A 57,671-nucleotide genomic window follows, 5' to 3' on the forward strand; every position below is an offset into this window, starting at 1 on the left:
CTCCTCGTGCGCTTCTTTCGCCGAAAACCCGACTTTCCTCGATCATGTAGACCTCCTCGTGCGCTTCTTTCGCCGAATACCCGGCACTCTCGCTCATGTAGACCTCCTCGTGCGCTTCTTTCGCCGAAAACCCGACTTTCCTCGATCATGTAGACCTCCTCGTGCGCTTCTTTCGCCGAATACCCGGCACTCTCGCTCATGTAGACCTCCTCGTACGCTTCTTTCACCGAAAAATCCGGCATTCTTCGCCATGTAGACCTCCTCGTGCGCTTCTTCTGCCGGAAACCCGAAATTCCCGAACATCTGTTGCTCCTAGCGCAACTCTACGTTACAAAATCGACTTTCCGCTGGCATGTTGCGTTTCCAAGACATCAGCATGCCTGCCTCAACATCGAAAATAAAAGAAGGCTGCCACCAGGCAGCCTTCAACGCCATCTATTACCGCACCAGCTCCGGCTGATGCTCCTTCAGCCAGCCTCGAAGCGGCACATCCTCGTCCGTCGGACTGTAATGGCCGTTGCAATTCACGCTCGCGCCGAGCAGCTGGCGGCGGATAGGGTCGGAGCTCTCCCACAGATGCTGCACGGTCATGTCGTCCTTCGTGCGAATCCAACGATAGCCATAACCGTAGAACAACACCTTGCGCGTGTAGTCCGACCAGTTTGGCGAACCGGCATGCCACGTGCGGCGATCGAAGAAGACCGCCGACCCCGGCTTCACGCATACCGGAATCGCGCCCTCCGGCTGGCCTTGCCGATCAGCCGGCATCTCCAAGTTGTCCTGCAGGTGACTGCCCGGCACCACCCAGAAGTTGCCGCGATCCGGCTCCGACACATCGGAGAGGAAATACGCGACCTTCAGCGATAAACGCGGACGCGGATGCGACTCCATCTCCATATTGACGCGCCCGCTGTCTTGGTGCCAGCCGAACGTCGCATCACTCTTCGGCTTCCCAGACGGAGGAGTCGCAATCATATGCGCATGGTACAAGTAAATGTTCCAGCCAAGGATATCCCATACTTTGGGCAGCACTTTATCGTAATCCACAAGATTAAGAAACGAACTGTGATCCGGGATAAAATTTGGATAAAACAATGCCGTCTTCGGGTCATGCCCGCCGCTCAGCTTATCTTCATAAATACGGTCAAATTCTGTAGTCAGCTCCGCAACCTGCTCCGGCGAGAGCGCATTCTCGACAACCAGATAGCCCAATTCGTTAAACTGTTTCCGTTCTTCTTCGGTCAACGCATACTGCAAGCACGATGGATCCACGCGTAATCCCCTCCGTATGATTGATAATCAACCTGTCTCAATCATAGATGGTTTGCTGGCTGCTTTCGAGTAACGATCCCGCTTTCTTTTGGACGATTCAACGATTATCATGATAGCGCTACCACACCCACCGCTACTAACCCGTCCTGCCCTTCATAAATGCCGTAGGCGAGCAGCCCGTCACTTTCTTGAACACCCGGTTAAAATACGCCTGATCGCAAAATCCCGTCTCCTCCGCGATTTCACTGATCGACATCATTTTATCAATCATCAACTCCTTCGCCTTGACGATCCGGACATGATGCAAATAGTCAATCGGCGACAATCCCGTGACCGACTTGAACAGATGCGAGACATGATTCGGCGTCCTCCCCGTCAAATGCGCCAAATCATCCAGCGAAACCGACTCCTTATAATGATCGAGCAGATAGGTTTTGATATCTTCCGTCATCTCAATCTTCTTCGCCGGAAGCTTCCACTTGTCGCGCTCATAATTGATAATGCTAAGCAGCTCCAGCAGAATCGCATAGCAGGTCGGTTCCGAATACGGCCCTCTCATGAGCCAGTGATGCTTCAATAACATGAACCGTTGTTTAAAATATTCAAACCCGCTAATCGTAGTCTTGCAATAACGATTCTCCGCGAGAAGCGGCAGCAGCATGCGATCATTAGTATCCAGCGTAAAATGCGTGGCATAGCGCTGATGCTCTTCACTCATCGAAATCCCCCCGCGAACCGTGCCGGCTGGCATGAAGAGAACATCTCCCTTCTGCAGCAAGACGGACTCATCATCGACGTAGTAGATGATTTTCCCCTTCGTCACGACAAGCAGGATGTGAAACTGCGTGGGGCTTTTGCCCATCTCCCACTTCCCGTGAAAATCCTTCGCATAACAGCTATGAAGCTTGATCAACGCTGATGGCCTCCTCCATCCGTTATTGCTCTGGACTCCATATTTCAATGAAATTGCCATCCGGATCATAGAACGAGAACGATTTGCCTTGATAATCGAAGAGCTGGCCGACCTTGATGCCTCGCTCAACAAACGCTTGATAAGCAGCCTCCGCGTCTTCTACCATAAACCCATACGAGGACTGAAGCGCGCCATCCGGGTAAACGAAATGCGAATTTAGATTGTGGTCATTTTGCTGGAAAAGAATGCGAATACCCGACTCATTCACTAATTCGATATAGAATGGATCCTCTTTCACCACTCGAAATCCCAGATGTTCACCATACCACAGGGTGGATTGGGCGAAGCTGCTGACCGGAATCGTCAGGTACGTGCTTTTCAACCGAATTGACATGTTCTATAACCGCTCCTTCTCTTCCTGATTTGAACAGTCCAAGCAAACCAACTTCCCATCGTCCCTAATCAAACCTTCCAGAAATCCGTCCTTGCAGTAAATCTCCTTCTTACATTGCTGGCATTGCCCGACAAGCTCCTGCATTCCGCGACCACCTCCAACCCTTGGCTTCCATTCCTCGCATAACCGGAACATCTATAGTAAAATGAGGACTTAGCTACACTAAACGAGTATGAGGTGCCCTACATGTCCATTAATTTCACCAAAGCAATTGTCGATCGTTTGCAACGCGAAATTGCTGAAATAGAGAGCAAGATCCCGCAAGAGAAAGCCAAAACGGATAAGGCGCAGGCGAAGATTAAGCAGTTGCAGCGCGACATGAAACTAAGTCAGTCCGCCAGTGATCTAAACAGCAAGCTGTCTCGCCAGAATAAGCTTAATGAAGAGATCAAGACGAGCTCGCGCAAACAAGCCGATCTAGCCAAAGAGCTGGTCACGAAAAAAGCTGCGCTCAAGCAGCACCTGCCCAAGGACTAACCTTGTCCTAGTTATTTTCATCTGTACCTTGATTATTAAGCTGACCGCGATGGGAAGTCAACCTAAATAAAGGCAGCCCACCAGGACTGCTCAGGCTTTCCGAGAAAGTCTCGACAGCCACTATCTTGCCTATACAACATGAACCAAAGTTTAACGGTTGTCAGAGTGGCTATTACATGAAAAATTGCCTGTTTCAAACGCTAACGGTTGTGACAGACGTTATTTGCAGCAAATGGGTCGATTCCGATTGGGAAACGATTAAATAAGCTCGCTGGCAACCGTTAGAAAATAAAAAGGGTACATTTGGGCCAAATAGCCACTGTCACAACCGTTAGAGTTGGCATGCGGCCCTGCGCTGAACATGCATGTACCTTAATCCCTTGAAGATAGAATCGTTGAACGGTATGGAAATTCCGCGCATAGAGAAAGGAAGCATCCAACCTTAAGAGGTCAGTGCTCCCCTTCCTACTACTTGCTTGCTACTGATTATAAACCTCAAACTCATAGATGGATGGCGTATTGGTGGCCGAGTTAATCAACAGCCTTACGCTCGTACCCGTTACCGGCGTGAAGGTCACCGTCTTGCTTGCTCCAATCGTTGTCCCCGTTGCGCTGTCCACCCAAGCAGACCCATTCCAATAGGAAATCTTGAAGCTCGTAATCCGCGTATCGAATTCCTTGAGCACCACCGTATTAAACGTCGTACTGCTGCCAAAATCAATCTGCAGCCATTCCCCCGCACTTGTTCCGGAAGCCGAGTTCCACCTCGTTCCAGCCGAATCGCCATCGTTAGCTTTGGCCGGGGTATAGTTCGCATCCCACTGGCTCGAACCCCAAATCGACTTGTTCAGCCCCAAGTTCACCGGCGTTAGACTCACATTGTCAAAGGCAATCCAATTTCCGCCATTCGCCACGGAGTAGAAGCCGATCTGCACGCTGCCATTGCTGATCGGTACGCTAGGAATCGAGATGGTCGTATAAGTGGAGGTCGTAGGGATGTTCGCAGACAGCTCCGCCCCACCGTAGTTCTTAGCAACCATTCTCGCCTGGCTCTGGCCGCCGCTTGATTTAACATTCGCTCTGAGCGTGTACGTACCGTTCGGTAAGCTAATATCTTGGCTAGTGTAAACCGTATAGGCTGCCGCTTTCCAATGGACCGCCTCGTAGGAGCCACCGCTTATTCCGCCTGCTTGCGTGTAATCAGCATCAATATTCGTGCCCTTATAGTCGCCGCCCCACGTTATCCATCCCGGCATGTTCTGGCCTGCGACGCTGGCTTCAAAATTCGGATTCTGTACAAGGTTGCTCATACCTCCGGTTGTTTGGACGACAAACGTAGATACTGAATTGGCGGGTAAGCTGGTCGTGAACGTTTTGCCGGACAACGCAAGGGTCGATAGTGTCGCGCGATTCTCCGTCGATGATGTGCGATAAGCTTGAACGGAGCCGGTCACGGTGCCGAATTTGTTCAAATCAAACGTGTAGCTGGCGGCCGAGGCCGTGTCATTGTAGACGATGATCGATACTTTGCCGGTTGCCGGATCGATCGCAGTAATCGTCTTGGCATCGTTGTTGGCAATGATTTTGTACCCTGGACGAATGAAATTACTGTACTGCCGCATCACATGAAACTTCTTCATAATCCAATAATTCTGTGTACCGTCTGAGGCAAAATGAATCAACCCCCAGTTCCCGTTTCCCGCTAGAGACTCCGCTTCCGACTCAATCGCCTGCCAATACACCCACTCTTGGGGAGCGAGGTCCTTGAGGTCGGTCGTGATGGCAGAAGCCAAACCGAGGAAGGCGGACACCGAATTATGATCATGCGTCCCGGAGGAAGTGGTCACCTCGGACATTTGCAGCCTGCGGCCGTTACCGGCAGCCTTCTGGTACAACCCTTGGCGATCCCCGCCGCTGTATGTGTGCGTATTAAACTGCGTGATTGCACCTGCTGCCGTCGCATCGAGGCTGTCCAGTGAGCTGTGGGACATCGCGATGCTCGTTTCATCGAGACCGCTGATTGTCGTGCCTGTTAGCGACTTCGAAGTAAGCGCCGAATTGGTCGCGTTAATAAGGGCAACCTGCTTCGCGCCTGCCGAAACCTTCATCCCCTCCTGCTTGCCGCCGGCTGCCCAGTAGTTGGAATTCGCTTCATTCATTGGATTCAGCGTCCGAAACGTAATGCCCCATGAGTCGCGAAAATGCTTCACCACCTCCGTCAAATAATCCGCGAACTGAGCTTCGTATCCTGTCTGCAGATTATCTTGGCTCGGATCCGTGTTCCCTGTAGATTGCCCGCTCTTCGTCATCCAGTACGGAGCCGAATAGGAGATGGCATCCGCCTTGAAATCGGCTGACGGCACTCTGGACTTCGCCGCTTGCAGCCACCACCGCTGGTTCGCATCTGCTGTCCAGTCATAAGAGGAGGTCGAAGTCGCTTTGTATCCCGGCACCGCTGCGCCGACCCGCATGGAACTGACATAAGCAGGGTCATTGCCGCCGCCAATGTTGTAACGCGCGATGTTGAACATGGTGCTCGGATTGGCATCCGTGTTCGTGGTGCTGTAGAGCAAATCCGCCAGCGTATCCTTGCTGGTCCAATTGCCCGTGTAATTCGCCGACCATGCAAGCGAGGTGCCCCACCCGCCGAACGGCAATGATCGGATGCCGGGATCGACGATCACCGTCGTCGCTGCAGCGGCGGGCTGCACTGCTATTACGCTCACTGCGAGCGTCGTCAGCAGGGCGATACTCGCGCTCTTTTTAACCTGTCGAATCATTATGAATTCCTCCTTTAAGGTACTATCAGTCGGACAATGTCCTCCCCTAAAACACTTATATGAAAACCCTTACATAATTAGATATAGGATCTGTATAATAGACAGCAGATGGAGCAATGTTTATAATGGAATGACAAGGTGAAACGTTTCACCCATACGAACAGGAGGAAGTTAACACATGAGTACAATTGAAGGCTGGATTGAGGTTTGTGAAGTTGACGATATTGATGAGGAGGATGTCATCCGTTTCGATCACGCAGACCGGACGTTTGCTGTCTACCATTCTGATAAAGGGAAATTTTACGCGACCGACGGCTTTTGCACCCATGAGAAGGTTCACTTATCCGACGGTTTGGTGATGGGACATATCATTGAATGTCCGAAACATAACGGCAGATTCGACTATACGACGGGACAAGGCAAGAAAGCTCCTGTATGTGAAGATCTCAAAACCTATCCGGTTCAAGTGGAATCGGGCAAGGTCTACATTAAACTCGACTAAGACAGGGGACTTAAATAGATATGACACAACGGGGAATGGTTATTATCGGCGCCGGCGAAGCGGGTGCAAACGCGGCAATGGAGCTTCGTAATCAAGGTTACGAAGGCAGCATTACGCTGATCGGCAAAGAAAACCGCACGCCTTACGAGCGTCCGCCGCTATCGAAGAGCGTCCTGCTTGAAGATGAAACACCGGCACCGACATTCATGCTGGACGAGGCTAAGCTCGCTGAGCTTAATATCCAGCTGTTGTCGGACAGCCATGTAACTAGCATTGATCGTGCTGCGCACAGCATTCAGCTGGCAGACGGCAGCGTGTTGTCCTATGAGAAGCTGCTTCTTGCGACAGGCGCAAGCCCGCGTAAGCTGAACATGGAAGGCTCCGATACATCCGGTGCCATGTACCTTCGTACATTCGCCGATGCGCTTGCAATTCGTTCCCAGCTACACCCGGGCAAACATATCGTCATCGTCGGCGGCGGCTTTATCGGACTCGAAGTTGCGGCGAGCGCTCGCGAGCGCGGCTGCGACGTTACGTTGCTTGAAGTAGGTCCGCGTATTCTGACGCGCGGCGTACCTGAAGAAATCGCGAACGTCGTGGAAGCAAGACATCGCAAAGCAGGCGTTACGTTCAAGATCGGTACAGCAATCAGCCGCATCACGAACGATAACGGCACGCAGATTATCGAGATGGCCGACGGAGAAACGGTTCGCTGCGACGCCCTCATCATCGGTATCGGAGCAGTGCCTGAGATTGCTCTGGCTGAAGGCTGCGGCCTTGAGATCGAGAATGGCATCCGTGCTAATGAGAAGCTTGCAACAAGCGACCCGGATATCTTCGCAGCCGGCGACTGCTGCTCCTTCCCGCTTGCGCTGTACGGCGGCACGCGTGTTCGCCTTGAATCCTGGCGCAATGCGCAGGACCAAGGTATCCATGCCGCGCAGAATATGCTCGGCGCTGATGCACCGTATGAGGCTATTCCGTGGTTCTGGTCGGATCAATACGACGAGTCGTTGCAGGTTGCAGGCCTTGTCGACTTCGGCAGCGCAAATAAGATCAAACGCGAATCGGCCGACAATGTGCATTTCTTCTTCCATCTGGCGGAAGACGGCACACTGGCAGCTGCCAGCGGCATCGGCCCCGGCATCGCCAAGGATATTCGCTTGGCGGAGATGCTCATCGAGCGCAAAGCCGTCATCGACCCGGCGATTCTCGCCAGTGCGAGCACGAAGCTGAAATCGCTGTTGAAATAATGAAAAAGCGGCGGTGCAGGATGATATCCCGCACCGCCGCTTTTGTCTTCTAAAGCCCCTTAACCCCGTAAGTCGAATATTGCGTCCGACTGCCCTTATCGTTAGCAAAGCCTACCATACCGCTCAAGTAAGGCGCAGCTTCGTCCTTGTATCGAATCACAGTGTCTCCGTTAACGGTAACTTCGAAGTCGCCGCCAATCGCGCTGATTCCTACCTCATACTCCTGACCGCATACCCACTCGAAATCGACGCTCGCGAGCTCGCGATAGCCGTTCCCGTTCTTATATAGACGGAACTTGCCGCCTTCAGAGAAGCCTGCGGCATAAGAGCGAATGCCACCTTGCACACGGAAGAGAATACGATGCTCGCTGCCGGATTGCGGGATCACCGAAGCCGCAAACCGATAATCCTTCCACTGCAGATCTCCCGTATAACTCTCGGCAGACTCGCCATAATAGCTGCCGCATAGCTTACCTTCATCCAACGTCCATAAGCCACGCAGATAGGTGAGCTGGCTCACTTCAATATGCGTACCGGTCCATTTCTCCAGTCGTTCCAGCGCAAAATCGATCGTGTAATCAGGCTTCCCGGCGAAGTGCATGTCGTCCACATAAGCGATCAACGGTCCCCAGCCTCCTTCGGGAATCCACTCTATGCCCGCTTCAAGCAGACAGACATTTTCCATTGCCGGGATCGAGTAGGCTAGCTGCGTCCACTCACCTGGCGTAAGTGTCGTCTTCTCCCCGTAATGGCGAACGTCGGCATTACGATCGCGAACGTACAGCCGCACCTGAATCGGCCGTTTCTCGGAGATAGGCAGCATGACCTTCGCTTCAATCGACTGCCCCGGGTAAAGATTCGGCGAGAAGCACGGATCATAACGGCTGTCGTTGAAATCCTCAGGACGGTAATAGGTTTGTCGGTAAGCTCGATAACCTTGTCCGCCGTGGGAACGATCGAAGACAACTTTGAGCGAGCGCTCTCCGTTTGCCGCCGCTTCCGTCGTATTCTCCACGAAGCTCGTAACATGATGGCTGCGGTCGTCCCAATCGGTCCTGAACGCATGCGTAGATCCCGGAAATTCAAAATGGAACTGCGGTTGCGCGCCGCTTAAGATCGGCTTCCATTTGTCCGAAGGCTCGGTGCCTGCGATGCGATAGCCCAACTCGGCAACGTATTGCGCGCACCACGGCAGATCGATCGCGTTCAAGGAACCGATAACGCTGGAACAGCATAGGAAATCGTTGATTGGCTTGCGCCACGATGGATCGATGCCGTCCAGGCCGACCATGACGCCCATAATCGTACCTACGTTACCGACGTTGCAATCGGTATCCCATCCGCACATGTTGCAAATATTAATCGCCTTGGAGTAATCGCCCCCGGAATATAGCAAGGATAGGACGATGACCGCGGAGTTCGGAATAATGTGGCATACGCCGGGATAGCGGTCATAACCGTAGTTGTCGAATACGAACTTGAAGCAGTCCCGCCAATTGTCCGGATTCCGGTGATAAAACTCGATCACGTCTTTGGTCATCCGGGTATATTCGCAATCCTCAGGAATAACGGCTAGGCCAGCTGCGATAATCGCTTCGATATCCCGCTCTACGAATGCGGCTGCGATACAGGCGGCAATGAACATTCCTCCATAAATACCATTGCCGTCATGCGATACACTAGCAATTTTCTCCGCATAATGAGCCGCCAATCTCGGATTACCCGGAGCGATCAGTCCCCATGCGTCGATAAAAATCTGTCCGCCGATTTGCTCTGCGACAGCGCTTCCATTTAACGCCATAGAACCGGAACGCGGTGCCATGATACCGTTCTTCAAGTTCAGATACGCGGTATGCTCCGTAGATTTGCCGTATCCGCCCCACCAATAGAATCCATGGCCGTCAGGCGCGTAATTGAGCCATGCCAGCCCCATCTGCTCGGCAGTGATATCAGGCGTATGCGTATAATCCTCAAGCGCTCGCAGGAAGAACAGCGGGCCGTTCGTGTCGTCGTCAGCGGCGAAATTCCTGAATTGATGCAAATAACCGGTAATTTCGCCGAACGTACGCTCCAGCTGCTCGTATGACCAGCCTTCAACATTGCCGCCATGGCGGACACCGATTGTTTTTCCTACCCATCCCGCATATACGCGTTCCACATAATCCTCAGGTATCGTATGATTCACAAGAGCCGATCTTTCGGAAATCCCCATCATTCCCTTTCACACTCCGTTCTATCATTTTCCATTCCAGCCGTGTTGTCTACGCTAGATGAATTGTCCTCATCATACATCAGGGCACCCACTTGGAAATATCATAATAATCGGACATTTGTGCTCGAAAACGTTCCTTTATTCCGTTTGATAAGGCAATCGGATGAATACCGATGTACCGGAACCAGGCTTGCTCTTGACCTCTACGCCGTAATCGTGTCCGAATTGCAGCTTAATCCGTTCGTTCACGTTGCGCAGGCCATAACCTCCCTTCTGATTCAGCTGTACATTCTCATCCAGCAACATCGCTACTACCTCCGGCTCCATGCCGACTCCGTCGTCACTCACCTCTAGCTGGATGACCCCCCCGTTATATCCGCCCTTAATCAAAATCGAAATTTGTTCCTTCTCATGACTGAGTCCGTGCAGAATCGCATTCTCGACGATTGGCTGTAAAATCAGCTTCAGTACGGTCGCATCCATAATGCCATCATCGAGTGCATAGATCGAGCGGATGCGGTTTTTCATCCGATACCGCTGAATGTCGATATAAGCTTTAATGCATTCAAACTCCTCCCGCATCGTGATGACATCCTTCCCCTTACTCAGGGAAATGCGGTAGAACTTCGCCAAGCTTTCTACGATCTCGCATACATCTTCATTTCCGTTCTTCCGACCAAGCCAGCTGACCGTGGACAAGGTATTGTAAAGAAAATGCGGATTGATTTGGCTTTGGAGCGCCGTCAATTCTGCTTCCTTTCTCTTTATCGAGAGCGTGTATACTTCGTCGATCAAATATTTCATGCGTTCCGCCATTTGATTAAAGCTATGGTCCAGAACGGCGATTTCATCCTTCCCGCTCACGAACCGCCCCGTCTCGATTTCTCCGTTCCTCATTCTTTGGATGCGCTTGAGCAGAATGGTCATACGGCCGAGGATCAGATTCGAGAAAAGAACAAGCAACGCTACGGACAGGGCCGCGCTGGCAAGAATAAACAGCAGTCCGTAATTTCGCATGTTCTTCGTTTCTTCCAGCAGACGGTTGACCGGAATCATATAAACCATTTTCCAGCCGTTCGACAATTCGCTGTACATCACTTTGAAATGGTCGCCACTCCGCTGCAGCAGAAAGTCCCCGCTAGCCTGCTTCCCTATTTCACCCAGCACGTCCTCTTCCAGGCTGTTGCCCAAGCTAGTCCGATCATTGGACGTAATAATATTCCCATCGGGCTCCACAAGGTAGATCGCCTTGTCCTTCCCCTCTTTGGATAGCAGCTGATAGAACTCCGATTCCTTGATTTCAATCGTCAGTAAGCCTGTTGAATGATGATCCGTATAAAATTCCAAGGGCCGATTATAGCTGAATACCCGTGTATTATGCGCGTTGCGTCTTAATTCCACGTCCCAATACAAATTACCATCGGGTATGGACTTCAGCTCCCCCCAATATCCTTTATACTTGGATGCCGAGGCTCTCTGGAAATTAAGCTGACTCGCGATTTTGTCGTCTGCATAGGTCAAATAGGGTTTGGCATTATACAGGGTCGCATTATGAAAATAAATACCGACAGTTCGTACATCGTTTTTGAATTTCAGCAATACTTTTACACGCTCGATAAAATCGTTCTCGACCTCGTATTTGTCCAGGTTCGAACTTGTGCTGTAATCCTTCTGGAGATCCAGGTTCAAATTGGTATCAAAGTAGAAATGATTAGACAGCTCCTCATACGAAGCAAGCCGGGTTTCCATGTTGTACATCAACTGCTGCATCGAGATTCCGTAGGTAAGGTTGGTTTGATTTTCGATGATCTGATTCGCCTTATGCACCAGAAAGAAGCCCATGAACAGAAGCGGCAAGAAGGCGGCAACCATATAGGCAGCGATTAATTTCGGCTTCAGCCTGATCCGGTTTATGGTAAGGTTGGATAAATCATTAAGCCAGGATTTGATACGCATCTTTGAATTCCCCCGGCGATATGCCGTAAAAGTTTTTGAATACCGCGCAGAAGTAGGAAACGTTCTCGTAGCCGACAGCAAGCGCGACTTCATTTACTTTACGCTCGGGTTGGCGAAGCAGCTCGCTCGCATTTTTCATTCGGGTTTGCACGATGTACTCCTTCAGCGTCATGCCCGTGTGGTTCTTAAATAGTTTCCGGACATAACCCGGAGCCAGGAATACTCGGCCTGCAATGGAATTGATCGTTACATCCGTCATGTACTCGCTCTTCACCCACTGCTTGATCGTCTGTACAATGTGTTCGTTTCTGTTGCCTTGATTATTCTTGATCAATTCGGCGATGCCTTGAATATAAGCGACGACCCAAGCTGATAGTGAGTCAATGGTATCCATCAGCATCAACTTCTCCCATGGCGCCTTCTCTTGCTCGAACGCCGCTTTCATCAGCTCTTTCTTCTCCGCAAGCGTTTGCAAAGCGGTATTTAGAAGATCGATCGCAACGAACCAGGCTTGCTCCTTCTTCATCGATTTACCTTGTAAGCTGGTCGCGACAATTTGTTCAATCCTAGCCGGATCGGAGGCGATAATCGCTTCCTCCAATTCAGCTTTCAAGCGATGAATGACAATCGGATATTCATCCCTGCTGCCTTCGTCGTCCTCATGCCACAGCACATTTTGCGCGCCAGAATAAAACTTGCGGCTGACTGCCATTCTGGCCATTCGGTAATAGCGTGGGCAGCTGCGAATACCATCCTCAGCCAGCGCAATGCCGACCGCCAGGGACATCCCCGTTGACCGCTGCAGCTGCTGGATCCAGCTCGTGGCCGTCTGCTCCAAATGCTCTTCCATGTCTTCCTGCGTAAGAATCGGAGAACAAGGAATCAGCACGACATATTCGCCTTCTCGGGTCATGACGACGGGTAAGCTCGTCTCCTCCCCGATCAACCCGCTGAGCTCGCGATAGACAGCAATCGTCATCAAGTGCTCCGATTCCTCGCGGTCTGCCCCAAGCTCCTCCGCTTTCACGATCATGACGGCCGTAGGGATCCCAGGCAGCGACAATCCATAGGACTCTGCCCGCTGCATCGTCCGTTCGTCGTCGATCCGTTCGATGCCGAGCAGAATGTCCCGCAGCAGCTGCTCTCGCAGCAAGGGCAGGCTTTCCTCCACCTGATGCTTGAGCTGGACCTCCTTTTTCTCGCGATGTTTCTCTTCCTGAATCCGGCCTATCGCTCCGGCAATCGTATCCATCAAGGTCTCTTTATTGATGGGTTTCATTAAATAAGCAACCGCGCTCACATCCACTGCGTTCCTTGCCGCATCGAAATCCTCATACCCGCTAATGAAGATAAATTTGACGTTCGGATAGTGTTGCTTCAGCCTACTCGCGAACTCCAGTCCGTTCATGCCCGGCATTCGCACATCTGTAATCACGATGTCCGGTTCCACGTCGGCAAGAGCCTCTAATGCAGCTTGCCCGTTCCATGCCTCGCCAATGATCGTGATACCGAGCTGGTTCCAGTCAAAGAGCGAACGGATACCCTCCCGTTCCATATCCTCGTCGTCTACGATAAACAAGTTAATCATGATGATTCCTCCTTGCCGCAATTGCCCATTAGAAATTCGGAAAGGCTCCCGTTGTGGCAACCGGAGCCTTTCCGAAACTTATCTGCTTATTGCTGCCACTCTGCTTTGCGGTCCTGATACATTTGGTTCATCGCTGCTTCCGCTTTGCCGATGCCCATATCATCCGCTTTCTTCAAGAACTCATCGTAGCCTTTATCGAAATCTGCATCAGACGCGGACAGGATCAGCTTGACGATCGAATTGTAGGATAACTGATTCACTTTAGTAGTAGCAATATACTCCGGGCTCTCCGGTTTAAAGTTAAGTCCGGCGATATCCGTGTAGTCCCACCCCGTGCTTCTTCCTTCCTCGATCCAATCCGTCCCTTTCTCGCCATAACCTTCGTTGGCCCGCTTGGTCTCTTCGTCCCACCACATGGAGAAGTCCAGTTCCTTGCGCGACATTTGGTACGTGAAGCTTGGGTGATCGTTCATATCCGTGCTAAAGGTCAGAAACCCGAAATTGTTCAATCCGCGCTTCGACGCAAACAGCTCATCGTTCTGCCATCCGTTTACTTGGAAAGTCGTGCTTTTAATATATTTTTTGCCGTCTTCATCCGTAATAAAGTAATCATAGCCATCTTTATCTTCTCCGTCAAAGTTCACGACGCCTTTTTGCAGCAAGTTGCCTTCCTGCGTATTCAAGTAATTCACGAACTGCATAAACCGCTCCGGATCTTTCATTTTACTCGAAATATAGACGCCCGAATCGTAGTTTGCTCCGTATGCGTCGTAAGTCGTCTTCGCTACTTCCGGTTTCCCTTTCAACAGGAAGTATTTGAAGCGAAACGGCTTCTTGTCTTGGGTGAAGATACTGTTCGCTTCGTACATGTTGTCGAACCAGGATCCGATGGACGAGAACACTTTCTCAGAAGCCATCTTCGCCTTAAACCCGTCTATGTTCTGAACGGCAGACTCCTCGTCGAGCAACCCTTGCTGATATAATTGGTTTAGCCACTTCAGTGAATCGCGGATGCCGGCGTCCTTATATTTGTAAATCAGCTTATCGTCAGGCGTCCAGACGTAATCGTTGTACAGCCTTACGCCCTCGGCCCCTGCCAAGGTTTTGATCATGTTCGTGTAGAAGCTTTCTGTTCCGAGCGCCAGAGACATCGGAATATACTGCGGGTACTTCTCCTTCACTTCTTTGAGCAGCGCCGTAAGTTCATCGAACGTTTGCGGCTTGTACCAGCCTTTAGCCTCCAGGACGTTCGTCAGAAACTGAAAGCTATAACCGGTTTCAAGCATTCTTTCCGCACCAGGAAGGATGTAGCTCGAAGGGATTTTATAGATCTTTCCGTCATCGTTTTTCAGCTGGCCCCATACCGAGTTTAAATTCTCCTTGATTTGACCGCCGTATTTATCGAACAATTCGTCTAATGGAATGACATATCCGGCGTCGATGAACTTCTGCGCCATGGATGGATTGGAAATGACGATCGCGTCCGTCATCTCCCCGCTGGCCAGCATAATATTCAGCTTCTCATCTACATTAGCCGGAGGCGATTCAAGGTTCAGGCGAACTTTCGTTTTATCGTAAACCTGTTTCACGACCGGCGCATCCTGAGACGCAAGCTGCGGCACGTTCCAACCAAGCATGACGCTGAATTCAGCATCCGGCCATGCAGACATATCTCCTGTCTGCGCCGCTGCGTTTCCTTGTGTATCCGACGCCCCGCTTGCTTCGTTTGATTCCGACGGCTGCTTCGTAGAATCGTTCGTCGCATTGTTGTTATTGCCTGAGCAACCGGCCACTACCGAAATGACTAACAAAGCGCTCAATATCATACCAAATACTTTCCGAACTCTTGCTTGTCTCATGTGAAACCTCCCCCATTAGTGTAAATTCTCTTTGACTATTATGCTATTACAAATCCTCTAGGAGGACGAACAGCCCCGGATCTAACCGATTAACCCTTGATGGAGCCGAGCAGCATACCTTTGACAAAATATTTCTGAATGAAGGGGTACACGCACAGTATGGGCACCGTTGCGACCATTGTAATCGCCATCTTGACCGCTTCTGGCGTTACTTTGACCATCCCACGGCGGGCCATGCTGGATTTCATCTGATTGATCATGGCGCCGGCTTCGGTCTGATTTAAAATTTTCATGAGCACGTATTGAAGCGTTTGCAGCTTGCCATTGACTGTGAAGAACAGCGTGTCCTGCCAGGAGTTCCATTGGCCGACAGCAACGAACAGTCCAATCGTGGCGATAATCGGCGTCGATAGCGGCAAGATGATTCGGAAGAATACATAAATATCGTTAGCTCCGTCGATATAAGCGGATTCAATCAGCGATTCCGGAATGGCCTTGAAATTGGTGCGAAGCAGTATCATATTGAAGGCGCTGATCAAGCCCGGGATAATATAGACCCAGAACGAATTATAGATGTGGATCGTCTTAAACAGAATAAACGTGGGTATCAAGCCGCCGTAGAGGAACATGGTCATAATGAACAGCGAATTGAAAAACTTGTACCCGATCAAATCCTTCTTACATAACGAGTAAGCGAGCATGGCTGTGCATAAGACAGAGGTTACCGTCCCGACGACGGTTCTAAGCACACTCATGATGGAAGCATTGATTAATGCATCGTAGCGGAAGATGACGCCGTAGTTCGCAAAAGTGAATTTACGAGGCCACACCGTCAGCCCTCCCCGCATGGAATCTACGGCATCGTTTAGAGAGAATGCAAGCACATGCAGGAATGGATACAACGTAACAATCATCAATATCGTGAGAGCGCTAATGTTAAAAACATCGAACGCGACATCATGCCATCTTTGTTTCATCGTCTTGTCCCTCTTTTCATAGCACGTTGTCCTCTCCGAGCCGCTTCGCCATTCGGTTTACGAGATACAAGAGCACCAGGGATACCAGCAATCGGAATAGGCCGATCGCAGTTGCGTAGGAGTACATCGCATTACCTAGTCCCATGCGGTAAACGTACGTATCAATGACTTCCGAATAGTCGTGAACCATCGGATTGCCGAGCAAGTAGGATGGATCGAAGCCGGCATTCAAGATTCCGCTTGCGCTAAGCACGAGCAGCACCACAATCGTCGGACGGATACATGGCAAGGTGATATGCCACATTTTTCGCCAGCGTCCCGCCCCATCCACACTGGCTGCGTCGTACAATTCCGTGTCTACGGACGACATCGCTGCAATGTAGATAATCGCGTCCCAGCCGATGTTTTTCCAAACGTTGATGAGTACGACGAGCACCCAGAACAGATGCGGCTCGGCGAAGAAGAAGATCGGCTTATCGATCAGACCAAGCTTCAATAAAATGCGGTTAACTGTCCCATCCGATGGTGAGAGCAGCGTCAAGAACAGGTTGGCGACAACGACATACGAAATGAAATAGGGCAAATACGATACGGTTTGAACCGTCCGCTTGAAGAAAACGCCCTTCACTTCATTCAGCAGCAGCGCAAGAGCAACCGCTCCGAACGTACCTACCACGATATTCAAGACGCTGATCGCAATCGTGTTCCGAAGCAGTATATAGAGCATTTCTTCTTGGAAGAAGGCTTGGAAATGCATGAGGCCAACCCAAGGACTGCCCGTCACTCCTTTACCGGGATTGTAGTCCTGGAACGCCATGATCCAGCCCCATATCGGTGCATAGCAGAACACGGCTGCCCAAATCGCAAATGGGAGACTGAAGAGCAGCAATATCTTCTGCCTCTTGATCTTCCTCCAGATGTGGGTTCTTCGATGAATAGGAGGGGAAGCTGCCGGCAGTAACTCTCCCGGGACATGATTCATATTCTGGTCATCCTCTCTGGCCTTTCCTCGCTGCATTGAAAGCGGATTCATTTCTTGTATTCATCATAGCTCACGCCTCTCTCAGGAAATATCCAAATAAGCGGACATTCATGTTTGAAAACGCTCTTTTTCAGGTGAAACAGCTGTCATGCCGGTGAATTAGAAAACCCGGATCGTTATCCGGGTTCGTGCTGCTCAGGCCATATGGATTGAAGCGTCCAGACCTGCAGCGAACGGAACGTGACGCTGCCGCTGCCTGCTGCAAAGACGCTGATTCGATCGCTGTCCGGCAATAACGGATATATCCGTGCAGACATACTGGATTCATAGCCGGCGAATACCTCCAGTAAGGAGTGGTCCAATAAAATATGTACGATGGCCGTATCTCCGATCTGCCAATCGATCTTCCCCTGCAGCTCCATGCGATGTGTCGAAGGTGAAAGGCTTGAACGAGAGCGGTCTATAGTAAAACGCTGCTGACTTGGATCAAATAGAATGCGCGTGGATTCTTCATCATGCTCCCCATGCAGCAGCTTGAATCCAAAAGTTGAGTCCGCATCCGTCAACTCGATTTCTGCAAGCAGCTCGAGCGCTCTCCCCCTCGTCCTCAGTGTCCGTGTTTGGCCGCTGCTCAACGTCAGGTCGCTTGTGCTCTCGCGCTCTCCGCGCAGCTGCTCGAGTTCCTTGACCGGCTCCATGCGGAGTGCGCCGTCCTCTGTCAGCGACAGTACCCGGGGAACGGTTAGCGCTCCAGCCCAGCCCTTCGCCCCTTCGAATTCTCCACGCGCAAATTCGGGCATCCAGGCCCAAAGTAATTTTCGCCCCTCGCCTTCCTCCATCACATTCGGTGCATAGAAGCCTTCCCAACCGCTGGGATCAAGTATCCCATGCCGCTCAGGCGTGAATGTAAAGTCGTCGTTTAACGTACCCGTATAATAGCGAACGGCGTCCTTAGGCGAATAGATCAACACATATTTGCCATCCAGCGGGAAGAATATTGGGCACTCCCATAAATACTCTTCTGTGCGCTGAGCTTCCATCAGCTTGTTCAGCAGCTTCCATGACTTCAGATCATCCGAACCATAGATCATGGCACAGCCTTTGCCGTCATGTTTTCCACCGATGACCATCAGCCAGCTTTCCTCGTGTTTCCAAATGTAGGGGTCGCGCCAATCGCGGATCTTCAGTTCACCATGAACGTCCTTAGAGAGAACCGGATTACCCGGATACTTGTTCCAGGTCATCATACCGTCCGTGCTCGCAGCCATCCATTGCTCTGCGCCATCTTCGTATCCCCGCTCCTCGCCGCTGCCAATGCTTGTGTAGAACAAGGTTGGAACGCCTTCCGGTCCGATCACGGCGCAGCCCGAGAAACAATGCTCTTCCCCTAGTTGCATCGAAGGGGTTAGCGCGATCGGAAGATGTTCCCAATGGACTAGATCCTTACTCTTCGCATGACCCCAATGAATCGTTCCCCATGCATCACCATTTGGATTGTATTGATAGAACATATGGTATTCTCCCTCATAATAAAGCAGGCCGTTAGGATCGTTCATCCAATTGCTCGGCGGCAAAAAATGATAGATCGGACGATAGAGATTCATATTATGTTTGCTCCTTATATCCATAGTGAGACAGACACCATCATCATAGAGCACATCATTCGAACTCGAATATATTAAAAAGCGGTTTTTCATGCTGCATTCCGTTCCATTTACTGAGAAACGACAAAATGCCTGTCACTATGCCGAGGAGGCATAATGACAGGCACTTCATAAATTAGGATTAAAGGGAGCGTGGATAGCAGTGTCGGATGCTTATTTCACGGTTTTCAGCACCAGCACCCAGTCATTCCCTCGGCCGCTGATCGGCGGCGTGAACGTTGCTTCCCCGCTGTTGTCGTACTCGCCGATTGCGCCGTGTTCCCCTGTCCGAGGATCGAACCACGAAGCTTCAATGCGATTTCCTCCCAAGATACCGAGCGCCGCACGGAATGGCAGACCGTTCGGGCTGTAGATAAAGCCATAATCTTCGCCGCGAGTAGCAACCATGTAGTTAGCGCCTTCGTAGTTCTCGGCAATCAAGCTTTGATCCGGTACCCGGTCAAAGTACGACACCGATTCAATCAGATCGCGCACATGCTGCATTTGCTGCGCGCCCGGACGGTGAATTGCTTGTCTCCAGTTCATAATGAAATACGGTTCCGGCTTCGTTGTCATCGACCAGATGGAATGGTGCCCGTACGTATGTCCCAAACCACCGGAGAACACCGCATAATACGCACCAGTACGCACATCCGCTTGATCAAAGTAACCGTTTGCCGCTTTAAAATTGATCGGATGATCCTCATAGCATGGCTCTGCATCGAAGGTCGGCTTAACCGGCAGCTTATTGTAATCCGCACTTACATGCTTATAATTGACGCGAATGATTTCATGATGACCGGATTGAATCATATTAAAGTCGAGCCATGAAGCATCATGCATATGGCGCGAAGAAGACGAATCACCGCATGGATGATACGTAATCAAATTGCGTCCGCCATCCCCTTCACGCAAGCCAGCTGCCAGCGCGTTATTCACTTCGAAATGCTCGATGGTTTGCAGTGGACGGTCACCGCCCAATACCCAAATGATGTTCGAACGATCCTTGTACCGCTCACCCAGCCACTGTCCGTAGACTCTTGCATTATCACCATTGAAGATGGCCGGCCCTTTGCCCCAAGCAACATTATATTTATCGCCCCATGTAGGCAGGAACGCTACGTAGATGCCGTACTCCGCCGCACGATCCACAACATAATCAACATGGTTCCAGTAGTTGTCATCTCCGTCAAGATCAGGCAAAGTCGGATCATACTGACCGTCAGCATTCTGCTTAAGCGGACGACGTCCGTAGAAGTTATCGACGGTCAAACCCTCAAACTCCGCCAATGCAACGATTTGCACAACGTTAAACTTCTGCTGCGCTCTAGCTCTCAAATATTCATCCGCATCCTCGCGGCTTAATCTATGAAACAGCTCCCAAGCCGTATCCCCAAGCCAAAAAAACGGCGTACCGTCCGCTTGCATCAAAAACCTCTTGTTATCGCTGACCTTTAACTGCTGCAACGTGCTCGACATCCTCTTCACTCACGCTCCCGGTATAAGTTATTGATTGGCATTTTCTCGTTGTACCCTCAGCCTATCATATATTATTTATGTACACAATATGTATACAATATATTAGTTGGGAGATTTGTGGGGGAAAGTCGCAGGGCTGTTAGGAAGGTGGTTCGGGGATGATTCGGAGAGAGATCCGCTCACTGCTCCCCCTTAACATAAAGAAGCCCCACATCCACTCTACCTGCCGCGCACACCGAACTACTTCCCCCTCATCACACTCACATCGTAAGCGGTATATCCGCTTTCGTAAAAGGAATCGGGCGTCTGATCGACCGGTTTGGATGCTGAGAGTTCGATTTTCCGACTCTCAACCAACATTTCAGGCTTTTCGAGTGCTGAGAGTTGGTTTTTTCGACTCTCGGCTCCACACTGCAAGATTGAACGTTTAGTTAGATTTCCAAACTCTTGGCCCCCGCCGCGAGGTAAAACGACCGCTTCGGAGCTAGAGTTACTTTTCCCGTCTGCACCGCTACTCCAGATGCACGCCGCTTGTTCGCTGCTCGAGCATTTCACGGACGATTGTGCCCATATGAGCTCCTGCTTCAACCGGCGCCGTTCCTCCGGCATGAATGTTGGATAGTACGGTTCGACTGCTCTCGACCGTTCCGGCGCGCGGCCGGTAGCACATGTAGGCGCTCATCGATTTCGACGAGACGAGCCCCGGCCTTTCCCCAATCAGCAGGACTAGCACCTCCGGTTCCAGCAGGTCGCCAATGTGATCCATCACGGCAACCCGTCCCCCGCGTACGAAGAACGGCGTCCCAGTGGAAAGTCCCAGCTCGCTAAGCGAATCGAGTAAGGAAAGATAGACATCGGCCAAATTAGCATTCACCGCATTCGCGCTGAGGCCGTCAGAGACGACGATTTGCACCTGTGGCCGCCTTTTGCACCTCTCCAAGATGACCCCAGCTCCCTCTTCCGTAATGACGCGGCCCATATCGGGACGTTTCAAATAATTCTCCGTATTTACGAAGCAGGTCTCGACCGCAAAAAGCTTGTATTCATCCAACAGCGTCTGGCTGACGCTCCCATAGATAGAGTCCACTGCAGCAGCATGGTCACAGCGAAAATGGAGCCACTCTCTCGTAAGCGGCCGAGTGCCTGCCCGCCATACACCGATACGCGCAGGCGTACTCGCAACCAACTCCGTCATGCCTTCCTCCCATTTGGGACTCGGCACCCGAGAGGTGCGGATGCCACCGAATGCATCTTCCACCGTTGGACCTTCTACATAACCTTCGACCGAACCTCCAATGGATTCTCTGTCCTCGGGGGGCTGCGATTGTAATTGTGACTGTGACTGTGACTGCGATCGAGAGTGAGTTTGTGACGGTGATTGCGATTGTGACTGTGACGCCGACTGCGATTGCGGCTGTAATTGTGTTTGCGACGCCGATTGCGACTGCGATGGTGCCAGAGATCGCGATGGCAGCGACGACGAAGCTATGCGTTTCTCCAGTTCAGCCATAACGCGGTCAACCAGTTGCTCCACGGATATTTTCGAATGCATGCCCGCACCTCCTTTGCGCGATCAAATTATGAAGAGGCTCGGATCGCCCGCCAGCGGCGTCAGCCTGCCATTCTCCATCAAGCCCATTCGGACGAGCCACTTCTCGAACTCCGGTGCCGGCCTTCGCCCAAGTGTCTCCCGAAGCGTAGCGATATCGTGGTAACTCGTAGATTGATAGTTGAGCATGCAATCGTCAGCCATCGCGACACCGATGATAAAGTTCACGCCGGCTGCCGTAAGCAGCACAGCCAAATTATCCATATCGTTCTGATCCGCCTTCATATGGTTCGTGTAACACACATCGACCCCCATCGGCAGTCCATGCAGCTTTCCCATAAAATGATCCTCAAGCCCAGCGCGAATGACTTGCCTGCTATCGTAGAGGTATTCCGGGCCGATGAATCCGACGACCGTATTGATCATGAAAGGCTGATATCTTCTTGCAAGTCCGTAACATCTAGCCTCTAGCGTCACCTGATCCACGCCGTGATGAGCTTCACTGGAAAGCTCCGACCCTTGCCCGGTTTCAAAATACCACAGGTTCGGCCCCGCTCCCGTCCCCTGCTTATGAATCAGCTCATGCGCCTCATCGAGAAGCTCTACGCTAATGCCGAACGCACTGTTCCCTTTCTCCGTGCCGGCTAGACTCTGGAACATCAGATCCGCCGGCGCGCCGCTGCGAATCGCACGCATTTGCGTTTTTACATGGGCTAAGACGCAGTTCTGCGTAGGGATATTCCACTTGGTCATCTCTTCCTTCGTCGCTTCGAGCAGGCTCTTCACACTGTCAGCCGTATCGATAACCGGATTGACGCCGATGACCGCATCCCCAATGCCGTAGCTTAACGCTTCGAACAAGGAAGCTCGAACCCCTTGAATACTGTCCGAGGGGTGATTCGGCTGCGCGCGCCCTGCGAGGACACCTCGCTGACCCATCGTACTGTTGCAGCTCGTGATGATCTCCGCCTTCGATGCCGCTTGAATCAGATCCAGATTGCTCATCACCTTCGTAACGGCTGCGATCATCTCGCTTGTTAAGCCGCGGCTCAGTCGGCGCAGCTGCTCTTGTCCGGTATCCTGACGCAGCACGTATTCCCTCAACTCGCCGATGCTCCAATTGCGGATTTCAGCGAAGATCCGCTCGTTAACCGCCTCTTCTATAACCCGGGAAACCTCGTCCTCCTCGGGTGCAATGAGCGGATGATCGCGAAGATCGCCAAGTGTCAGCTCGGAGAGCACCAGCTTCGCGGCCATTCTCTCTTTGGCATCCTCTGCAGCGATCCCCGCCAGCTGATCCCCTGACTTCTCCTCATTCGCCTTCGCCATAACGGACTTCAAATCATGGAAGCGGAACGCCCTCCCGAACAGGTTCGTCTTCAGCCTCATCCTTCTATCCCCCCTCGGACCCGCCAAGCTCTGACGCAGGCTGGAAAACAAGTGTCTTGATCATTACAGGGAGCATCCTACCAGGCAACGGTTCCCCCAAATCGATATAATCGCCATGCATCACCGTAATTTGATCGATGCTAATAATAGATAGCCGCTTCTCCAGCAGCTTTCGGAGCGATTGTCCAAGCGCCTGCGCCATATCATGCTCACATACAACGACCAGTACCTCTGCTGAAGCAAAATATTCCAAATACCCCTGGCAAATCGCCGCAGCCAATCTCTGTACCGAAGCATAGGAGATTTCTTTCATCCCTCGCACAGCAAGCGCAAAAGGAATCGAAGCCTCCTTGTCATAGAGGCCTGCACATACTCGCATTGCATCCGTTACCCTACCCGCAAGCACGTCCTGATTCGCGAGGATAACATCCGTCAACTCATCAAGCCGATATACCGGCAAGTTCCGAATCGGAAGCGAATGCGAAGCGTCGAGATAGATGGTCGCTCCGCTAATCTCTGTGCTTTGCATCCCTGCACCGATAACGGTAGCTCGTACGGTCTGATTCGGCTTCCCCATTGCAGTATGGTAATGATGAGCCATTGCGTCCTTAATCTCATGTGCGAGCAGAGGTCCGATATCGCCAAACGCGGCAACCTCTGCCATCGTCGTCGGTTTCGGAAGCTCCATCAATAGTCCAATGCCGCCCGAAACCATCCATTCCTCGATTACCGGCAAGTCTGCTCCCTCCACCTGCTTATCACCGCCGCCGACAAGGAGCTCCCGCAATGCCGGATCATATTCTTCGCGCGGCAAGCCACCACCTGCCACATAGTCCAGCATGCAGCAGCTCATGTCTTGGCAAATCCCCGCCAAGGCTTCGAAGCTAATGGATTGTCCCTGTTCGATCCCATACCCTCTCGATGTGAGCCACGGCCGGATTGATGGAGATACCGCCGTAACCCTCCCCATCGTATCTAACTCTATCAATCTGCCACCGACATGAAACGTTACCGTCTTAATGGTCCGTCCCCGCCGAAATATCGCAACATTCGCAGTGCCTCCGCCAATATCCAGGTTGGCCACCGCTCCTTTGGTTTGCATGGATCGCAGATCCGCTCCCGCTCCCCGTCCCGCAAGCAGCCCTTCCAGATCCGCTCCGGCCGCAGCTACAACGAAATCGCCTGAACGCTCAGCAAGCCGCTGTACGATTTCGCGAGCATTCCGCTTATTCGCAGTCTCGCCTGTAATAATGACAGCGCCTGTCTTCAGCTCGGCAGGACGTATTCCTGCATGATGATACTCCGCCATAATTATGGCCCAGACGCCGTCCGCATCCAGCTCATCCCTGCCTGAGAGCGGCGTGCTATACATCGGACTTGCATACACCAACTGCCGCTCCACAATTTCATAGCGGGGGATCGAAACCGCACTAGAGGTTCGCTTCAGTCGCAGCCTACTTACGATCATCTTGGTCGTGCTCGTTCCGATATCGATCCCGACACTCGTAATCCACTGCTCCTCCATAGCGGCTCACGCATATCCGTCGCGTTCAATGATACGTACAGCCAGCTCAGACAGCGGAACTCGCTCGGTCATGCTGTGGGCTAGGATGCGCTGGTAGGCGGCAGGTTCATCCAAGCCATGCCGCTTCATTACAATTCCTTTGGCTTTCTCAATGAGCTTTCGTTCCTCCAGCGTTTGTTGAAGCTGCCTTATATCTTGCTTTAATCCATCTAACGCTGCCTTCTGACCTAGCGCGATTTCCACGGCCGGGATTAGATCCGCCTCCGATACCGGCTTGACCAGATAAGCGACCACGCCTGCGTCGCGTGCCTGCTGCACAAGCTCCTTCTGGCTGTACGCCGTAAGCAGCAGCACAGAAGAATACTGCATGCCGCGAATGATCATCGCTGCTTTGATCCCGTTCATGACGGGCATCTTCACATCCATGATTACGAGATCAGGCTTTAACGTCGCGGCAAGCTCAATCGCTTCTTGACCGTTCTTCCCTTCGCCTACAACGGAGTAGTGCTCTTCCTCCAGCATTTCGCGAATATCCAACCGAATAATCGGATCATCGTCAATAATGACAATCGTTCTGCTCACCGTTCATCCTCCTAAGCGGGAATGTGATGTCAACCTGTGTGCCAAGCGAACTGGAAGACAGCTCGAGCGTGCCGCTAAGATTTTCGATCACCAGCGTTTCGGAGATTTGGAGACCGATATGGCCCTTCCTCTCACCAAAGTCAGCTCCGCCGCATCGCATGCCTACCCCTGTATCCGAAACCCGAACTCGTCCAGACTCACCAAGGAGCGCCAGCGAAACTTCGATTTCTCCTGTGCTTCGCTCCGCGAACGCATGATTGACGCAATTTTGCACGAGCTCGTTTAGTACAAGTCCCAGTGTCATGGCCTGCTCTGCCGATAAAATAAGCTCATCTCCGCCTATATTCGTTGTTATCCGCTGATCCGGTTTGACGGAAGAGGAGATGATGGTTTTCACGATTCGGGCCGCAACATCATGGAATGGGATCGTCTCCATCCCATCGAAAGCCAGCGTCTCGTGGATTACAGCAATACTGTTAATCCGATTGATGCTATCCAGATAGACATTCCGGACTTCCTCGTGTTTCGTTCTTCGCATTTGCAGCCGCAGAAGTCCCGCTACCGTTTGCAGATTATTTTTGACCCGGTGATGAATCTCCTTGATGACGGCCGACTTGACGAGAAGCTGCTTCTCCTTCGCCTTCAGCTCCGTCAAATCCCGAATCAGAATAAAACCGCCTACGATGCGATGATTCCGCTGCAGCGATAAGGCTTTCAGCTCCAGCGCCACATGCTTCTGCTGAAATTCACTGCGATAGACGCCGGTATGCTCTTGCTTCACGACGCTGCTCAGTTGACCGCCGAACAAATCGCCAATCGAAATCCCCTCAATTACGCCGGTATAGCCGATGTCCTTGAACAGCTTGGCAGCCTGTGCGTTCGTATAAGTCACCTTGTGCCTATCATCGAACAGCACGATGCCCTCTTGCATCAAGGACTGCATCCCGCCTTCGGACATCGCAAGCGAGAGCAGGGTTTCGCCCAGCTGCTCATTCGTTTCCAGCAATCGCTCGACATTCCGCTCCTGCTCGACATGCTTGGATATATCCGATTCCAGAATGAGCGCGCCAATAACTTTGCCTTGTTTGGAGCGGATCGGCACCACGTTCTGCTGCATGGCGATTCCTTCCTGCGAGGTGCCGCGCGAGCCTAACATCGGTTTGCCTGACAAGAGACAGAACATCACGGCAGGCTCATTATGAAAATGGGCAAATTGGCCGACAACGGAAGTCTTGTACAGCGAAGCCGCAGTCGTCGGATGCGCCTGCGCAACAACGAGCGCCGTGCGTTCATCGGTGAGCGGGCAATCTATAAAAGCATCGGATTGGGACGCATCGGCAATCCACTGCAGATGGCGCGCCAAATCCTCAATCGTTTCCATGTCAGCAATTGGCATCGTTGTATGGCTGCCGCACAATTCTCTAACCATACCCATCACCGCTCGTCACTCCTTACACGCGATTGAACGAAGCTTTACGCGAAGCTCCTCGATTCCTTGAAGCTGCAGCGATGAAGTGAAGAAGATTTCACTTCCTAGCGAGAGAGATTGCCGCAGCAGCTTGGCCGCCCTGTCGCCATCCGCACCTTCAGCGTCCATCTTCGTGATGACGCCGATAGCCGGTATAGGGAATCCGCTTGAGAATCCGGGAGGAAAATAGTTCCTCACCCGCGTCGCATCTTGAACCAGCACGAGCGCGCACGCCTCAAATGATGTAGCCATTAAAGCGCGATAGTAGAGCGGGTTCTCGCTGTACTCGCCGGGCGTATCGATCAGCCAATCTCGATAGACGAGTGACTGCGTCTTCAGTGCGGGTTCCTGCTCGCCGAACAGCCTTTTAATCAACGTGGATTTGCCCGAGCCGATCGCGCCGATCATCATAATCTTCCTCGCGGCTGCCAGCATCATGATCGCGTCAAAGGCGCAATGGTAAATTGAAGCTTCTCAGCCAGAAAAATGTTCACCGCTTCGATCGCCATACTGACAGCCGATACTTCGCCAACGATTACTAGCGAACCGGTAAATCGGTCCAAGTAGCCGATGCTTACATGGGCTGCCTTCGTTGCGATATCTGCGGCGATGATGGCTGTTTCCGTTGGCGTCAGCGTCAGGATGCCGATGGCGCTCGCTTCTTCAATGCCAAGCTTCGTGTACAGCATCGGATCGGGATTGGCAATGACATGCGCGAGCGTCAACTGCTTGCCCGGCACATATTCTTGGATGACGCGCTGCTTCTGTGGCTCCATCATTCATCCTCCGCTCCATCTTCCGGCGCCACTACGTCGAAGCTGTCGACAATGCCGACAACCATAGCGTCAATCGGAACGTTCCTGCCGCCGAACAGCGCTCTTGCCGGGCTCCCGCGAGAAATAATCACATGCTCGCCTACGCCTGCCCCAATACGATCAACGGCGATAACCGCCATTCCTTGCGACTTGCCGGCAAAATCTACGGGCTGAACAACCAGCAGCTTCAGATTGTCCATCCCTTCCTCCTTCTGGGTCGCCCAGACGCTTCCGATCACCTTCCCGTAGAACATTGGCTGCTCACCCTTCATCCCGGATTTGGACAGCGATGCCTTTCTCTCTGAGCACATCTCTTGCAAGCGGCGATAGAATTGTCCCTCTCTTCACGAGAATGACCGTGGTGCGCTTGTTGCCGGCCATCCGATTCACCCAGTCAGCGGAAAGGAATTTCCCGTCGAAACGCGCTTGATGCTCCGATGAATCAGCGGTGGACTCGACGTGCTCATGCCTCTCATTAACAACTTCATCAGCAGTAGGATTTTCGTCGTTCCCAACCTTCTCGGCAGCAGCTCCACCTACCCGCTTTACAACCCATTCCGCCAATTCTTGTGCCGGAGCAAAGTCTACGCCGTACATGTGCATTTCGCTCTTGTAGTAGCTGAACAGCTTCTGATACGGCATGGGCAATGCCAGCTCCTTGAGCGTGCGCCGATCGGAGCGCGAAAGTCCGGAACCGTCGTCACCCACGACCACAAACTTCCCCATGACGAGCGCCGCGAAAATAATTTCCGACCTCACCGTCCCCTTCATGCCAAGCGCAACTCGTCCGGCATCCCCTACGTCAATCTCCGGAATGACGATGCCATCATAGCCCATCGGAATTTCAATCGGAGCCGGCGCGGATTCGTCTATAGCGATCGTACTGCCAAGCCCGCTTGACTCTACTTTATGCATGCCAAGCCATCCCGATGTTACGCCATCGAGAAACAGCCGATCATATTGAATCCCGTTCTTCTGCAGCAGGATAAAATGATCCCGATACGCTTCGTGAGCCATACTATCGCAGAATATGTACAACACCTTAGGAGGCGGCTCGGCTGCTTGCGCCTGCATCGTGCCGACAAGCTCACGGATGATCGATTCCACCAGCTGTTTCATCTCCACCTGACTCACCTCCTCGTACCGAAGCCTGCGTTTAAGATGCCGTTCTTCCCGATAACTCTTACCCGATCTCCCGTTTCCAACCCGGCAGCATTCGCTTCATCCCGGTCGATGTGCAGCTCAAGCGCGAATCGTTCATCCACTCGCACCACGACATCCGGAAAAATAACCGGTCGTTCCGAGTCCGTCTGCAGCATTAACTGATCTCCTTGGACAACCTGATAATCCGCCGCTTCCGCTTTTGACATATGCACATGCCCCTTCGCTATGATTAGGCCTTCCTGAAGGACGACTACACCGGATGGCCCGATAATCGTTACACCGGATGTGCCGGCGATGTCCCCGGACAGTCGGACTGCGGGCTGAAGTCCAAGCTGGTGGCCATCCGTTCGGGAAATCTCCACCTGCGTAGCAGCGCGAAGCGGACCTAGTATACGAACATTCGTGATGGCACCTTTAGGACCGGCGATAGTGACTGTTTCCTTGGCTGCGAACTGCTTGGGCTGGGACAGCTCTCTGAGCACTTGCAGCATATATCCCGTGCCAAAGAGGGCTTCGAGATGCTGCTGGGAGAGGTGCAAATGGCGGCCAGATACACCAACAGGGATCACTCGATCTGCCGTTGTCCCTTCGGGCAAATTAGCTGCCGCTTTCACGGCGTCCGACAATTTAAGCAGCGGAATTCCCCGTGCTTTCAAGAAATCAGCAGCGGCCGGCGTCACTTTGTCTCCCGGTTCAACCGGATAGGGGTTCGGGAGTCCCCTAGCCAGTGCCGCGCGCAGCGATGCTTCGGTAATGAGTCTCATAGAAGGCGAGGTCAGCCTTCAAGCTTCGGCAGAATAAACTCGATGTCGGAATGCGGGCGCGGAATAACGTGAACCGATACGAGCTCTCCGACTTTCTCGGCGGCGGCTGCACCTGCGTCCGTTGCCGCTTTTACAGCACCGACATCGCCTCTGACCAGAACCGTAACCAGTCCGCCTCCGACATGGACTTTCCCCACAAGTCTCACGTTTGCCGCCTTCACCATCGCATCTGCTGCTTCTATGGAGCCAATCAGTCCTTTCGTCTCGATCATACCCAGTGCCGTGAGTTCTCCTGCCATTGTTTATTCCTCCTTATTAATTGAACTTCATTAGAGCTTTAGCTCGGAAAGCACGCTCTTCACGATCGCTAATACTTCCTCTCTGGAAATCCCGACGGGTAGGCTGCCCGCAACCTGTTCGGCGAGCTGTGATCGATCAGTCGGTTCAGAGGATGGCATCTCGCGAATGCCGAAGGCGACCCGTTTCACATTCATCAAATGCTGCGGACCGATATTATCCGAGGTTATGTTATGCCCGAGCGATCCACAGCCCAGCGTCATCGATGGCTGAATGCCTGTCGTCGCACCAATGCCGCCGAAGGTCGTCCCCGCGTTTACGATGATACGCGAGGCGGGAAGTTCAAGTCCGAAGGCTTCAATAATGCGCTCATCCTCGCAGTGGATGCCCAGCGTATGTCCGAGTCCTCCCAGCTCAAGAAGCTGCGAGCATCGGCGGCTGCCTTCCTGCCAATCGTCAACGGTGTACAGCGCCAGGATCGGCGTCAGCTTCTCCACGGATAACGGGTACTGCAGACCGACGTTGGATTCTTCCGCAATCAGCAAGGTTGATTGCTGCGGAACTGAAATACCGGCCAGCTCTGCCAGTACTTGCGGCGATTTGCCGACGATCTTCGGATTCAAGCTTTTACCGCCGTTAGTTGTCATTATGATACTTGCTACTTTCTGCTTCTCTTGCTCGCTTAGCATGAACGCACCTTGTCGTTTCAGCTCATCGGCTAGCTGAGACTTCACCTGCCGCTCGACCACAATCGCTTGCTCGGAGGCGCAGATGGTGCCGTAATCGAACGTCTTGCTTTGCACAATCTGACTGGCTGCACGTTCGATGTTCGCGCTGTGGTGTACATAGACAGGAACATTGCCCGGACCAACACCATACGCAGGCTTGCCTGAACTATAAGCAGCTTTCACCATCGCCGATCCGCCTGTTGCGAGAATAAGGTCCGTCAGCTTATGCCTCATCAGCTCCATGCTCGCTTCGACCGACGGGTACGATAAGCAATGAATCAATCCGGGTGGAGCGCCTGCCTGCTCCGCCGCTTGCCGTATGAGCTTCGAGGTCTCTTGCGAGCATTCAAGCGCAGCTGGGTGTGGGGAAATGACGACGGCATTCCTTGCTTTGAGTGCGATGATGCTTTTGAAAATGACCGTTGAAGTCGGGTTGGTCGAGGGGACGATGGCAGCGACGACGCCGACAGGCTGCGCCACTTCCCATACTTTGCGCTCCTCATCCTTGCGGATGATGCCGACTGTCTTCATATCTCGGATGGCCTCGTAAACATTGCGCGCCACAAACAGGTTCTTCGCCTTCTTATCGGTGACATTCCCGAAGCCGGTTTCCTCTACGGCCAGCCTGCCAAGGTGCTCCGCATGCTCCTCGGCTGCGGCGGCCATCGCCTGCACGATACGATCTACTTGAAGCTGCGTCATAGACTCGTACTGTTTCTGCGCAGCCTTCGCTTCATGCAGACAATCGCGAACCTCCTGGACCGCTTGCAAATCCACGTCCAGCTTCATGCCGTAGGGTCACCTCCTCCCGCCATATCCGGTGGCATTAGCGATTCTATAAAATGGGCGATCGCAGCATCCGGCCTCGCGATTACATGAACGCCAAGCAGCTTGCCCACTGCCCGCGCTGCCTGTCCGCCTGCATCCACAGCTGCTTTCACCGCCGCGACATCGCCGAGAATGTAGAGCGTCACGATGCCGGCATCGATTTTCTCGTACGCCGTAACCCGCACATCTGCCGTCTTAGCCGCTGCATCCGCTGCTGCAATAAGTGCGGGCAGCCCATACGTCTCAATCATCCCCAGCGATTGCAATGACTGCTTCTTGTCCATGTTGGCTCACCCACGCTTTCTCACAGCTTAATCGGTTTCCCGGCAATCCCCGTTACCACCTCGGCGAAAGCTTCGGCTGCAGCCATACAGGCGGATTGACTGCCTGTCAATAAACCACCGGCGAAGTTTGTTTCTGTAGGGGGTCCATAAAAGGTGCACAGCCTCACTTCCGCAGCCTTCAATGCGGCATCCAAGCCGACGACCGCTTCAAGCGGCGGTGCAATTAAGTAAGCTAACGGCTCGCCTTCCGCTATATGGGCTAGGCCGGATAGATAAGAACCTGTTCGCGAGATCACATGCGCATAATAAGCATGCGTTCCTTCCTCATTCAAGGCATAGAAGCAAGCTCCGCTTCGCATCAGCTCTACGGCTGCTTCCAATCCGCTCGTCACTTCGGCAGGCGAGGCGCCGCCAATCATGCCGATAAATTCCCCCGACAATGGGCCTGAGGCGTGTGAGGAACCGGCATAGAAGGACTTGGCATACACCACTTCAACTGCCGCTTTCTTCGTTGCTTCGTCCATCGCGGTATAACCCACATCATCGATGGTCGATGTAAGGAGCCCGATGCTCCGTATGCCGGGTCTGAGGCCGAGTTGAACAGCCAGTCCGGCATCCACATTCGGAATGACCCTGACAGACAGCGGAATGGCACGGATCGGTTGCGGTGGCAATTGCGATTGTCGGATCACCTCATTCACCTCCTTGCTTGCCGAGAAGTCGCCGGCAGACAGAAAGAGCCTAGGATGAAAGTGTGCTCCGCGCACGCTTCCTGCCTAGGCTCCATTGCCTAACTGACTATGCTTTTGTTATCAAGATATGCCTCTGGCTGCAGCGCTATTCCTTAACCGAGCCCATGACCAGTCCTTTTACGAAGAATCGTTGCAAGAACGGATATACAATGAGAATCGGCAGGGCACCGATGAAGATCTGTGCCGCATTAATCGTCTTCTGAGACAACAAGTCCATCTCCTGCTTGGAGAAATTCATGGAGCTCATGTCCCGTGACACGATAACTGTCTGCAGGTAAGAAGCAAGAGGATATTCCCCTTTGTCGCTAATATACAGAATGCCGTCAAACCAAGAATTCCAATGCCACACCATAGCAAACAGTCCGAGCGTCGCCAAGGCCGGCAGCGAGACAGGCAGATAGATGCGAAACAGGATGCCAAAATGCCCCGAACCATCGATCAGCGCCGCTTCCTCCAGCTCCTTCGGCACACCGCGGAAGAAGTTCATCAGCAAGATAATAAGCCACACGTTGACGATTCCCGGCAGCACGAGCACCCAGAAATTGTCCATGAGGTGAAGCTTCTGAATAACGATGTAAAAGGGCACAAGCCCACCGTTGAAAATCATCGTGAACACGAACAGCCATGCATAAACCGAGCGTCCTTTAAACTGCAAGGTTTCCTTCGATAGCGGGTATGCCGCCAGACAAGCGACAGCGAGAATGCCGATCGTGCCGATGACGGTACGCTTAATCGAGACCCACAGCGAGTGAAGGAATACCGGGTTATCGATGGTTTTGGTATACGCGACCGTCGAGAAGTCGACCGGCCATAAGCCGACCAAGTTGCCGTCAGCCGCCGACTTCGCGCTGAACGAAATCGCGAACACATGAATGAGCGGGATAATGCAGGCGAGCGACAATAGAACCAGGAGACAGGTATTGATGATGTTGAATACGCGATAAGGCACCGTTTTGTGATACATCTCTCTGCCCCCTCCCTAGAACACCCGGTAATTGGCCCATTTGAAGGCTAACCGGTACGAAATAATAATCAGGATCATACTGATGACGGATTTGAACAGCCCCACTGCCGTTGCAAAACCGAACTGTCCATCGAGAATCGCGGTACGGAAAACGAAGGTATCGATAATATCGCCTTTATCCAGCACCAGCGGATTGTAGAGGTTGAAAATCTGATCGAAGCCCGCATTGAGTATATTGCCGAGCGACAACGTGCCCACCACAATCGCAATTGGAATCAGCGATGGAATCGTAATATGCAGCGTCTGCTTCCAACGGCTCGCACCGTCCATCTCGGCAGCTTCATAGAGCGACGGATTAATGCCGGCAAGTGCGGCTAGGAACACAATCGTGCCATAGCCGAATTCTTTCCACACCTCGGATACGATGACGGTGAAACGGAACCAATTGCCATCCCCGAGGAAGAAGATCGGCTTGATCCCGAACAGCTGTCCCAACACGCGATTGACGAACCCTCCGTCGGAGGAGAGGAATTCCACGAGGATGCCCCCGAGAATAACCCATGAGAGGAAATGCGGCAAATAGACCAACGTTTGCACCGAGCGGTTCAAGTGCCGCTGGCGGATTTCGTTGAGCAGAATCGCGAACGTAAACGGCGTGATCAAGTTGAAAATGATTTTGAGCAAGGCGATAAAAAAGGTATTCCAGATGACCTGCAAGCTATCCTCGCGCTCAAACAGCGATCGGAAATTATCAAGCCCGATCCAATCGGATCCGCTGATGTGCAGCCATGGCTTGTAATCCTGGAATGCCATCACAATGCCGCCCATCGGCAAGTAGTTGAACACAAGGAGAAACACAAGGGCCGGCAGAAGCATCACATGAAAGTACCATGTTCTCTTGAGATAACTAGTCATCATGTACCTCCTAATGCGTTTGTTAAGTTATTCGGACTGCAACCAAGCCACTGCGAGCTGTGAATTTCGGCGGCATTCACCAACAACTTTTAAAAAAAGAGCAGCCGGTTGCCCAGCTGCCCCGGTGTCGGGTTATTTGGTGCTCTTGTACCAGTCATTGACTTCTTGCGTCATTTTGTCGCCGCCAGAGGATTTCCAGTCTGCGACGAATTGGTCGAAGCTGTCCAAGCCCTTCTTGCCATAGATGATTTCGTTGAACGTTTGCAGCTCGATTTTCTTCAAGTAGTCCAGCTTGGATTGCATCGTTTGCGTTGCTGGTCCTGTGAACAAGTCTTTGAACGAGATATCAGGCTGCGACAACAGCACTTTCGCTGCAGCAGGCGTTTCCGGCCCGTAGTTGTTCTTCACTTCTTTCTCCAGCTTCGTCGATGCTTCGCTTCCGTCAGCCAGCTTCAAGAGTGCTTTCATCTGAGCATCCGGAATACGTGCGCCGTCCTTCACGAGCCAGTAGCGGTTGATGTTTACTTCGCCGCCGGGGATTTTGTCCAGGTAGAGCGGGTTGTTGTTAGCGTCTAGATCGTAGTCATAACCCTTGAATACGCCAAGATCCCAATCGCTGCCCGTTTGCGGATCGGCCAGGTGATCGAACAGGTAATTCTGATACGTGAAAATCGCTTCCGGATGCTCCATGTCCTTATTGATCAGCGTTACGCCGCTCGTAAAGTTAGTGCCATGACGCCCAGCTTTGCCGTCAGGTCCTGTAGGAAGTGCATACGGTTTCCAAACTGCGGAAGGTACGTTCTTCGCTGTATCCAGCAGCGGCCAGCCGCTCATCCAGTAAGGTCCCGGAATGATGCCCGCTGTTCCTGCAACCGCAGGCTCCGCGGTCTTATTCTCATCCCAGATTGCTGCCTCACTAGGAATATAGCCTTTATCGCGCCATTGCTTCAGCTTCTCCAGCGCTTGCTTGGAAGCCGGATTAACAGAACCCCACTCCAGACTGCCGTCAGCCGCTTGATTCCATTGTGCCGGGATCGTGCCGTAAGCGCCGAAGATCCAAGATGGATCCCCCATCCACGTGTTCATGGTCGACTTGAAGCCGATGGACAAAGGTACCACTTTATCCGGCTTCAGACCGTCCGGATTCTGATTCTTGAACGCATCCATGATTTTCTCCAAATCATCGAGCGTCTTCGGTGCTTGCAAATTCAGCTTATCCAGCCAGTCTTGGCGGATCCACAGCAGGTAATCGTGGTTGTATGCGTAATCAAGAACCGGAATACCCATCTTCTTGCCATCGCGGATATAAGGATTCCAGACGTTTGAGTCGAGGCTCATCGCGGTTTTCCACTTCTCATTCGCATACTGGTCGAACAGCTCGCCCACATCGCGGAACGCGCCGGTTTCGATCAGATCTTGCGCCAGCTGAGAGTCGCCGACCGTCACCACATCCGGCAGATCCTGACCGGAAGACATCGAAAGCCTAAGCTTCGTTGCAAAAGCATTATTCGTATCGGTTACGGACCAGAGCGAATCGATTTTGATGCCTAGCGTATCTAGCGCCCATTTGGTAGAAACGTTATTCTCGATGGATTCACCGTTCTTGAATTTCAGTGCAGGGTCAACGCCCCATACGGTAGAGATGGTAACGGCCGGGTCGTATTTGTCTTTATAAGCGCTCTCCGGTTTCGCTTCTTCCGTCGTGTTCGCTGCTGTGTTGTTCTTCGCATTGCTCTGCTCCGTGGAAGCCGCGTTCTTGTTCTCGTTAGCGCTGCCGCCATTCTCGTTATTGCCGGAGCATGCTGCCAGACCGGAAGCAATCAGCATAAGCGCGGATGCTGCGAAAATCCCCTTTTTCCATGTGGTTGTCATGTTCTTCCCCCTACGCGTTTATGTCTTACAAGATTAATTATAGGGAAGTATAGGTGCTGAACCTATGATACTTAGCGAAGATTTCTGCACCTTTGCCAACCTTTCTGCACGCTTAGTCCCGGTACTCATTCGGTGTCATGCCATAATGCTTCTTGAACATTTTGCTAAAATATTGCGGATTCTGGTAGCCCAGCTCCGAGGTAATCTCGTAGATTTTCTTATTGGAATGCTTAAGCAGGTAGAGTGCCTTCTCCATCCGGATACGAATGATGAAATCGCCAAGACTCTCTCCTGTCTCGCTCTTGTAAATCTTCGAGAGATAGACCGGATGCAGATACACTTTATCGGCAATTGTTTTGACCGAAATATCAAGTCCAATGTCCTGCGTGACGAGCTCCTGTACCTGTTTAATCATATGGCTCTTCGTATAGCGATCCGATTCGGACATCTCTTGCTTCAGCTTCTCCAGCGAGAGCAGTGCCCATTTGCGCAACCGCTCCGGTGACTGCAGCACGCTCTGGTTCAGCATGAGATCGAACTCCAAGCCTTCAATCTGGTGGCTCAACAGCCCTTGCTTATGAACGAGGTAGAGATAAGCATTCGTGATGCATAGATACACTTCGTACAGATGCTCCATCGTAATGAATGTTTTCTCCGCTTCCAAATAGCCGAACACTTCGCCAATCTTCTCTTCAGCCGCCTTCCACTGCTTCGACTCTAGCAAATGAATGAGCGTTGGCGGCTTATACAGTGCCTCGATCGATTTCACCGAATACCGATTCTCGGGGTAATCCTCCTGAAACAGAATCGACGCTTCGTTCGTTCTTCCATGCTGGAGCAAGGCACCAAGCGCACTGCGATAAGCGGCTGAGAGCTTGCTCGGAAATTCGAACCACGGGCTGACGACAATGGAGATGTCGCCTTTGAGATGGGTGCGCACCTGCATGCCGACTTCACCTGCGAGCTTCTCCATTTCTGCCCGCAGCGGCCTGATTTCACCGGAGATCAGGAGAACGAGACAATCATGCGGCGCTTTGCTGTGCCATACGTTGAACGATGAGCCCAGCACTTCTTCGGCGATATTACCGACCGCGAACTCAATGAGCCGCACCGACTGCGGGTCATAATCGGCAAAATGGCTCCCCAGCTGAATCAGCATCAGGAAAGAAGGAGCATCCAAACTTATCGGAAGTGCATACTGACGCAGCTTATCTCCAATGGTCTGGCTCGATAACTGCCTGCCAAGCAGCAGATCATTCATGAGATTTTCTTTGAGCACGGAATGGTCCGACTTCATATCGTAGAGCAGCCGGTGGTAGCGGTCCGCTTCCTCCCACTCATCCTTGAGGGATTCAATCGCACCCAGTATGCTCCGTATAAACTCATCATCATCGACAGGCTTCAGAATATAATCGGACACCTGCAGCTGAATCGCCTTCTTGGCATATTCAAAATCGGAGTAGCCTGTGAGTAGAATTCTCCTCATATCAGGCCACCGCTCGCTTACCAAGCGAACAAGCGCAAGACCGTCCATCTCCGGCATCCGAATATCCGTCACGAGGATATCGATCGACTGACTCTCCATGATCGTAATGGCTTCCATGGCAGAAGCAGCCGTATAGACAGTACGGACGTTCAGCGCTTCCCAAGGAATGGTCTTCATCAAGCTTTCCGTCACATAGGACTCATCGTCCACGAGCAAAATTTCAATCATGCTCTCCAATCTCCTTTCCGTCACTGTGCTGTTTGGGCCAATGCAGCGTTACGATGAGGCCGCCTTGCTCTCCGCCCGCAATGGTCATCCCCGCTCCTTCTCCGTACCGCAGCAGCAGTCGCTGGTTGACGTTCCATAATCCGCAGCCTGTCTCTTCTCCCATTGGCTCTGCAAGCTTATTCATGAGCGATCGGATTCCCGCTTCATCAAGCCCTTTGCCGTTGTCCTCTACGCGGATTTGGATTTCTCCGTCCTCCTCCTTCGCGGTGAGCCGGATAATGCCTTCACCTGCTCGACCTTCGATGCCGTGCAGGACAGCATTCTCCACAAGCGGCTGAATGAGTAGCGGCGGAATGTCCAGATGTCGCAGCCAGGAGGGGAGCTCCACCTCAAAATGCAGCCGGTTCATGCGAAGCCGCTGGATTTCCAGATAGCTCGTTACAAAATCCAGCTCCTCCGCCAGCTTCACCACACCTCGCTCCTGTCTCGTCGTATAGCGGTAGTAGGCAGATAGATTTTGAGACATGGCCACGATTGCTTTGTAGTTCTCTAACTTAGCCATGCTCGATATAAACGAGAAGCAGTTATAGAAGAAATGGGGATTAATTTGCGATTGCAGCTGCTTGAGCCGCGCTTCCCGCACATGGATTTTCTCTAAATAAACGGTGCCGAACAGCTCCTGAATTTGCGCTACCATGGAATTGAATCGCATGAACACGTAGCTGAATTCGCCGTTTCCTTTGGGCACGAGTCGAACGGAATAGTCCTCTTGCTTGAGCCGTTGGAAGCTCTGAATGAGCCGCTTCATCGGTACTTGAACCTGCGCGTACAAGAGATAAGCCATCACGCAGCCCATAATGAGCAATGAAACCAGCGTGGCATAGAACAGATTGTTCGTCTTCTGAATCGGGCCTATGACGTCGCTATAAGGGATATAGTCGACCAGGTACCACTGCGTCACCGGCGACTGCTTCGTATTGACCAAATACTTGATGCCTTTCAGCTCAATCGTCTGATTGCTGATATCCATCAGATGCTGCTGCTCCAGCTTGCCTACCAGCTCCTGCGCGACGCTCCGGTCAGCCGTGTTGTTAAAAATCGTCCCTACGTCCTGCTTGTAGAAGAACGGATTGCGCCTGCCGTCGCTGTTGAATTCATCCAGCATGCCGACGATATTGCTGCTGTTGAAGCGTACCTCGATAATGAGATCGGCATCCTCAGCTCGATTCATCGCATAATACGGCGTGACGGTTAGCAGCGAGAATTCATAGCTATTCGTGGCATCCGGCGAATCCTTCCTCACATGCCAGCCTTGCCGCAGCCGCTGTTTGAGTGCCACATCGTCATAGCTGCGAACATCATTAACGGTGATGACGCGGCCAAGTCGAGGCGAGTATATGTAAAGCGAGCATTTCCAGTTAATAGAGCTCTCCTGCGTGCTTATCTTCTGTTGAATTCGTTTCACTAAATTAATCATATCGAGGTCAAGAGAACCTTCCCCGATCGGAGCCATGTCCCTCAGCTCAGAAATATCAGGATCGCGCACGAGCAAATTCGGCCATAACGTGACAGAGTCCATATTCGCGTCCACCTGCGATTGGAAGAAGTCGAGCTTGCTCGTATTCGACTTATTAAGCTCATTTCGCAGCACATCCGTGCTTGTCTGATTGGAGAGGAAATAAAGTCCCCCAATCAACACGATTAGAACTGCCAGTGTGATGACGATTTTGCTGAATAAATTCATTCTTGGCATCGCGCGTCCCATCCTTGCCTTAGGTGTAATGACATGCTTCAACATTATAATGGAGCCGCGGCGTGGTTGTCTCCAAGCTTGCGAATAAACGGGGAAGAGGATTCCCCTTCAGACCCGTTGCCGGCCTGAGGGAATCCTCTTGTTGGGCTAAGTTACCTCGCCTAGCGTAGCGTTGCCTAGCTTAGTTCAGCAGCCTAGTAACCTAGTTCAAGAAACCTTCCAATGCAATTGTCGGCTTCATATCCGCCTGCCAAGCACCAAGATTATAGCCTCCGTTGTAACCGGGGGTCGCCTCAGGCTCCCAGTAGAAGACACCTAAGCCTTTGCCGCCCGAGATGCCGCGAATCTTGGTTTTGATATCGGTAATGAAGCTCTTCGCTATTGAAGGCGAGCTGTATGCCATGCCGATTTCACAAATCATGACCGACTTGCCGTACCGGGAAATCATATTGTTCGCGTTACTCAGCGTTTGTGTATTCTTGGTGCTCCAGTCCGAGGTGGACGGATACAGCGACATCCCGATAATATCGAAGGTCGCGCCTTTACCGATCAAACCTCCGATGTTCCATACGAAGAGCGAGTTGTCGTATCCGTTAGACACATGTACGATCGTCTTCGTGGTACTGCTCACCGATTTGACGGCATTGTTCCCCGTCGTAATCAGCGTTGCGTAATTCTGCATATTCGTGGATGCTTTGCCATCGTTCCAGAGCATGCCGTCATTGGTTTCATTTCCGATCTGTACCCAGTCCGGCGTGACGCCTTTATTCTTCATCGTGTTCATCACATCTACGGTGTACGAGTACAAGGTGCTGGTCAGCTGCGAGAAGCTTAAGCTGCTCCATGCGGCCGGCTTCGTTTGCTTGCTGGGGTCGGCCCATGAATCGCTGTAGTGAAGCGTAAGCATGATGCTCATGCCGGCATTCTTGGCCCGCAGCGCCAAATCAGCTGCACGGTCCTTGTTCATGTATCCGTTGCCGTAATCGCTGGATGGATTGACGAATACGCGGATTCGGACGGAATTAATCTGATAATCGGTTTTGAGTATATCAATGATATCCCGCTGCACCCCATTCTTGTCCTTCCACTTCTTCCCTTGCGCCTCCATACCCGGCACCCAGCTGATATCAGCTCCTTTGGCAAATGCCGGAGCGGCGGCTTCGGCCACCTTCGGTTTCACCGCCGCTTGCAGCGATACCAGCGACAAACAAAGTGCCAAGACAAGCAGTATACCAATGCCTTTCTTCAACATCCCATATCCCCCTTAAGCGATGCGTGTAGAGCATTGCTGCTCCCACATTTATTGTAAGCGCTTAATCATCATGGCTTATAGGATGTTATTTAAAGATTACCAATGTTTTCATAAACAGCTGCGTGCTACTGTTCGAGTATTAAGTTCCAGATCACTTGGGCAGCTTCAGCTCTTGTTGTTGCACCTTGCGGTGCAAATTTGCCAGCCGCTTGCCATTGCACAAGTCCGAGTGCGGAAGCTTGGTTGATGGCTGTTGCAGCCCATGCCGAGATTTCACTCTGATCAGCGAATGGTCCAGGCGATTCCACTGCAGTCGGTTTACCGTTTCCGTGTACGATCCTATAAGCTCGCATCGTTAACACAGCCATTTCTTCCCGTATAATCGGGCTGTTCGGGTCAAATGTCTCAGCGCTTCTACCGGTAATGATTCCAGCTTGAGCTGCCTTTGCCACATAAGGGGCGAACCATGCTTCGGCCGGTACGTCGGTGAATGACGTCGTTGCGCCGGAAGTGGCAGCATTCGTGAGCTGGAGCTTCAATGCTTTCACAAGTAAAGCTGCAAATTCTGCGCGAGTAATCGTGCGGCTAGGCTCGAAGCGATCTTCGCCTGTTCCGCTCACGGCTTGTTTGGCTGCCAGCTGGCGAATGTTCTTGTAAGCCCAATGCTGTGGCGACACATCCGAGAAGTATTGCTCTACTTGCAGCAGCGCGTACTTGCTGAAATGGTGGATGTCCGCCGTGATGCTATCCGTTGCTGCTTCTCGAGTGCCCCCGATATATTCCATTTTGCCGTCATCCGTAAGGTAGAAGATACCGGCAATTTCTGGATCGGTGATGCCTGTAGACGAGAAGCGAATGGTGAGTGGTTCTTTGAACTGCGACAGGTTTGTTTCCTTGCCATCCTTCGAACGGATCGACAGCTTAAATTCATAGACCTGACCGATGATTGTGATAGCTGCATCGTTCTGTTTCTCTAATAGAGCTGTTTGGGTGCTGGCTGCATCCTTATCCAAAGGAGCAAGTGTCAACGTAATCGTGCTGTCTGCCAAGCTGCCGCCGAGAGCCGCCAACTGCTGGAACACCGATGACGGAATGCTCAGCGTAAACTTCTCTGTATTCAGAGTAAGCGGGTGAGTTCCCAGCAGCTCCGCCGTTTGGGCCGGAAGGGTTACGGCCGTCTTGCCTGTCGGAAGAGCGACTTCTACCTTACCATCTGCGTTGGCGGACAAGCTGCTCGCCATAATGGCGAATGGTGCTGAATCGTTTGTTGAAGTTACCGGCCCTGTTACGGGGCTTGATTCTTGAGCGGTTTGTACCGTTGTTGACGGACCTGTGGACGTCCAAATCTCACCATCCAAGCTTGCTTCCACCTTGAAGCTATACGCTGTATTCGCGCTTAGACCCGTAACGGTGTATTCCGTTGCGTTTCCGGCGGTTACCGTGGTCAAGAGTTTCCCGTCCTTGTAAATCTTGTAGCTGTCGATTTGATCCCCATCCGCTGCACCGGTCCAAGCCAGCTTCACGCTGCTCGTACCAACATTCGAAGCGGTTACTGCCTTCGCCTCTGTCCACTCGGCAACAGGCGTTTCCCTATAAAGCTCGAAGGAGTCGATCCAACCCCAAGTTTCGGCAGGCGCATCCACCGTTAGTCCAATCGTGACTTGACCATTCGTCACTTGAATACTGCCGAGCTCTGCATCGTTCCAGTTCTGCCAGCCCGTATTGACGATGTTGCCGCTTTGCACCGCTTCTGCACCGAAGTCTTGGGCAAACAGATGGATTGCATTGTCCCCGCCGCCGCCGGATATCTTTGCTTTAAGCAGATAGGTGCCATTCGTTAAGCCGGTGACGGTCTGCGACATCGTGAAGGTAAATGCTGCGTTTGCATAATAATTGACCGCTTTCGTGCCTGCATAAGCATTCGCTGCATCCATCTTCACTTTTGCTGCTTCAGTTGCATCTGTAACCGTCCAGCTCGCAAAGGCTGTGCTATCCTCGAAGCTGCCGTTAAGCAAGAGATTACGATTGGTCGTTACAGTAACCGGAACCTTCACTGCTAGCTCTGTACCTGTAATCTGTCCATCGACCTCGAAAGTACCGATTCGGCTCAGATCATCCTGTTCGATTGTGGACCACTCTACAGGCGCGGGCTCAATGCTGCCATCGTTGTAGAGCACATCCGCTGTTGCTGGCAGCAGCGTCGATACCGTTTCTGCCGATTCATTAACCGGGACGCTGATCCCCTCGGGGTTCTTTGCTGTCAGCGCGGCCTTCGTATCGAGATCGCCCGGCTCGAACTGAAATGCATCTAGCGATGGAAGGACATTGCCGTGAAAATCAAACAGGGCCTGATTGTCCCACGATGCGCCTTCGCCGCTTTTCCAGCCTGCCTGGAAGTGACCTTCATTGTCCTTCGGAACCGGAATCCAAGCCGGTTCCCAATAGAAAACACCTGCTCCTTTGCCGCCCGGCACATGCGCTACCGTGTTCATGACGGTGGTGAGCACTTGCTTCTGCCCCTCTACCGTTGCAGGGAAACCCGCTTCATCCGCTTCCTTTTGCGTGAAATTGTTCGGGTAGCCATCGCCGTCCTCAACTGTAAATCCGTAGGAGGTCTCGGCAACGATCACTTGCTTGCCGTATCTGTCCGCCATATCGTTCAGGTTATCCTTCAGCGTCTGGAACGGACCATGCCAGAAAGGATAAAAGGACATGCCGATGACGTCATAATCTACATCTGCCGTCTCCATCGCGTCGAAGAAGCTGCGGAACACCCAGTTGTTGCCGCCCTCAGCCAGATGAAGCATGATCTTAACCTTATGCTCCGCAGGAGTTGTGTCGCGTACGGCTTGAATGCCCTGCTTCAGCAAAGCGGTTAGTTTGCTATAGTCCGAAGTGGAGCCGTCCGGAAGCAGCATGCCCGGATTGATTTCGTTGCCGATCTGCACCATATCCGGGTAGGCATCCGCAGCCTTCAACCCGTTCATGACGTCTGCCGTGTAATCATAGACGGCTTGTTTCAGTTCGTCGAAGCTCAGATCCGCCCATGCCTCCGGTTTCACTTGCTTGCCCGGATCTGCCCAGAAATCCGAGTAATGGAAGTCGAGCAGCAGCTTCATGCCCTTGGCCTTCACCCGCTGTGCCATCTCTATAATATGGGCTTTGTCGTTATAGCCGTCTGCCTCTACCGGATTGTTCCAGATGCGCAGCCGAACGTAGTTCACGCCATGATCCTTCAGAATATCCAGCAAATCGCGCTCGATACCACCCTCGTAATACTTGCCGCCGGCATCTTCAATGGCTTGAAGGCTTGAAATATCCGCACCTTTGATAAACGGCTCATCGGATGGGACCGTCGGTTCCTCTGGCTCCTCCACCTTCACCAATTCCACATCGTCAAAAAAGCCCCATTTTCCCGCCAAACTATTCACCTCGAAACCAATTTTCGCTTGTCCGTTAGTGACTTGGATCTCCTCGACCGTGTAAGGCGTAATCGTACCCCAGCCGCTGTTAATGATATCCGTTGTCAGCTTCTCACTGCCGCCGAAGTTATCCGCGTACAGCTTGAAATTGTTGTTTCCCGCATCTCCGGAAGACCACGCCTTCAGCGTGTAGGTACCATTCGTAAGTCCGGTCACCGTTTGGCTCAGCTTGAACGTGTATGCACTGCCGTTCCAATAGCTCGCCGCGGCTGCTCCAGTGTGCACATCGCTTCCCGAGATGGAAAGCGTCGAGGCCGGCCCCGGCTCCGACCCCTCGAGTGATGTATAATCCCAGCCATTCAATCCATCCTCAAACCCGGGATTGGTCAGCAAGTTCGAGGCAGTTGCCCATGCCTTCCCCGGTACAGCAATAGCCGAAATGACCATAGAAAGAAGCATAATGACGGCGGTCAAGCCCGAGATCCTTTGTCTCCACCGGTTCAAACGAAATTGATGATATGAACGATTCAATCCAATTACCTCCCCTGATGAATGTCCTACATCTTCAATTATAGGGAAGGGCTGCGGCGGAACGTATGGCACGAAACGAACATATCTACAGTTTTGACAAGCAGTTCTGTGGTGGGCGGAGAGGGAGGGTGGAGGGCATACTTGCTTGTCTCTCGCATTCTGTAATCCCACAAAAAGTAAATATGATCACCTCATACTACGCATCTCGCACTCCGGATCTCGCACCCCACATCTCACACTCCGCATCTTGCATCCTGTGAAATTCTAACGAATCGTAGGAGCCTTATTGGGCAGAATTTCGGGGCTTTGAGAATCTAACGAATCGTAGAAACCTTATTTCGAAGTTATGAGCTCCCAAACACCCAGAAATCGCCAAATAGGACCTCTACGATTCGTTAGAATTATTTCGGGGTCATTATCCAGCAAATAAGCCCTGTACGATTCGTTAGAAGTTTTCTGAGCGGGTTCGGCTGTGAGAGTTGACTTTTTGAACTCTCACTCCCCCACGCACGGCCAGATTGGTTAGTTTGAACTCGGAGTGTTCGATTTCGGCATCCTCGACTTCCGTTCGACCTTCCCATACTTCCAGAAAACAAAAAAAAGGCCAAGCATCTCAATGCTCAGCCACAGTTTATATAGGAATCTCGGTTATCATTCTAGTCAATCTCTCCCTATTGAATAGCACGAATCCCCGGCCAATGCCGCCAAATATCGATCATCGGCGCTCTCCAATCCTGCTTGTGCTCGATATGAGAGACTCGGAAGAAAATCGCATATCTCGTGTTAGGAGTGGCGTTCGCAGCTACGGTATGCGCGAGCTGATAGTGAACGAGGAACACATCACCGGGTTCTCCTATTGTCTGAACCGGTTCCGGCAGCTCGACTGGAGGCATGCCATTAAACAAAGCATCCGGTGTATGCTCGCGGAAATACTGCTCATAAGTCGTATGCGTGCCCGGCCAGACTGTAAAGTTCCCGGCAAACGATTCGCGAACCGGACTAAGCAGCACACCGACTAGCATCGAGAAATTGCCGATCGTCCCTTCCTTGACCCCATTGGTCGGCGTATACATTCCGTCCAGGTGAGGCGCGTGAATGGTAGGCGGATCCTGCAGCGTAGGAAAACGCAGGGCGATCTGACCGCCAGTAATCGGGTGGGACATCCCTTCACCGAGCAGCTCATCTACGTAAGATTTTATCGGCGTGTCGTTAAACAAACCGGTAATCGGCGGCTTGTCAGAGAGCTCCGGGCAGTAGGATTGCGCGCGAAATGTGGGCATCAGCTCCGGCGGCATCCCTTGCCCAACGGAATGATTAATATGCTTTACTGCGTGGTCAATCATGACTTTAGGAATGGCGCCTTTGATATGAATATAACCGTTGGTGAGCATGGACTTTTTCTGTTCGTACGTGAGCTTCATAACGATAGTTCCTCCTTATCGCGATTCGTTTCACGAGGTCGAGAGTTCCCTTCCAGATTTATACATGTCGCCCTCGATACCCATCATAAAGGACTAGCGGAGTTCTGCCAATAGTATCGGCTTTATTTATGATAATCACAGTCCAACGAATGGTCATCCACCATGCCGCAGGCTTGCATATACGCATAGCAGATCGTCGAACCGACGAACTTAAAGCCGCGTTTCTTGAGATCCTTGCTCATGGCATCGGATTGCGGAGTGGTTGCCGGTACCTCACTTCTAGTGCTCCAATGATTCCGGATTGGCGCGCCGCCGATAAACTGCCAGATGTAAGCATCAAAGCTGCCGAATTCCGCTTGAACCTTTAAGTAACATTTTGCATTCGTGATGGCCGATTGGATCTTGAGCCGATTCCGAATAATACCGTCATCTGCCATTAACTCAGTAACCTTGGCCTCGTCGTATGCAGCCACTATATGGGGATCAAATCCATCGAACGCTCTCCGATAGCCCTCGCGTTTCTTCAGCACGGTATACCAGCTTAATCCGGCCTGTGCCCCTTCCAGTACCAGCATCTCGAACAATTTCCGATCCTCATGCTCAGGGACTCCCCACTCATGATCGTGGTAGTCGATATATATAGGGTCCTCATTGACCCAGGCACAACGTGCTGTCATATGTTCTAGCTTCCTCTCGTAGTCGGTTCATTTAAATTTGTCGTTCGTTTGTATGCCAAAATCATAATCAGCCGTATTCCTCTCCGCCCATACAGCCGACAGTCGGTATCTATAATACCCCGGCTCCATAGGTAGGTCAAAACGGAATTGATTTGGCTTACCTATCCATACTTGTTGGCCATCGTCTGTGTACAAAGTTAATGTAAACTCATCTGGATTAATCGGAAACTTAACAGAGATCACATCTCCGCGAATAGCCTTGATTGCTTTATCTTTGATCATCTTGTTGTATGTACCCGGCTCCGGAGGATCTGCACAAACCCCGTCTGTTCGCGAACCAAACCAACAATAATGAGCTGCTATATAATCAATACTAACCCCTTTTACGGTAATCGTCGGCCTTACAGGTTCGTCAGGTAATTGTGAGCCGGATGAACACCCCGTCAGTATCAAAGCTAGCAATAAAGCATACACAAGCAAGAACAGCCTTCGCCTCATTCCTCTTCCTCCACACTACGCAAGTCGTCTTCATATCCTGAGACGCAGATTAGGCCAAAAGGTTACAGAAAAACCCGCCAAAATATGGCGGGTTGGCTTCTACCGCTATGATTAAGCATGCCTCGCTTAAGCGCCTTGAATTACACTGCGAATGAAGGCTACTTCTTCCGCATTCAACGGGTTGCCGGCACCTTGTGCGTTGGACTCTACTTGCTTCGCATTCTTAAAGCCCGGGATGACGCAAGTGTTCGGAGATTGAGCAAGCGCAAACTGAATCGCTACCCGCACCAAATCTTGAACCTCCATGCCGAACCGTTCTTTGATCGGTTGAAGACGCTCACGGATCTCCAGCAGGCGCTCCTTGGTATAGGAGGAGTTGGACGCCCGAATATCGCCTTCGCCGAATTGCGGCGGGTTCTCCGGATCGAATTTATCGAGAAGCAGTCCCTGTGCCAGTGGCCCGAACAAGACCATCCCGATATTTTGCTCATCTGCCCATTGGAACAGATTTGTATCCGGTTTATCGAATTGATTACCGAAAGCATTATAGTGGAATTGCAGCACGTCCGGACGCGTAACCGGGCAGACGCGCATGAAGTCGCTGTAGCCGTAACCGGATTGCCCGATTACGCGCACTTTGCCTTCCTTTTGCAATTGACGCATCGTATCTGCAGCTTCTTCCAGATAAAGGTCATTCGGTCCGAAATTCGTATTATGGAAGAAATGAAGATCGAGATAATCCGTACCTAAATTCATAAGCGACTGCTCCAGCTGATGACGAATGTGGATAGGCTGCATCGCATTTGGCGCTGTTCCGCGGAACCAGCCTACTTTGGTCGCAATGACGACTTGATCACGCGGGACTTCTTTTAGAAAACGTCCGAGAACGCGCTCCGAGTGGCCGTCTCCATAGACATCTGCGGTATCAAAATGATTGATCCCCAGCTCGAAAGCACGGTTCAAGCCGGCAATGGACTCGTTATCATCATTACCTGACCAACCTACTGCCTCACCGTCACGCCACGAAGGTCCGCCGATTGCCCAGCAACCTAAGCTTACTTCGCTAACCCGTAAACCGGAACGACCAAGAACACGATATTCCACTATATCTACTCCATTCATCAATAGGATCGGTTTGAACCTCATATGAAACTATATACAAGTTGCAGACCGCTTGGAAGTACGCACATTATTTTCAGCTACTTCCCTTAAAGTAACTACACGCGAAACGATGAATTGAACTCATATCTGCTAGATTGCTAGATATTTTTCCAAGTAAATGCACACAAAAAGTTTCCACCCAACAAAGCCCCGTTCGTATTCGAACGGGGCTTTACTGCGACAATTCCGTATGGATTTCCTGCTTCTGGATAAAATATGCAAATTAGCCATCTAATCCGATCTGCATCGTTCAGTAATAGAGGGGGAAGTTCGACCGTGAAAATATCACCCACAGGAAATGCGCAAGCAGACTTGTATCGCGATATTCAGGAAAACGAACAGCTGTTTAAACGCATCTTTCTGAACTGCTCGGACGTCTCGTTTCGAGAAATTGCAGCTGATGGCAAGGTGCGACTGCTCTTGATTTATGCGTCTGGCATGGTTAATACGGAAGAACTCAATATGAATATATTAAAGCCGCTCTTCTACGACGGGCTGCCGCAAGGGCTGGATTCCGTTATCAGCATCTCCGAAATGCTCGAACAATCGCGGTTCTCTTTATTGCACGTCATGACGATTTCGAATGCCAGCCAAATCGCGGAATGCGTCTTGCGGGGACATGTGGCGATCCTGGTAGAAGGCGAAGCGTCGGCTATTGTAGCTGACGTGTCCAATTTCGAATCTCGCACAATCGGCGAACCCTCCGAGGAGGCGACTCTTCGCGGCTCCAGAGAAAGCTTCACGGAGCTGTTGACCACCAATACCACGATGTTGCGCCGCATTTTCGCCACGCCTGACTTGAAAATGGAGCAGTTGACGCTTGGAAAGTATACGAAAACTGAAGTCGTCATCACCTATATCGAAGGCGTCGTTGACACTTCCGTTCTGAATGAAGTCCGCAAAAGGGTCGAGCGCATCCGCATTGACGGCATTCTGGAATCGGGCTATATCGAAGAATCCATTGAGGATACACACTTCTCGCCTTTCCCGCAAATATTGAGCAGCGAACGACCCGATGTCGTTGCCGCCGGGCTGCTCGAAGGCAAAGTGGCGATCTTGTCGAACGGAACGCCGATCGCGCTTGTAGTGCCCATGACTTTCTGGGCTGGCTTACAGGCACCGGACGATTATTTCGAGCGTTTCCTGTTCGTCACACTAAACCGATGGATTCGCTATATGTTTGTCCTTGTCTCCGTTTTCCTGCCATCCATCTATATCGCACTGACCGATTTCAATCCGGAGATGGTTCCTGCCAAACTCATGCTTAGCATCGCCGCCTTGCGGGAGAAAGCGCCTTTTCCGACAGTGATCGAGGTCTTCATGATGGAATTCGTATTCGAAGCGCTGCGAGAGGCCGGAATCCGACTCCCTCGGCAGATCGGTCCTCTCGTCAGCATCGTCGGCGCTTTGGTTATTGGAGAAGCAGCCGTTCGGGCAGGCATTATATCTGCGCCGATTGTCATTATCGTACCTGCTGCCGGCATCTCATCGTTCGTCATTCCAAGATACAGCTTCAGCTTTCCCATGCGGCTCCTCCGCTTCCCGATGCTGATACTTGCGGGCTTGTTCGGGCTGTTCGGAATCGCGATTGGGATTATCGCCATTCTCATTCATTTGATTCATTTACAGCCGTTCGGTACGCCATATCTGGCGCCGGTTGCGCCTCTCAACAAGGGAAGGCTAAAGGACGTGTTGCTGCGTTGGCCGCAAAAGCTGACCCGAAAAGCAGAACCCGCTTCCGAGGCGGACCACCCATGATCAAGGCAGCCCAAATTGGTTTCGTAATGCTCTTCATGGCGCTAATCACGACCGGTTGTTGGAATCTCGAGGAGCCCGATCAACGGGCCTTCGTTATGGGCACGGGGATGGACATGAACAAGGATGGCAAATACATGCTCAGCACACTAATTGCGATACCATCGGGTATAGGCGTACAAGAGGGAAACAGCACTCGGAAAAGCTTCCGGGTATTGAGCGCTATGGGCAAAAACAACACGGATGCGGCGCAGAAGCTGCAGGCTCAATTATCGCGAACCTTGTTTATAGGCCATCGTGAAATCGTTCTTATCGGCGAGAAGCTGGCCAAGCATGGTATAGCTGATTTAGTCGACGAATTTTTCCGCAACCCCCAGTCAGAAGCCAGATCCAAAATATTCGTCGTAAAAGGTACGCAAGCGAAGGATGTCTTCGAAATCAACTCTATGTTCGATCCCTATATCACGTCAACGCTCTATGACGAGCAAGCCACGCTAGGGCTCAGAAACTTCTATTTCGCTGCCTTTATGTACGATGCCTTGGGTCAAGGCACTCAGCCTCTGCTGCCGGCGCTCACGATGAATCGGAGGAAGCACTATGTATATTCCGGATTCGCGATTTTGGACAAGGACAACGATCTCAAACTGGCGGGATATTTAAATCCAGAGGAATCCTTCTATACCAATTGGGTCAGAAGGAGAATCAACAATTACTTCATGACCTTCACGGTGTCCGGATACGAAGGAACCTTCAGTTTAAAGCTAAGATCCCTGAATCGGCGGATTCACACGAGCGTGCAAGGAAATCGCGTAAAAGTCGATATTCTATTGTCTGGAGCCGGCGTTCTCGTTGAAAATAATACGAATTTGGATCCGTCCATGGAAAGCCATCTCATGCTGATACAGAAGTCCATAAATGCACAAACCCAAAAGAAGGTTGAGCAGATCGTCGACAAAGCGCAAAAGCAAATCAAACTCGATTTCTTCGGGTTTGGCGAAATCGTTCATCATCAGCATCCCGCACAGTGGAAATCGCTGCGACCGAAATGGAACGAGATATTTCCGAGGATCGAGGTGTCGGTGCGCGTTAATCTAAAATGCAAGGATCTGGGTGAAACCAATTCTTCAATATACCGCTAATGTCAGGAGGGATGCACGTGAGAGAGATGAAATTGTCAGGCGTGCAGATCATGTGGATCTTCGCGACGGTCGAAGTCGTGCTATTCATCTGGGGAATGATTACGCCGACGATCAATCTAAACAAACAGGATGCATGGATAGCCATGCTAACCGGCGGCATTGTGGCGATGGGATTAACTGCGATCGTCGTCCGATTGTGCATGCTGCATCCCCGGCAAACACTGGTCGAGTTTAGTCAGGCCATTCTCGGGAAATGGCTGGGAAGGGCAATCGTACTACCTTATTTCGCCGTGTGGTTTGGGCTGAATGCGGCCGCGCTTCGCTTGTTTGGCGATTTTATCCATCTCATCATGCTCGACAAAACGCCGGTTTGGCTGATTATGCTGCTCATGACCGTATTAATGACCTACATCACGTACTCCGTTGGCATTATGGGCATCGGAAGATTTTGCGAAATCGCCGGACCTATTATGGTGCTTACATTGATTGTGGGCTTTAGTCTGAATATCGTCGATATTAAGTGGCATTATATCCTGCCGATCATCACTGATTTCGGAGTGCTCCCCCTTATGAAACATTCGATTCAAACGGCTTCTTTTCTGGGTGAATCCTTGATCTTCTTCAGCATCCTTCCTTTTCTGGAGCACCCGCGACAAGCCTATTCGAAGTCGCTGATTGCCGTTGGCATGACTGCTATACTGGCTTGCCTTGCAACGACTTTGGTCCTGCTCGTCTTCGGGCCGGATGTATCCGCTAGGATGCGATTTCCGTACTTTATGCTCGTACGCTCCATCAATCTTCTCGATTTCATACAAAACATGGATATCTTCGTCATCTTCATCTGGGTCTTCGGTCTGTTCGCCCGGATCTCGTTATATTTGTTCATCACAAGCTATGAGGCGGCTCGCTGGTTCCGTGTGAAGAATTGGCGGACATTCATTTGGTTCGGAGCTCCGGCGATGTTTATTATGGCGCTGTTAATCCCGAACGAGGCGATCTTGAAGTCCGTGAATCTGTATTGGCAAACAATTGCATTCCCAATTTGTTCGATAGGGATCCCTCTTCTGCTTCTGCTCGTTTCGGCGTTCCGTAAGAAAACGGTGCAGAACTGAAGCGCGAAACATCAGCGGGCGAATGGTGACACTAATGCGCTGCCATTTCTTTTCTTGGAACCAGAATAACGCTCCTACGGTTTCTGAGGCGAATCGCTTCTCCAGCTCGGAAATATAGTTCCGGAAAGCGCCGAACAGATTGTTCGCGATGAGGTACGCAATCAATAAGAATAAGAGAATAACGCCGATGACAATCAACGATGTCGTGAGCAAGACGTTCTTCGTTTTATCTGTAATGTGCTGATAAGGCGTAATCCGGATATATTTCCAGTCAAGTACGTCGGAGGTCGCGTATGAAATCAACACTTATCGACTTCATTCCTCTGTCGATGTTACTGTTAACGGATCCGGCGCCGCCGATTTTGCAGGCAACCGCAAGATCGGAAGAATAATGAAGATGCCAATAACAAAAAGACACCCGGAAATTAAAAAGGCGACAGACAGCGATGTCAGTTCTTTAATAAGACCCGCCAAGCTCATCATGACGACCATAGCGCTGCAAAATATAAAATTCAAAATCCCGGTTACCCGCCCCACGAATGCTTGTTCCGTGTTTTGCATGATCATGGTATTCGTACTGATATGATTGCAGGGCAAAATGAGTCCGAGCAAAAACTTCATAAGAAACGAAAGCCAAATCCATTCGGAAAAACCCAAAACAACAAGAGTAACGGCAGCCCCCGCATTGCCTATGAGAAACAGCATTTGCGGCGAAACCTTATTCGCGATGCCTATCGTAACGCCACTGCCAATCAACAGCGCTGCTCCCTCAACTAGTAAGAACCATTGCAGGTGCGTCTCTTTAAGCCCTAGTTGTTCCGTGATCAGAAAGATCCAAAGCGGTTCGATGATCCCGATCGCGAGTCCTCCAGCAATATAGGTTCCGCCGAGCGTAGCCAGGATTTTTGTAGAGAGCACGTACTTAAAGCCTTGTTTGATATCGGTCCTTACGGAGGTTTGCGTTTCTTTCACGACGCTTTGATCCGGTGGCAAATTTAACAGAACCAATGCCGACATAATGAAAACAGCGCCTGTAACGGCCAGCGAGACATGGATTCCGAAGCTTACATAAACAAACGTACCGATCATCGGGCCCAGGATCATAAACATGTAGAACAGCGTTTCGTACATCGCCATCCCCGCCTGCATCAGTGCTTCAGGCACGTGCAGCTTGAATAGCTTCATACCGGAAGGCTGTGAAAACTGGGAGAAAATCGACGACACAAGCGTTGCGAAGAAGATCCCTTTCCAGTTGCCGAACATAATGGTCAGCAAAACGGCAAAAATCGAAAGCGCGCTTAGAAAATCGCACCACACCATCGTACGCTTTGGGCGCCATCTGTCGGCAAACATGCCGCCTAGATACGAAAGCAGGATAATCGGTACATATTCAGCAACCGAAATTAGCGAAATCGCGAAAGCATCCTTGGTTTGATCGTATACGTAAAGCAATATAGAGAAATTCCGAACCCAAATGCCGAGCTGCAGGAACATTCCGGATAACAGGATCACCTGTACGTACCGATTGCTTAGAAGCTGTTTCGGATTTGAGTCGGAACTCATGTTATCACCCTTCCATCGTTGGACAAAAAATAAAAGCCTGATTTCTCAAGCTTTCACTTCATGAATCCTGTTGTCAGCCTCCAACCTTACGGGGATGAAATCCACGATATCCCGATTGCCCGCAACCATACAATTCACACCTTTCCCTAAATAGGGATCCCTTCAATGATAGAAACCGGTGTCGGTGTAGCTATAATCCGCGAAAGCTTGAATCCGGACTGCTTAAACAGTTCTTGGAACTCTAGTTCCGTCCGTTCTATACCATGAACTTGAACGAGCATCTCCAAATCCAAGAATTTGGCCGGATGTGGTGCGTCACCTGGTAGAATAACAGCATCCAATATGATCAGTTTTCCATTTTCATGCATCTGCTGACGGCAATGGCGAAGAATCGTGGCAGCCTCGTTGTCGCTCCAATCGTGAATGATATGATTCAGAAAATACGCATCTCCGCCTGGAGGTATGGATTCGAAGAAGTTCCCGCCCACGCAATCGCAGCGTTGTTCAAGACCGGCAGACCGAATATTTTCTCTCGTTGCTTCAATTACAGCCGGAAGGTCAAGAACCGTACCTTGCATATGAGGATACTGCTCAAGGATCGCTCTCATCATTCCGCCATGCCCGCCGCCTACATCGACCAACCGATTAATCTCGGAAAAGTCATAAAACTCCAATGCAGGAAATACGATTTGCGAATGCTCCGACATCGCATTATGAAAAACTTCTGCTGCTTCCGGATGATCATCCAGGTATTCGAAGAAACCTTGGCCATAAAAGTCTGTAAAAGCGGAATTTCCAGTCTGCACAGAATATAGAAGGCTATTCCATGCATTCCTGTACCAGCCTTCCCCACTCATTATGGCTTGTGCCCGTACGGAACCGAATGTATCCGATTGCAGGAAAGTACCGAGTGGACGAATGGCAAATGTTTTATTTTCCAGTTCAGCGAATATGCCAATGCTGGTAAGCATCCGCATCAGTCGATACAGTGACGGAGCGTGCGTGTTTGTTATTATGGCAAGCTGCTCGTGGCTTTTAGGACCATCTTTCAGTATGTCCGGGATGGCTAACTTTGCTATAACCCCTATGGATTGCTCTAATCCGCCAAAAATCATTTGCAGCAGCGGTACAGGGGATATCACTTGCTCGACTTGTTCATTTTCCACTCGATCACGTCTCCGCTCCGTCTCATTAGTATTACTGTAGACTTAAACCATTTCGCGCTCAGAGCCAGCGGCTTCTCGCAAAGCACGTGCTTTCCTGCCTTGGCGGCGCGGATCGTCTATTCTTTGTGCAAGTGATTCGGAAGCGGTATGTATACCGCATCGATTCGGTGAAATGGCAATTACGCTCCCTGTTGATGAAGCTTGAATGGCCGGTACTACGATCTGAGTAAAGAAAGCGGCACTAATGACGCCCCAAAGCAGTTTCTGCTCCAAATGAATACTCCTCTCCCAAACAATTTATATTATTGTAAAATATAAGAAAAAATTCCCTCTGCAGTGTATTTGATGCCACTATTCAGCTCGTTAGATGAGAAAACGGCAGCCAATGTCGGCTGCCGTTCTTCGTATTACTTATTCATATATAGCAGAACATCACCAATGTAATCGTCTACTGGTTGTGCGGTGTCCACTTGCATACATTCCAAGTGCGACGGCTTTTTGGCTCGGTTGATTACTTCTTGCCATCTTTCTTCAGGTATATCGACTGGACCAATTTGTGTAATCATTTTACGCTTCTATCCCTGATTGCCCTCGACGGCGATAAGCAGCACCGCAGCAGCCAGACCCAAGCGGCGATCCAGCTTGTCCTCGTGATCCACGGAGAAATCAAGGTTTAGCTTCTGGACAAACGGATTGAAATTTTGTTTGAACACCCCAACCTTGGTCCCGTTCACCTCTACGTTATAATGCTGAGGAATCAGATTCGTCAGAAATCTTCGCAGAAGCGCAAGCAGCGCATTATCTTCCTTAATCAATCCAATCTCGGACTCACTCGGGCTCAATATCGCCCATTCATCCTTGAAGATCGACTTCATCCCTTTACGTCGCAAAGAACCGATCTTGACTCCGGTTTCGACATCGACTACGTCGAAGGTTGAAGAAAAATCAATGACGCTTCGCGCTTGAATGGTGATCAACTCTTCTTGCATCGTTTCATCCCCATACAACCGGATGTCTTCCTTGAGCTTAAAGGCTTTCATCTTCGAGAACAGAACCGGTCTCTCATCGATGTCGAAAATATCGATTTTAGCGCCGACCAGAGAAAGGATCTGCTTTCTAACTACGTATTGATGATGATTGAATTTCGGATTCAAGTCCTCGCCCCCTATATGATGTACATGCTCTCACTGATTGTATCAGCAAATGGTATTTTCCGGTATATGGTTAATTCGACGTGATTTACATAACCTTCACAATCATTTATCGAAACTTCCCTACCGATCGGACGTTTAACCCTTTCGGAGGTGAAAATCATGAAAAACAAAATCGCAAAATACATGCCTATCCTTGCTGTCGCCCTCTCCCTCACAATTATTGGAACGGCGTGCAGCAACAACAACAATTCCGGTGAGAACGCTTCGGCAACGAATTCCGCAGCCGCTGGTAACAACTCCGCGTCAACGGATTCGGCTGCCGCAAACAATGGCTCATCAGCAAACGAAACGGTTACGACGGAAGAAGCGCCTGTTGCAATGTCTGGTGTATTCAACGGAGTTAATGACGACAAGACCATCGAAATTGAAACCGGTGTCGGTGCGGTCTCCTATAAGGTCAGCAGTGAGATTGCAGAGACGGTAGTCAAGTGGGAAAAAGGCACGAATGTAACGTTTGAGTACAAGGAAGACACCATCACCAAAATCGATAAAGAGTAAGACTGTTGTAATTATGAATTCAAAAAGGGACCGTGGAGCACTTCGCCACGGTCCCTTAATATGCATCTTGTCTTCAACCTACTTTGGCACCATGAGCAAGGGAGAACAATACCGTTTGCTCTCTATCCATTCTCAATCCGGTAATGGTGAGCGATTTGAAATCCACGCCTTCCATCTTGGCCCCTCTTACATCTGCACCTTGCAGCTTCGCTTTGGCCAGAATCGCCATCGTCAGATCACAACCTCTCAAGTCGGCCTTCTCTAAATTCGCTCCTGATAGGTCTGCTTCATAGAATTTAACCCCACGCAAATCCTGTCTTGTTAATGAAGCGTGTCTCATATTCGTATAGGACCAGTCACCTTTAATAATAGAAATGCCATCCATACTGGAGCCGGAGAAATCCGAACCTGTCATTTTGCATGCTTCGAATTTCGATACAAACAGGTTAGCACCGTTAAAGCTGCAATTCTCAAATGCGGTTTCATTATGAATGGAACCATTTAACGAAGCTCCGCGAAAATCACACTCTATAAAGCGGCAGTTACTGGAAA

The 57,671-nt window shown here is 51.3% G+C and carries 49 protein-coding genes and 1 pseudogene (1 of these 50 running past the window's edge); 8 read left to right on the forward strand and 42 right to left on the reverse strand.

The genetic code is table 11. The annotated features are described in order from the left end of the window. Positions 1–438: 438 nt before the first annotated feature. The 3 genes from AC0YNS_RS28730 to AC0YNS_RS28740 all read right to left on the reverse strand — a co-directional run bounded on the left by AC0YNS_RS28730 (position 439) and on the right by AC0YNS_RS28740 (position 2,579). Positions 439–1,272: a phytanoyl-CoA dioxygenase family protein gene (locus tag AC0YNS_RS28730; RefSeq protein WP_475784352.1), complete on the reverse strand. Its 834-nt coding sequence runs from the start codon at positions 1,270–1,272 to the stop codon at positions 439–441. Positions 1,273–1,408: 136 nt separating this feature from the next. Beyond that, positions 1,409–2,185 carry a helix-turn-helix domain-containing protein gene (locus AC0YNS_RS28735; protein ID WP_475784353.1) on the reverse strand — a complete coding sequence of 259 codons (777 nt, stop codon included), beginning with the start codon at positions 2,183–2,185 and terminating at the stop codon, positions 1,409–1,411. A 22-nt stretch (positions 2,186–2,207) separates the two neighbouring features. Further along, positions 2,208–2,579, reverse strand: coding sequence for a VOC family protein (locus AC0YNS_RS28740; RefSeq protein ID WP_475784354.1), 372 nt, complete (start codon positions 2,577–2,579; stop codon positions 2,208–2,210). A 246-nt stretch (positions 2,580–2,825) separates the two neighbouring features. Between AC0YNS_RS28740 and AC0YNS_RS28745 the strand changes: the two genes are divergently transcribed. Further along, positions 2,826–3,116 (forward strand): hypothetical protein, encoded by a 291-nt coding sequence (locus AC0YNS_RS28745; protein ID WP_475784355.1) that lies wholly within the window; start codon positions 2,826–2,828, stop codon positions 3,114–3,116. 479 nt (positions 3,117–3,595) lie between these two features. Here the strand turns inward: AC0YNS_RS28745 and AC0YNS_RS28750 are convergent, their stop codons facing one another. Then, positions 3,596–5,896 carry a glycoside hydrolase gene (locus AC0YNS_RS28750; protein ID WP_475784356.1) on the reverse strand — a complete coding sequence of 767 codons (2,301 nt, stop codon included), beginning with the start codon at positions 5,894–5,896 and terminating at the stop codon, positions 3,596–3,598. Positions 5,897–6,074: 178 nt separating this feature from the next. On the opposite strand from AC0YNS_RS28750, the gene AC0YNS_RS28755 reads away from it, so the two are divergent. Both AC0YNS_RS28755 and AC0YNS_RS28760 read left to right on the forward strand, forming a co-directional pair. Next, a complete protein-coding gene (locus AC0YNS_RS28755; protein WP_475784357.1) occupies positions 6,075–6,398 on the forward strand; it encodes a MocE family 2Fe-2S type ferredoxin in 324 nt (107 codons plus the stop codon). Positions 6,399–6,418: 20 nt separating this feature from the next. Further along, positions 6,419–7,651 (forward strand): NAD(P)/FAD-dependent oxidoreductase, encoded by a 1,233-nt coding sequence (locus tag AC0YNS_RS28760; protein WP_475784358.1) that lies wholly within the window; start codon positions 6,419–6,421, stop codon positions 7,649–7,651. Positions 7,652–7,700: 49 nt separating this feature from the next. On the opposite strand, the gene AC0YNS_RS28765 is transcribed toward AC0YNS_RS28760, so the two are convergent. The 9 genes from AC0YNS_RS28765 to eutC all read right to left on the reverse strand — a co-directional run bounded on the left by AC0YNS_RS28765 (position 7,701) and on the right by eutC (position 21,644). Then, the gene (locus tag AC0YNS_RS28765) at positions 7,701–9,866 is read right to left on the reverse strand and encodes an ADP-ribosylglycohydrolase family protein (protein ID WP_475784359.1); all 2,166 of its coding nucleotides are present in this window, start codon (positions 9,864–9,866) and stop codon (positions 7,701–7,703) included. A 135-nt stretch (positions 9,867–10,001) separates the two neighbouring features. Continuing rightward, complete coding sequence (locus tag AC0YNS_RS28770; protein WP_475784360.1) at positions 10,002–11,819, reverse strand: cache domain-containing sensor histidine kinase; 1,818 nt, start codon at positions 11,817–11,819, stop codon at positions 10,002–10,004. Continuing rightward, positions 11,797–13,407, reverse strand: coding sequence for a response regulator (locus tag AC0YNS_RS28775; RefSeq protein ID WP_475784361.1), 1,611 nt, complete (start codon positions 13,405–13,407; stop codon positions 11,797–11,799). The genes AC0YNS_RS28770 and AC0YNS_RS28775 overlap by 23 nt, the downstream gene beginning before the upstream one ends. Before the next feature lie 86 nt (positions 13,408–13,493). Then, positions 13,494–15,266, reverse strand: coding sequence for an extracellular solute-binding protein (locus AC0YNS_RS28780; protein ID WP_475784362.1), 1,773 nt, complete (start codon positions 15,264–15,266; stop codon positions 13,494–13,496). An 89-nt stretch (positions 15,267–15,355) separates the two neighbouring features. Beyond that, a complete protein-coding gene (locus AC0YNS_RS28785) occupies positions 15,356–16,243 on the reverse strand; it encodes a carbohydrate ABC transporter permease (RefSeq protein ID WP_475784363.1) in 888 nt (295 codons plus the stop codon). Positions 16,244–16,259: 16 nt separating this feature from the next. Continuing rightward, entirely contained in the window at positions 16,260–17,225 is a 966-nt protein-coding gene (locus AC0YNS_RS28790) for an ABC transporter permease (protein WP_475784364.1), read from the reverse strand. Between the two features lie 176 nt (positions 17,226–17,401). Then, positions 17,402–18,829 (reverse strand): glycoside hydrolase family 32 protein, encoded by a 1,428-nt coding sequence (locus AC0YNS_RS28795; RefSeq protein ID WP_475784365.1) that lies wholly within the window; start codon positions 18,827–18,829, stop codon positions 17,402–17,404. Positions 18,830–19,042: 213 nt separating this feature from the next. Beyond that, entirely contained in the window at positions 19,043–20,347 is a 1,305-nt protein-coding gene (locus tag AC0YNS_RS28800) for a glycoside hydrolase family 140 protein (RefSeq protein WP_475784366.1), read from the reverse strand. A 511-nt stretch (positions 20,348–20,858) separates the two neighbouring features. After that, complete coding sequence (eutC, locus tag AC0YNS_RS28805) at positions 20,859–21,644, reverse strand: ethanolamine ammonia-lyase subunit EutC (protein ID WP_475784493.1); 786 nt, start codon at positions 21,642–21,644, stop codon at positions 20,859–20,861. Positions 21,645–21,679: 35 nt separating this feature from the next. Here eutC and AC0YNS_RS28810 point away from each other — a divergent pair, with 35 nt between their 5' ends. After that, a complete protein-coding gene (locus tag AC0YNS_RS28810; protein ID WP_475784502.1) occupies positions 21,680–21,859 on the forward strand; it encodes a hypothetical protein in 180 nt (59 codons plus the stop codon). Positions 21,860–21,920: 61 nt separating this feature from the next. On the opposite strand, the gene AC0YNS_RS28815 is transcribed toward AC0YNS_RS28810, so the two are convergent. From AC0YNS_RS28815 to AC0YNS_RS28930, 24 genes are all read right to left on the reverse strand, one after another. Further along, a complete protein-coding gene (locus tag AC0YNS_RS28815) occupies positions 21,921–23,285 on the reverse strand; it encodes an ethanolamine ammonia-lyase subunit EutB (protein ID WP_475784367.1) in 1,365 nt (454 codons plus the stop codon). A gap of 4 nt (positions 23,286–23,289) precedes the next feature. Then, positions 23,290–24,810, reverse strand: coding sequence for an ethanolamine ammonia-lyase reactivating factor EutA (locus AC0YNS_RS28820; RefSeq protein WP_475784368.1), 1,521 nt, complete (start codon positions 24,808–24,810; stop codon positions 23,290–23,292). Positions 24,811–24,816: 6 nt separating this feature from the next. Next, positions 24,817–25,392, reverse strand: coding sequence for an ANTAR domain-containing response regulator (locus AC0YNS_RS28825; RefSeq protein ID WP_475784369.1), 576 nt, complete (start codon positions 25,390–25,392; stop codon positions 24,817–24,819). Beyond that, positions 25,367–26,827 (reverse strand): sensor histidine kinase, encoded by a 1,461-nt coding sequence (locus AC0YNS_RS28830; RefSeq protein WP_475784370.1) that lies wholly within the window; start codon positions 26,825–26,827, stop codon positions 25,367–25,369. The genes AC0YNS_RS28825 and AC0YNS_RS28830 overlap by 26 nt, the downstream gene beginning before the upstream one ends. Positions 26,828–26,836: 9 nt before the next feature. Then, entirely contained in the window at positions 26,837–27,271 is a 435-nt protein-coding gene (locus tag AC0YNS_RS28835; RefSeq protein ID WP_475784371.1) for a EutP/PduV family microcompartment system protein, read from the reverse strand. A gap of 23 nt (positions 27,272–27,294) precedes the next feature. Beyond that, positions 27,295–27,636 carry a BMC domain-containing protein gene (locus AC0YNS_RS28840; RefSeq protein ID WP_090981129.1) on the reverse strand — a complete coding sequence of 114 codons (342 nt, stop codon included), beginning with the start codon at positions 27,634–27,636 and terminating at the stop codon, positions 27,295–27,297. Next, on the reverse strand, positions 27,636–27,929 hold the full coding sequence (locus AC0YNS_RS28845) for a EutN/CcmL family microcompartment protein (protein WP_475784372.1): 294 nt from the start codon (positions 27,927–27,929) through the stop codon (positions 27,636–27,638). The genes AC0YNS_RS28840 and AC0YNS_RS28845 overlap by 1 nt, the downstream gene beginning before the upstream one ends. A 7-nt stretch (positions 27,930–27,936) precedes the next feature. Continuing rightward, positions 27,937–28,794, reverse strand: coding sequence for a hypothetical protein (locus AC0YNS_RS28850; RefSeq protein WP_475784494.1), 858 nt, complete (start codon positions 28,792–28,794; stop codon positions 27,937–27,939). Positions 28,795–28,805: 11 nt separating this feature from the next. Beyond that, positions 28,806–29,603: a phosphate propanoyltransferase gene (locus AC0YNS_RS28855; RefSeq protein ID WP_475784373.1), complete on the reverse strand. Its 798-nt coding sequence runs from the start codon at positions 29,601–29,603 to the stop codon at positions 28,806–28,808. 11 nt (positions 29,604–29,614) lie between these two features. Next, the gene (locus tag AC0YNS_RS28860) at positions 29,615–29,902 is read right to left on the reverse strand and encodes a BMC domain-containing protein (RefSeq protein ID WP_090981122.1); all 288 of its coding nucleotides are present in this window, start codon (positions 29,900–29,902) and stop codon (positions 29,615–29,617) included. A 30-nt stretch (positions 29,903–29,932) separates the two neighbouring features. After that, entirely contained in the window at positions 29,933–31,417 is a 1,485-nt protein-coding gene (locus AC0YNS_RS28865; protein ID WP_475784374.1) for an acetaldehyde dehydrogenase (acetylating), read from the reverse strand. Further along, positions 31,414–31,740 (reverse strand): BMC domain-containing protein, encoded by a 327-nt coding sequence (locus AC0YNS_RS28870; protein WP_475784375.1) that lies wholly within the window; start codon positions 31,738–31,740, stop codon positions 31,414–31,416. Before AC0YNS_RS28870 ends, AC0YNS_RS28865 begins: the two co-directional genes overlap by 4 nt. A 20-nt stretch (positions 31,741–31,760) precedes the next feature. Next, positions 31,761–32,432, reverse strand: coding sequence for an ethanolamine utilization microcompartment protein EutL (gene eutL / locus AC0YNS_RS28875; RefSeq protein ID WP_475784376.1), 672 nt, complete (start codon positions 32,430–32,432; stop codon positions 31,761–31,763). A 145-nt stretch (positions 32,433–32,577) separates the two neighbouring features. Then, positions 32,578–33,456 carry a carbohydrate ABC transporter permease gene (locus tag AC0YNS_RS28880; protein WP_475784377.1) on the reverse strand — a complete coding sequence of 293 codons (879 nt, stop codon included), beginning with the start codon at positions 33,454–33,456 and terminating at the stop codon, positions 32,578–32,580. 15 nt (positions 33,457–33,471) lie between these two features. Then, positions 33,472–34,371 (reverse strand): ABC transporter permease, encoded by a 900-nt coding sequence (locus AC0YNS_RS28885; protein ID WP_475784495.1) that lies wholly within the window; start codon positions 34,369–34,371, stop codon positions 33,472–33,474. 132 nt (positions 34,372–34,503) lie between these two features. Further along, positions 34,504–36,243, reverse strand: coding sequence for a type 2 periplasmic-binding domain-containing protein (locus AC0YNS_RS28890; RefSeq protein ID WP_475784378.1), 1,740 nt, complete (start codon positions 36,241–36,243; stop codon positions 34,504–34,506). A gap of 112 nt (positions 36,244–36,355) precedes the next feature. Then, a complete protein-coding gene (locus tag AC0YNS_RS28895; RefSeq protein ID WP_475784379.1) occupies positions 36,356–37,957 on the reverse strand; it encodes a response regulator in 1,602 nt (533 codons plus the stop codon). Continuing rightward, positions 37,950–39,710 carry a sensor histidine kinase gene (locus tag AC0YNS_RS28900; protein WP_475784380.1) on the reverse strand — a complete coding sequence of 587 codons (1,761 nt, stop codon included), beginning with the start codon at positions 39,708–39,710 and terminating at the stop codon, positions 37,950–37,952. Before AC0YNS_RS28900 ends, AC0YNS_RS28895 begins: the two co-directional genes overlap by 8 nt. 202 nt (positions 39,711–39,912) lie before the next feature. Then, on the reverse strand, positions 39,913–40,962 hold the full coding sequence (locus tag AC0YNS_RS28905) for a glycoside hydrolase family 53 protein (protein WP_475784381.1): 1,050 nt from the start codon (positions 40,960–40,962) through the stop codon (positions 39,913–39,915). Between the two features lie 125 nt (positions 40,963–41,087). Next, positions 41,088–44,915, reverse strand: a complete 3,828-nt coding sequence (locus AC0YNS_RS28910) for a glycosyl hydrolase 53 family protein (RefSeq protein ID WP_475784382.1) — start codon at positions 44,913–44,915, stop codon at positions 41,088–41,090. A gap of 671 nt (positions 44,916–45,586) precedes the next feature. After that, positions 45,587–46,336 carry a phytanoyl-CoA dioxygenase family protein gene (locus tag AC0YNS_RS28915; RefSeq protein ID WP_475784383.1) on the reverse strand — a complete coding sequence of 250 codons (750 nt, stop codon included), beginning with the start codon at positions 46,334–46,336 and terminating at the stop codon, positions 45,587–45,589. A 122-nt stretch (positions 46,337–46,458) separates the two neighbouring features. Then, positions 46,459–47,013: a DNA-3-methyladenine glycosylase I gene (locus AC0YNS_RS28920; protein ID WP_475784384.1), complete on the reverse strand. Its 555-nt coding sequence runs from the start codon at positions 47,011–47,013 to the stop codon at positions 46,459–46,461. Between the two features lie 27 nt (positions 47,014–47,040). Beyond that, positions 47,041–47,511: a hypothetical protein gene (locus AC0YNS_RS28925; protein WP_475784385.1), complete on the reverse strand. Its 471-nt coding sequence runs from the start codon at positions 47,509–47,511 to the stop codon at positions 47,041–47,043. Between the two features lie 126 nt (positions 47,512–47,637). Then, on the reverse strand, positions 47,638–48,615 hold the full coding sequence (locus AC0YNS_RS28930) for an aldo/keto reductase (protein WP_475784386.1): 978 nt from the start codon (positions 48,613–48,615) through the stop codon (positions 47,638–47,640). 333 nt (positions 48,616–48,948) lie between these two features. Between AC0YNS_RS28930 and AC0YNS_RS28935 the strand changes: the two genes are divergently transcribed. The 3 genes from AC0YNS_RS28935 to AC0YNS_RS28945 are packed head-to-tail and all read left to right on the forward strand — an operon-like array spanning position 48,949 to position 52,678. Next, on the forward strand, positions 48,949–50,430 hold the full coding sequence (locus AC0YNS_RS28935; RefSeq protein WP_475784387.1) for a spore germination protein: 1,482 nt from the start codon (positions 48,949–48,951) through the stop codon (positions 50,428–50,430). Next, positions 50,427–51,566 carry a Ger(x)C family spore germination protein gene (locus tag AC0YNS_RS28940; protein ID WP_475784388.1) on the forward strand — a complete coding sequence of 380 codons (1,140 nt, stop codon included), beginning with the start codon at positions 50,427–50,429 and terminating at the stop codon, positions 51,564–51,566. The genes AC0YNS_RS28935 and AC0YNS_RS28940 overlap by 4 nt, the downstream gene beginning before the upstream one ends. Positions 51,567–51,592: 26 nt before the next feature. Continuing rightward, complete coding sequence (locus AC0YNS_RS28945) at positions 51,593–52,678, forward strand: GerAB/ArcD/ProY family transporter (RefSeq protein ID WP_475784496.1); 1,086 nt, start codon at positions 51,593–51,595, stop codon at positions 52,676–52,678. A gap of 315 nt (positions 52,679–52,993) precedes the next feature. Here AC0YNS_RS28945 and AC0YNS_RS28950 read toward each other — a convergent pair whose 3' ends face one another. The 4 genes and pseudogenes from AC0YNS_RS28950 to AC0YNS_RS28965 all read right to left on the reverse strand — a co-directional run bounded on the left by AC0YNS_RS28950 (position 52,994) and on the right by AC0YNS_RS28965 (position 56,561). Beyond that, positions 52,994–54,241: an MFS transporter gene (locus AC0YNS_RS28950; RefSeq protein ID WP_475784389.1), complete on the reverse strand. Its 1,248-nt coding sequence runs from the start codon at positions 54,239–54,241 to the stop codon at positions 52,994–52,996. Positions 54,242–54,387: 146 nt separating this feature from the next. Next, positions 54,388–55,407, reverse strand: coding sequence for a methyltransferase (locus tag AC0YNS_RS28955; protein ID WP_475784390.1), 1,020 nt, complete (start codon positions 55,405–55,407; stop codon positions 54,388–54,390). A gap of 50 nt (positions 55,408–55,457) precedes the next feature. Then, positions 55,458–55,629, reverse strand: a pseudogene (locus tag AC0YNS_RS28960) (Gfo/Idh/MocA family oxidoreductase); the annotation flags it as partial. 353 nt (positions 55,630–55,982) lie between these two features. Then, entirely contained in the window at positions 55,983–56,561 is a 579-nt protein-coding gene (locus AC0YNS_RS28965; RefSeq protein WP_475784391.1) for an LURP-one-related family protein, read from the reverse strand. Positions 56,562–56,720: 159 nt separating this feature from the next. On the opposite strand from AC0YNS_RS28965, the gene AC0YNS_RS28970 reads away from it, so the two are divergent. Further along, positions 56,721–57,119 carry a hypothetical protein gene (locus AC0YNS_RS28970; protein WP_475784392.1) on the forward strand — a complete coding sequence of 133 codons (399 nt, stop codon included), beginning with the start codon at positions 56,721–56,723 and terminating at the stop codon, positions 57,117–57,119. Positions 57,120–57,192: 73 nt separating this feature from the next. Here the strand turns inward: AC0YNS_RS28970 and AC0YNS_RS28975 are convergent, their stop codons facing one another. After that, positions 57,193–57,671, reverse strand: partial view of a pentapeptide repeat-containing protein gene (locus AC0YNS_RS28975; protein ID WP_475784393.1) — the 3' portion only. Its footprint extends 127 nt past the window's final position; 479 of the gene's 606 nt are visible here — the last part of the coding sequence; the start codon falls outside the window, past its right edge; it ends in the stop codon at positions 57,193–57,195.

Source organism: Paenibacillus sp. J22FR21 (assembly GCF_056269135.1).

What these genes read in the sequence shown, in the direction of transcription:
- AC0YNS_RS28790 (WP_475784364.1), bottom strand. Translation starts at nt 17,225, where the DNA reads ATGAATCATGTCCCGGGAGAGTTACTGCCGGCAGCTTCCCCTCCTATT.
- AC0YNS_RS28785 (WP_475784363.1), bottom strand. Translation starts at nt 16,243, where the DNA reads ATGAAACAAAGATGGCATGATGTCGCGTTCGATGTTTTTAACATTAGC.
- AC0YNS_RS28870 (WP_475784375.1), bottom strand. Translation starts at nt 31,740, where the DNA reads ATGGACAAGAAGCAGTCATTGCAATCGCTGGGGATGATTGAGACGTAT.
- AC0YNS_RS28885 (WP_475784495.1), bottom strand. Translation starts at nt 34,371, where the DNA reads ATGACTAGTTATCTCAAGAGAACATGGTACTTTCATGTGATGCTTCTG.
- AC0YNS_RS28950 (WP_475784389.1), bottom strand. Translation starts at nt 54,241, where the DNA reads ATGAGTTCCGACTCAAATCCGAAACAGCTTCTAAGCAATCGGTACGTA.
- AC0YNS_RS28740 (WP_475784354.1), bottom strand. Translation starts at nt 2,579, where the DNA reads ATGTCAATTCGGTTGAAAAGCACGTACCTGACGATTCCGGTCAGCAGC.
- AC0YNS_RS28820 (WP_475784368.1), bottom strand. Translation starts at nt 24,810, where the DNA reads ATGGAGGAGCAGTGGATTACGAGTGTCGGGATCGATATCGGAACGAGC.
- AC0YNS_RS28750 (WP_475784356.1), bottom strand. Translation starts at nt 5,896, where the DNA reads ATGATTCGACAGGTTAAAAAGAGCGCGAGTATCGCCCTGCTGACGACG.
- AC0YNS_RS28970 (WP_475784392.1), top strand. Translation starts at nt 56,721, where the DNA reads ATGAAAAACAAAATCGCAAAATACATGCCTATCCTTGCTGTCGCCCTC.
- AC0YNS_RS28845 (WP_475784372.1), bottom strand. Translation starts at nt 27,929, where the DNA reads ATGTTCTACGGGAAGGTGATCGGAAGCGTCTGGGCGACCCAGAAGGAG.
- AC0YNS_RS28905 (WP_475784381.1), bottom strand. Translation starts at nt 40,962, where the DNA reads ATGTTGAAGAAAGGCATTGGTATACTGCTTGTCTTGGCACTTTGTTTG.
- AC0YNS_RS28770 (WP_475784360.1), bottom strand. Translation starts at nt 11,819, where the DNA reads ATGCGTATCAAATCCTGGCTTAATGATTTATCCAACCTTACCATAAAC.
- AC0YNS_RS28760 (WP_475784358.1), top strand. Translation starts at nt 6,419, where the DNA reads ATGACACAACGGGGAATGGTTATTATCGGCGCCGGCGAAGCGGGTGCA.
- AC0YNS_RS28925 (WP_475784385.1), bottom strand. Translation starts at nt 47,511, where the DNA reads ATGAGGCGAAGGCTGTTCTTGCTTGTGTATGCTTTATTGCTAGCTTTG.
- AC0YNS_RS28945 (WP_475784496.1), top strand. Translation starts at nt 51,593, where the DNA reads ATGAAATTGTCAGGCGTGCAGATCATGTGGATCTTCGCGACGGTCGAA.
- AC0YNS_RS28865 (WP_475784374.1), bottom strand. Translation starts at nt 31,417, where the DNA reads ATGAAGCTGGACGTGGATTTGCAAGCGGTCCAGGAGGTTCGCGATTGT.
- AC0YNS_RS28895 (WP_475784379.1), bottom strand. Translation starts at nt 37,957, where the DNA reads ATGATTGAAATTTTGCTCGTGGACGATGAGTCCTATGTGACGGAAAGC.
- AC0YNS_RS28815 (WP_475784367.1), bottom strand. Translation starts at nt 23,285, where the DNA reads ATGAGGCTGAAGACGAACCTGTTCGGGAGGGCGTTCCGCTTCCATGAT.
- AC0YNS_RS28830 (WP_475784370.1), bottom strand. Translation starts at nt 26,827, where the DNA reads ATGGGTATGGTTAGAGAATTGTGCGGCAGCCATACAACGATGCCAATT.
- AC0YNS_RS28800 (WP_475784366.1), bottom strand. Translation starts at nt 20,347, where the DNA reads ATGTCGAGCACGTTGCAGCAGTTAAAGGTCAGCGATAACAAGAGGTTT.
- AC0YNS_RS28915 (WP_475784383.1), bottom strand. Translation starts at nt 46,336, where the DNA reads ATGAAGCTCACGTACGAACAGAAAAAGTCCATGCTCACCAACGGTTAT.
- AC0YNS_RS28855 (WP_475784373.1), bottom strand. Translation starts at nt 29,603, where the DNA reads ATGAGACTCATTACCGAAGCATCGCTGCGCGCGGCACTGGCTAGGGGA.
- AC0YNS_RS28880 (WP_475784377.1), bottom strand. Translation starts at nt 33,456, where the DNA reads ATGTATCACAAAACGGTGCCTTATCGCGTATTCAACATCATCAATACC.
- AC0YNS_RS28940 (WP_475784388.1), top strand. Translation starts at nt 50,427, where the DNA reads ATGATCAAGGCAGCCCAAATTGGTTTCGTAATGCTCTTCATGGCGCTA.
- AC0YNS_RS28860 (WP_090981122.1), bottom strand. Translation starts at nt 29,902, where the DNA reads ATGGCAGGAGAACTCACGGCACTGGGTATGATCGAGACGAAAGGACTG.
- AC0YNS_RS28920 (WP_475784384.1), bottom strand. Translation starts at nt 47,013, where the DNA reads ATGACAGCACGTTGTGCCTGGGTCAATGAGGACCCTATATATATCGAC.
- AC0YNS_RS28900 (WP_475784380.1), bottom strand. Translation starts at nt 39,710, where the DNA reads ATGCCAAGAATGAATTTATTCAGCAAAATCGTCATCACACTGGCAGTT.
- AC0YNS_RS28835 (WP_475784371.1), bottom strand. Translation starts at nt 27,271, where the DNA reads ATGATGATCGGCGCGATCGGCTCGGGCAAATCCACGTTGATTAAAAGG.
- AC0YNS_RS28775 (WP_475784361.1), bottom strand. Translation starts at nt 13,407, where the DNA reads ATGATTAACTTGTTTATCGTAGACGACGAGGATATGGAACGGGAGGGT.
- AC0YNS_RS28850 (WP_475784494.1), bottom strand. Translation starts at nt 28,794, where the DNA reads ATGAAACAGCTGGTGGAATCGATCATCCGTGAGCTTGTCGGCACGATG.
- AC0YNS_RS28795 (WP_475784365.1), bottom strand. Translation starts at nt 18,829, where the DNA reads ATGAATCTCTATCGTCCGATCTATCATTTTTTGCCGCCGAGCAATTGG.
- AC0YNS_RS28755 (WP_475784357.1), top strand. Translation starts at nt 6,075, where the DNA reads ATGAGTACAATTGAAGGCTGGATTGAGGTTTGTGAAGTTGACGATATT.
- AC0YNS_RS28840 (WP_090981129.1), bottom strand. Translation starts at nt 27,636, where the DNA reads ATGGAGCCACAGAAGCAGCGCGTCATCCAAGAATATGTGCCGGGCAAG.
- AC0YNS_RS28745 (WP_475784355.1), top strand. Translation starts at nt 2,826, where the DNA reads ATGTCCATTAATTTCACCAAAGCAATTGTCGATCGTTTGCAACGCGAA.
- AC0YNS_RS28890 (WP_475784378.1), bottom strand. Translation starts at nt 36,243, where the DNA reads ATGACAACCACATGGAAAAAGGGGATTTTCGCAGCATCCGCGCTTATG.
- AC0YNS_RS28765 (WP_475784359.1), bottom strand. Translation starts at nt 9,866, where the DNA reads ATGATGGGGATTTCCGAAAGATCGGCTCTTGTGAATCATACGATACCT.
- AC0YNS_RS28780 (WP_475784362.1), bottom strand. Translation starts at nt 15,266, where the DNA reads ATGAGACAAGCAAGAGTTCGGAAAGTATTTGGTATGATATTGAGCGCT.